Raw genomic sequence first — 56264 nt, 5'->3', positions numbered from 1 at the left:
ATATATGACGGCGGCCAGCCGGTCGGAGCCGGCAGATGGCGCATGAAAGACGGGCATGGAAAATTAGAACGCATCTGCGTGATGAAAAGCCATCGTTCTTCAGGCGTCGGAGCCATCATTATGCAGGCGCTTGAAAAAGCGGCGGCAGCCAAGGGCGCCGACAGCTTTATCTTACATGCGCAGACGCAGGCAGTTCCGTTTTACGAAAAACAAGGATACCGCGTCACATCCGGCGAAGAATTTCTCGATGCGGGCATCCCCCATCTGGAAATGATAAAGAAACACAAACGATAAAATCAAAAGCACTCCTGTTTATAGCAGGAGTGCTTTTTTTATGAAAATAATACTATTTCATGAATTTTATTGCATTTTATGGAAGGTTAATGTATGTTCAGTATACGAAGTATTACAATTCATACAAAAAATACAATTCACACAACGGAGGGATACACATGACAGCACCTAAAGGAAAGCATATATTCGGGACTGTTAAAGTGGGTACAAAAGGACAGATTGTCATTCCTAAAGAAGCAAGAGATGTTTTCGATATAAATCCGGGGGATTCACTGCTTATGCTTGGGGATAACCAGCAAGGTATCGCACTTGTTAAACAAGAACTCTTTTTCGAATTTGCAAAAGATATTTTAAACGCTAAGCAAATCGATGAAGATAGCGAGGATGAGTAAATGCACGCGATTGAGCTGAAGCAATTAACGAAACATTATAAAGAAACCGCCGCCGTTGACCGTCTTGAGTTCTCAATTGAGAAAGGGGAATTTTTCGCATTACTCGGTGAGAACGGAGCCGGAAAAACGACATTAATCAGTATGCTTTGCGGACTCCTTTCTCCGGATGACGGTGATGCATCAGTGCTTGGACACAGTATTTTGACTGATTTGGATAAAATAAAACCGAAATTGAATATGTCCCCGCAGGAAACAGCCATCGCTCCTCATCTAACCGTACGGGAAAACTTAGAGTTTATAGCCGGAGTCTACGGAATTCCGAAAAAAGAAGCAAAAAAAAGAACAGATGAGATGCTCGAATTGTTTCAATTAAAAGAGAAAGAAAGAGCAAAAACAAAAACATTATCAGGAGGAATGCAGCGCCGTCTCAGCATTGCAATGGGAATGATCACCAAGCCGGATATTTATTTCTTAGATGAGCCGACATTAGGGCTGGACGTCCGTTCACGCCGCGAGTTGTGGAAAAATCTTGAGGCATTAAAGGGTGACATGACGATTATTTTAACCACACACTATTTAGAAGAGGCTGAAGCCCTGGCAGATCGTATTTGCATTTTAGAAAATGGGACTTTAAAAGCACTGGGTACGGCGGAGGCTCTGAAAAAGCAAACTCATTCAGCCACATTTGAAGATGCCTTTTTAGCGATTTGTGACGGGGAGGCGGGTCTTTATGCTTGATTTCGCCATTCGCAACCGCAAAGAAATTTTTCGTGATCCCCTGTCTATTATTCTTGGAATCGCACTGCCTGTTATTCTATTGTTTCTGTTTACGGCGATTGAAAAAAATGCGCCGCTTGATACCTTTAAAATTCAGCATTTAGCACCCGGACTCATTGTTTTCGGTTTTGCTTTCCTTACGATGTTCTCTGCATTGCTGATCGCAAAAGACAAACAAACCGCCCTTTTGACCCGTTTGTTTGCTTCCCCTTTAAAAACAGCCGATTATGTCATCGGTTATGCACTGCCGATGCTGCCGTTAGCCATTTTACAAATCGTCATTTGTTTTATCGCAGCAGCGGCTGCCGGTTTATCCGCCGAGTGGATGAATCTTCTCGCAGGTATCGCTGTCTTGCTGCCGATTGCGATGATGTCCGTTTTCTTCGGTTTATGTTTAGGGGCTGTGTTTACGGACAAACAAATTTCAGGTATCGGAACGATTTATATTACACTCGTGCAATTTCTGGGCGGGGCTTGGATGGAGGTGAGCCTGCTCGGTGACACATTCAAACATATCGCTTATGCCTTACCGTTTATTCACTCGATCGAGCTGGCTCAGGAAGTCATATCCGGAGATTATTCTTCCTTTCATCAGCATATTTGGCCGATAGCGGGATATACCGTTTTGGCGCTTGCACTTGCTTTCCTCAGTTTTATGAAAATCAGGAAGAGATAAAAAAAGCCGGCACTCCGTAATGGGAGCGTCGGTCTTCTTTATTACGTTTCTTTCAGAAGGTTTATCGTATGCGGCAGCAGACGGTCATCCCCCGGGCTGCCATGGCCCGGCACGACAATACTGATGTCCTGATATCTTTTCATGACTTTGCGGACGGCGCGCGGCCACTGATCCGGATAAAAACCCGGAGTAGGCACGATTTCCTTTGTTTCTAAAGCCTTGATTAAGCATCCGCCGAATAAGAGCTTATCCTCAGGCAGCCAGACGGTCATATTGTCTTCCGTATGCCCTTTTCCCGGATAATACGTTTCAATTTTCATATCGCCAAACTGCAGCTTTGTCACGTTTTTCAAATCTCCGAGCGGCCGGTCAAATCCCTGCTGTCGGGCGAAGTCGGCGGTCAGCTTCGTGCTGTGCACCTTTACCCCGTATTTGTACAGGGTGTTCAGACCGCCGATACGATCGTCATGGGCGTGTGTCACAATGGCATCGGTCATCCTTTTGCCGGGAAACCGCTGTTTTATTTGTGTCATTAATTGCTCTGTGAGACTGTCATTCCACGGAGTATCAATCAGTATGATTCCTTTGGAAGTCTCAAGAAGCAATCCGTTCGCAGGGACGGGACTTCCGTCTGCCGTACCAGTGCTTGTATGCATCCAGACATGCGGCGCCAGCTGTGTGAGAGTGACATCTTTTGCTGTGGAGCTCTCCGCCGCGTGTGCCGGTTTCATTCCGGCAGTAAAGAGGCCGAATAGAAATAACACCGCAATCAATAATGAAAGCTTTCTCAAATTGAATCATTCCTTTCCGCATCTTTCATATATACGACCCAAAAAAAACCCGGATATATCCGGGCTTTTTCACACGTATTGATTTATCAACCGGCCTTTTCCCATGATTTGCGGCAGACGGGAAAGAGAGCGCTTACGTTTTTCCTCATGTACTTTCTTTTCTGCGGCTGCGGTGTTTTCCTGGCGGCGCTCCACCTCTCTGTACAACCTGTCATTGGCGAGGGCGGCCGCTTTCGTAATGCCGGCGTAATCAGGCTTATAACCCGCTGCCCGGTTTGCGTATTGAGAATACTGCTGGTTTTGAATCCGTCCTGCATAAATCATATGTACCCCTCCCCTTCGCTTTTCATTTCCCTTAATCTTACTTTTTGAAACGCGGTTCTTTTGTTATGATATTCTTTGTCTATCAAATGGATGAACACCTTTTAATGGGAGGACCCCTTTTTGAAATGCGCCCGACTGAATAACCGAACGATACATTTACATACATATTCCAGAGAACATTACCAATTCCTTTTTGAAGAAGCTCAGAAAGGAAATATTTTTTGCGCACATTGTGACCAGCCCGTCTTGATGCGGCTTTCGATTTTAGAGCAGCCGGCATTTTATCACCGGCAAAAGGGAGACTTCACCGCCTGTGATAAAGCATGCGCGGCCGAGGAACCGCAAGCGGAGAAAGAAAAAGAAGAGTATAAGGAAGCCGGCATGTTCCGCCTGCCGAAAGGAAAAGCGATTTCAGAGAATCCGAAACCGATCGTCTCAGAATGGAAAAGCCCGAAAAAAGTGCCTGCGGCCGAACCGTTTTCACCAACATCCGAGGCGGCTGATACATCTTTGTTCCCCGGCATCGGCCTGAACCGTGAACAGATGAAGGCAGTTACAGAAACGGACGGGCCTTTATTAGTGCTTGCCGGAGCGGGAAGCGGAAAAACAAGGGTGCTGACAGCACGCGCCGCCCATATGATTGAACACCTCGGCATTTCACCCGAGAATATGCTGCTTGTGACCTTTACGACAAAAGCCGTCGCCGAAATGAAAGAGCGGATGGCGAATGAGTACGGTCTGGCAGCCGGAAAAGTCTCCCGTCTCGTGACCGGAACATTCCACAGTTTTTTCTATAAAATACTCTATCATTATGATTCTTCAAAATGGAACGGCAGCCAGCTTTTAAAAATGGAGTGGCAAAAAGAGCAATATGTGAAAAAGGCGCTCTATGAAGAAAATTTGGATGAAAAAGAGTTTCCCGTCGACCAGGCGCTTCAGCTTATCGGCTGCTGGAAAAACACGTATCTCCCCCATGAGACAATTCCGCTTGCGGACGACTGGGAGAAAAAAGTGTACAGGCTCTACGAACATTACGAACGGCAGAAGCGGGAAAAACACCAATTTGATTTTGATGACATGGCCCAAGGCTGTTATGAACTGTTTCAAAGCCGGCCTGATATTCTCGCGCAGTACCAAAACAGATTTTCTCATATTTTGATTGATGAGTTTCAAGATATCAACCCTGTTCAGTACAACATTATGCAAATGATCGCAAGCCCTGAGAATAACCTGTGCTGCGTGGGTGATGACGACCAATCCATTTATGCGTTCCGCGGCAGCAGCCCGTCTTTCATTCTTGATTTTCAAAAGGATTATTCGGCAGCAAAGACCATTTACTTAACGGCAAATTACCGATCGCCGCATCCGATCGTCTCAAGCGCTCATGCTGTCGTAAAGAAAAATAAAAAACGGTATGAAAAAACACTATTTGCCGTCAAAGACGGCGTTCACAATCCCGTGGTGTTTTATCCTTACGATGAAGAAGAAGAAGCGACCATGATCGTTTCGGATATGAAAGAGAAAATTCAAAACGGGGCGAGTCCTGACGATTTTGCCGTGCTTTACCGGACAAACAGCGCCGGACGGGCCATTTATGAAAGACTGCATCAATCATCGATTCCTTATCATGCCGACCGGGGCGTGCAGACGTTCTACAGCCGCAGAATCGTACGCCAGATCCTCGCCTACTTATATGCGAGTCAGAATGAAGATGATCCGGATGCGGTGAAAGACCTGCTGCCCGCCTTATTTTTAAAGCAATCCGCCCTGCAAACGTTAAAGGCGCTGTCAATCACGGAAGATTGCACGATGATTAAGGCCCTGACGAAACTGCCTGACCTGAAGCCTTTTCAAATAGGAAAGATCAAGCAGATCGTTCCGTTTTTCGCAAGCATCCGGACAATGAAGCCGGTTGAAGCCATCACCTTTGCAGAAAGCAAAATGGGTTTTTCCGATTATTTAAAAAAACGGGGCAATGAGGGAAACAAACTGGAAAAAGGCTCTGATGATCTCAGGGATGTCAAAGTGGCCGCCAAAAAATTCAAAACCATTCCCGATTTTCTTGCGCATGTCGATCATATGCGCGCCGCTGAGAATCTGAAAACCGATGAAAACGGCGTCGAACTGCTGACCATTCATCGCTCTAAAGGTCTTGAATTCAATACTGTCTATATTTTAGGCGCGGCTGACGGCTCGATCCCCCATGACTTCGCGCTTGAGACGGCGAGACAGGGCGATCCCGCTCCGCTCGAAGAAGAAAGACGGCTTCTGTATGTCGCAATGACAAGGGCCATGCAGCATTTATATGTATCTTGTCCCGCGTACAGGCGGGGAAAAACAGCGCGCAGCTCAAGATTTCTCGAGCCCCTTCTTCGGACGGACAGACGGAGCGCACTCAGGATATAAAGAACCCGGCAGATCACTGCCGGGTTCTTCTCACATAAAAAGGCCTTTTTAGCAAGGCCGGCTGACGCCTATTTATTGTTCAGCATTTTAGAAATGGTGCCAAAATCAAGTTTCTCTTTACCGCTTGTAATAGATTGAACGATTTTGTCTTCCAATTCTTTCGGAACACGCTTGTTAGCCAGCTGGGACACCTTCTGAATGACGCCTCTCACCGTGTTTTCATCTTTGAAATTGGCATTTTGCAATGATCCTGCAAGGTTCATGACATCCTTCATGCTGACGCCTGTTTTCTTCTCAATATTTTTGAAAAATTGATTATCCATGGTGTGCCTCCTTTTGTGGAGTAATACGATATTGTATGAATAAAGAGCGGAACATGTGCCCGTAAGACAAGGAAAAAATTCCGAGTGCCCCGTCTCTATACTCCTTCATACATCAGGGAAGCACGGGACTGAACGGTCCCGCGCTTATCCAAGGTCTTGCTAAGGTTTAGCCAAAAAAGGATGCACCGACAATGATCAGAAGGATGAACAATACGACAACAAGAACAAATGTTGAGCCGTATCCGCCTCCGACATAGCCGCCTCCGTATCCGCCGTAGCCGCCGCCGAATCCGCCATATCCGAATCCCATATCTAAGCACCTCCTTTACTCTCTATACTCTATGTGAGCCGACTTGTTTGGCTTGGATAAATGCATAGGGCCGGTGCGGATTTCATTCATTTTAGTGAGAATGCTCATTTTTTTTCAGTTTTGCTTCTGTTTCGGCGGCAAACACATCTATCCATTCCTCAAAGCGCGATCCCGCCTCATCAAACTCAGACAGCTGTTTTTCAATAGATAAGATATATTTGTCATGCTCCCGCTGGTTTTGATTGTGCCGGCGGTATTTACCGTTTATGAATGATTCAAATATATTCATAACATCCCCTCCTCCTATGATCTATGCCGAACAGAGGCCGGCGTTCGGCAAAAAACAAAAAAAACCGGAAGTTCCGGTTTTTTAGAAAACGGCTATTTCGGTTTTTTCTTTTGGCCGCAGCCGCAGCCTTTTTTCTTAATTTTTTTTTCGTAAGGCTGATGCACAGTTGATTTGTATGGAGAATGTTGGGAAGGTTTGCTTGATTGATTCATGGTGATCCTTCCTTTCCTTATGTCATATATGCCAGTTTATGCCGAAAGTGACGGTAAGTTGCTGGTGGAACCGCCTTATTCCTGCAGAAGACGAGAAACCGCAGCTTCAATGATCCCGGCCGCGCCGGCGATGGCTAACAGCAAAATCAGCCATTGCGCAGCCTCGGGTACCAAAATCTGCGCCGCAATTAAAAAGGCGGCACACCACACGCCCGTACACCAGTAGCAGCTGAGAAGTTCACCGATAAATGCCCTGATGCCTTTTCCTTTTATGACAATGTAGGTTTCTGTCGTGCCGTCTGGTGCGGTTTCTGTTTTTTCCTCGTGAAAAAGGCTCCGAAGCGGCGCCATAATGGTGTCAAATACGAAAAGCCTGGCCAGCCGGAAAACGGCAAACGATAACAGAATAAATGAAAGCCAATTGATAACCACCTGTTCACTCCTTTTCAAAACTTGACCTCTTTATACATATGCGAAAACCCTGATCTTCATGAATCGCACCTTGTCCGGTAAAAAAATAGGTGCGATTTAGTTGTTTTTCTTATTCCGCTCGGCGTTTCATTTGCATTATATAAAGTATGAATGAGAAAGGAGTGAAGGTTATGTCGTTTGAAGAAAAAGTCGAAACACTGCAACCGCAAATATTCGAACAATTATCCAACGAATTCGAGCAGAAGATCGAAGTGATTGATTGCGAAAATGTCACAATAGATACAACACTTATAACGGCCGCTCTTTCAATACAAGCTTCAGTTACTGCGGCGATTATCCTTGCGACACAGCTCGCGATCGCAGATGAAGACACAGCCGACCAAATGGCAACCGAACTGCTGATCCTCGATGATTGCCAAATAAAAAAGCGAACCCTCATTCAAGTCATTAACAGCCGCAATGTCAAAATCACACTGACAGCAGACGATATCATGGCCTTTGTACAAACTTTGTTTCAATTATTAAATATACTTTTTGCTGAACTAGACATCCTTTAACCTTTCTTTTCAAATATTTAAATAGAGGTGAGAACAAATGGCAGATAACGAAAAATTAAAAAAAGAACTCGAAAGTCTACCAGAAGTGGATCCGCTTTTAAAAGTGCTTGTCAGCAATGTCTTCAAAAAACACGGCGTGACAAAGGATAAAATGCGGGATATCCCTGATGAAGAAAAAGAAATGCTGATCGCATTAGTCAAAGACATGCAGGCGAAATCCGAAGCTTTTCTTGAAAGCCAGAAACAGAAAAAAGAGCAGGAAAAAGCGCAAGAACAGCAGACAAATCCAAAAACCCGCAGAGAACAATTAATCGAACAGCTCCGGCAAAGACGCCAAAATCCCGGTCAATAACTAAAAAATAGTGATTTTTATCAGGATAGATGCCTGAGTCAAAGTAAGGGGCCGGCTCATTTAATATTAGTAAAAGAAAAGGAGGAATAGATATGGAAAGCAGACCATACTCTTGGGTTGCACTTGATCCTGAATGCGAACATCCGCGAGAAGAAAAAGAAGAAAAAGAAGGCAGAAGATGCAGTGTTTGCTGTAACGGAAACGGATTCGGCGAAGATAATGCCTTCATCGACCAGGACCTGGCTCAAGCGAATCTCAACAAACAAGTTTCTGAAGAAGCGATTATTATCAGAGACTCTTGTGATATTAACGTAACGTCAACAGACGTTCAGGCAGTCGCTTCAGTCATGACAGCTCTTAATGCAGCAGTCGTAACAGCCACTCTCACTTCAATCGCTGACGGAGTCATCGCTGAATTGGTCGCACAAGACTTATTGCAGCTAACAGCTAACAAACAAATCAACCGTCAAAAACTGCTCATCGAAAACTCCCGCGGCGTAAACGTGACAACAGTAGATGCCGATATCGCAGTGTTGATCTCAACAGCGACAAATACACTGGTTGCCATCTTAGTCATCACCCTGATCCTCTAAAAAGAAAAAGCAGAGCTAAAAATGCTCTGCTTTTTCTTATTTTCTCCGCATATGATGAATATATAGACGTTCACCCACACCAAGTGAGGCTCGCGTACATATGTTGTTAAAGACAAAAGTCAAATACCCTAAAAGAAGGAGCTGAAATCCATGAGCTGCGGAAAACACCATGGCCGAGATGAAAGTTGTGTATGCGATGCAGTCGAGAAGATTTTAGCAGAACAAGAGGCTGTTGAAGAACAATGCCCGACTGGATGCTATACGAATCTTTTGAGCCCGACGATTGCAGGTAAAGACACCATTCCGTTTCTCGTATTTGATAAAAAAGGCGGATTGTTCTCCACATTCGGGAACGTCGGAGGATTTGCGGATGACAGCCAGTGCTTTGAGTCCATTTTCTTTCGTGTAGAAAGACTATGCGATTGCTGCGCAACGCTTTCAGTATTGCGCCCCGTAGATGTGCACGGCGACACCCTCAGCGTCTGCCATCCTTGTGATCCTGATTTCTTCGGTTTAGAAAAAACAGAATTTTGCATTGAAGTTGATCTGAGCTGCTTCAGCGCCATTCAGTGCCTTTCACCCGAGCTTGTTAACCGGCCTGCGCCGCACAAAGAGAAAAAGCATCACGGATAGTCATTGATTCGCATCTTTCCTAAAGAAGAATCCCCTTCCAACCTTCTATTACAGATGCAATCATCAGCCCGCCCGGACTTCCGGGCGGCTGACTCTCCGCTATCGTTTAAACCGGTACCATTTAAAACGTGAAGTCAGGAGGGATATTATGAGCAAGCATACAACATACTGTGTGCGTGAAGCGGTAGAAAATATTGAAGACCTGCAAAATGCGGTTGAAGAAGATTGCCCGACAGGCTGTTATTCTAAACTTTTATCTCCGGCTTATACATTAGGCGATACAGTGCCGTTCGCCATCTTCACCTCAAAATCGAAACCGTTCACCGCATTCGGAAACGTCGGCGAACTGGATAACGGTCCGTGCTTTAATACCGTTTTTTTCAGAGTTGAAAGGGTCTGTGACGGCTGTGCCACATTAAGCCTGCTTATTGCTTTTGACGAGCATAAGCACATTCTTGATTTTACAGATAAAGACTCTCTCTGCGATGTATTCCGTTTAGAAAAAACGAACTATTGCGTTGAAGTCGATCTCCATAGCTTCTGCGCCATCAATTGCCTGAACCCGAGACTGATCAACCGCACACATTCTTAAATCAAAAAGCATAAAAATAAGCTGCCGGATGAAAGAATTCAGGCAGCTTTTTGTATGGTTAAAATCCAAGCGGATGCAGCGAGGTAATATCGTCTATTGCGAGTTCTGCCGGCGCTCCGTTGCTTGTCGTCCGCAGGAAGATCGCATTATTTTTTCTGCCGACGATTACGCCTCTGTAGGTTTTCCCTTTGGCTTCTATCAGACAAAGGGTCCGCGGCATATTATGCGGCAGCTTCGTTAAGAAATCAATTTTTTCAAGAATGGACATTCTGCTCATCGGCTTTTTCACGCGCTTTGGCGGAACCTTTTCCTCTGGGGCGGCATTGTGAACCGCTTCAGGCTCTTTTTTAGCGGCATCAGGCTCTTTTTTAGCGGCGTCGGGCTTGGCAGTGTCCTGCTCCGCTTGCGCCGGAACTTCTTGAACGGCTTCTTCTGCGCGGCTGTGCTGTTCAGGTACTTGCTTTTCTGGTTCGACAGCCACTGCTCCTTCAGGCTGAGTTTGACATTCTTCCTCCCGCTTTCCATGCATCGGCTCTTCTTCCGGCGGCTGAGGCGCTTTCCTTTTTTTGATTAATATGTCCTGCATTGATGATTGCGTGTCTGAATAATCCGCCTGAACAATATACATGAGCGGTTTTTTTTCCGCGTTTCTGTTTTGTTTTGACATCTTCATCCCTCCGATTCTGTCATGTTTTATTTATATGACGGAATGATTAAAATCAGAAGAAAGAAAAAAGCAATCCCTGAAAGGGACTGCTTGTTATTTAACGTGCGGTAATATGGAATCCTGAATCAACGTGAAGATTTTCGCCCGTGATGCCTCTTGACAGGTCACTGAACAAGAATGCAGCCGTGTCGCCCACTTCTTCAGGTGTTGTCGTGCGGCGCAGAGGCGCGCGCTCTTCAATTTCTTTCAGGATGGAGTTGAAATCACTGATTCCTTTTGCAGACAGCGTACGGATCGGTCCTGCTGAAATGCTGTTGACGCGGATGTTTTCTTTTCCTAAGTCAGCGGCTAAATATCTGACGCTCGCATCAAGAGACGCTTTTGCCACACCCATTACGTTATAGTTTGAAACGACGCGCTCTCCGCCGAGGTAAGTGAGTGTAACGATGCTTCCGCCTTCAGTCATAATCGGACGCGCCGCTTTTGCGACCGCTGTCAGAGAGTAAGAACTGATGTTATGCGCAAGCAGGAATCCTTCGCGGTTCGTATTTAAATATTCGCCGACAAGCTCTTCTTTGTTTGCGAACGCGATGCAGTGCGCGATGCCGTGAATCACGCCGACCTGCTCTTTAATGCTCGCAAAGCAAGTTTCGATCTCAGCGTCATTTGTCACATCACACGGAAGGATGATGGAATCATTTCTTTCTAATGTAGCCGCAAGGTCATGAACTGATTTTTCCAAGCGCTCTCCCGCGTAAGTGAAAATGAGGCGCGCTCCGGCTTCATGCAGCGAACGGGCGATTCCCCATGCGATACTGCGTTTATTGGCAACGCCCATCACAACGATGTTGCGGCCTTCAAGTGAGAAATTCATATGTATAAAGCCTCCTGTAATCGTCTTAAAGACATAGTTTTAGTACCTGATCTTAATTTTTATCATATCATAACCTTGTCCAGATTGAAAGCATGGGAAAAAGACCGCGGATGTTGAAGCGGTCTCTTTTTTATCTCGTCTGCAGACTGTTCCTTTTAAAGGCAAAATGATTGGTCGGGCCGTGTCCCTCTCCGATGCCGAGCGTATGTTCCACGGCTTCCCGCACAAAATTGACGGCTGTCTCAAACGCGGTCTGAATGTTTTTCCCCTTTGCCGTTTCCGCCGTCAGCGCGGCTGCGAACGTGCAGCCTGTTCCGTGGGTGTGTTTGGTGTCAATATAAGCGTGGCTGATTTGGGTAAAAGACGAACCGTCAAATAATAAATCAACGATCCTCCCCTGTTCAGGCTGGTGTCCGCCTTTTATGATGACATGCTTTGCACCAAGCTTGCAAAGGCGTTCGGCCGCTTTTTTCCGGTCCTCAAACGTGCGGATTTCCATTCCCGTCAATACCTCAGCTTCCGGAACATTCGGCGTCACCGCATAGCTGCGCGGAATTAACAGCTCTTTTAACGCGGCCTGAGATTCCTCACGCAGCAGGGAAGCGCCTCCTTTGGCAATCATGACGGGGTCGGTGATGACATGATCAAGCCCGTACTGATCCGTTTTTTCCGCAATTTCCGCAATCATTTCCGCGCTCCACAGCATTCCCGTTTTTACAGCGTCAGGCCGCAAATCTTCCGCCACCGCGTCAATCTGGCTGCCCAGCGCTTCCCGGGTGAGCGGATAAATGCCGTGGACGCCCAAAGTGTTCTGGGCGGTTACCGCTGTAATGGCTGACATCCCGAAAACGCCGAGCTCCTGAAAGGTTTTGAGATCCGCCTGTATACCGGCGCCGCCTCCTGAATCTGATCCGGCAATCGTCAATGCTTTGCATATGCTCATGATGTTTTTCGCTCCTTTCGCATTATCCGATCCATTTATGATAAAAGGATTTCGCTCTGCTGATATCACTTGTGCCGTGTATTAATGCTCTGCCGTCACGAAACAGTACCATCTTGAAATTGTCTGTGCAAAACGAAATTAAATACGGGTTGGCTGAAACATCAAGCCCTGTCCGTCTGAGCTGTCCCGCAAGTTTTTGCAGATCAACCTGTTCGGAGATCCCCATTCTGATCTGCACCGTGTTCCGCCCGCACAGAACCGCCGCTTTTGTCTGATTTTCATAGGATAAAAACGGATAATCGTTTGTGCCGCAGCTTGGGCAATCAGCCGACTTAAGACGGGCGATGTTTATTTCTGACCGTTCATTTTTCCATAAATCAAAGGAACGGAGAACATGCTCGATAGATCCGCCCGTTAACAGCTTCAGCGCATCTGCTGCCTGAAAAACGGCCGTCTGCAATACAGCCGGACTGATGATTCCCGCCGTATCGCATGTCATACCGCCTAAAGGCAATGTCTCAAGCAGACAGTGAAGGCACGGCGTGACACCGGGAATGACGGTAAAAGAGAGCCCGTAGCTGCCGACACAGGCGCCGTACAGAAAGGGAATCCCTTTCTGCACAGCCGCATCATTCACAATCAGTCTCGTTTCAAAGTTGTCGGCGGCATCCACGATGAGAGAGGCGCCACGAATCAATCCGGGTGCGTTTTCCGCAGTGACATCCATGACAAATCCCTCGACCTCTACATCACTATTTATAGATCGAAGCCGTTTTTCAGCCGCCGCGGCTTTCGGCATTTCCTGTCTGACATCGTCTTCGGTATAAAGCTGCTGGCGCTGGAGATTACTCCACTCCACATAATCTCTGTCAGCGATCGTTACCTTCCCGACCCCTGCTCTGACAAGCATCTCCGCACTTGCCGTCCCAAGCGCACCCGCGCCGATAATCACGGCATGAGACGACCGGAGCTTCTCTTGGCCGGAGGGACCGATCGGCTGAAACAGCTCCTGTCTGGAATATCTGTCCGTCATACCGGAAGACCGTCTCGCGGACTGCTTGCAGTTCCGTAATCTTTCACCGGAATTCTCCCGGCTTCATAAGAAAGGCGCCCCGCTTCTACGGCAAGCTTCATCGCCCGGGCCATCTTGACCGGATCATCAGCGCCTGACACAGCGGTATTTAACAGCACGCCGTCTGCCCCGAGCTCCATCGCGTAGGCGGCGTCTTTTGAAGATCCGACGCCGGCATCGACAATGACCGGCACCTTCGCCTGTTCAATGATAAAGGATAGATTCAGCGGATTTAAAATTCCCTGACCGGAACCGATCGGAGAAGCGCCCGGCATAATGGCATGCACTCCGAGCTCCTCAAGACGTCTTGCGAGCACGACATCGTCTGACGTATACGGAAGCACGATAAATCCCTCTTCGAGCAGCTGTTCTGATGCTTTCAGCGTTTCAACCGGATCAGGCAAAAGTGACCGGCTGCATCCGATGACTTCTACTTTTATCATGTCACAAAGCCCTGAAGCTTTGGCAAGCCTTGCGATTCGGACCGCCTCTTCAGCCGTTGCGGCGCCGGCCGTATTCGGCAGAAGCGTATATTTAGACAAATCAAGCTGTTCGAGAAAGTTAGGCTGAGACTCTTCAAAGATGTTCATCCGCCGCACCGCAAAGGTTAAAATATCTGATTCCGAGACGGCCACCGCCTCTTTCTGAATCTCAAAACTCGGATATTTTCCCGTTCCTAACAGCAATCTTGACTGAAACTGTTTTCCGCCTATTGTTAACATCCTCATCCGCCTCCTACAAAATGGACAATTTCTATGACATCGCGGTCACACAAACTTGTATTTTCATAATTCTTTTTTTCAATGATTTCTTTATTTCTCTCCACAACTACGATTCTTTGATCGAGCTGGTACGATTCAAGCAAATCCTGAACCGTCCCCTCATTTCGATTCCAATCAATTTGTTTTCCGTTCAGCTGAAGGATCATATATGAACAGCCTCCTTGCGATCAATTCGAAACGCTTCTTCCCATTCCTGTTTGACTTGTTGCCCCAAGATTATATCCCGCACCATTTCAGCCGTTGCCGGCGCCAACAGGATGCCGTTCCGAAAATGGCCGGCGGCGAAGATGATGCCGCTGTCTTCAGGATGCCGCCCGATAAACGGCTTTCCGTCTCTTGTTCCCGGCCTGAGACCCGCCCAAAACCGGTCTATTTTCATATGTTCGATGGCGGGAAGCATGGTTTTCGCTTTTGCAATGACGGCCTCAATTCCTCCGATGTCAGGCGTATCGCTCCAGTCGCCCTGTTTCATCGTGGCGCCGATGACAAGCCGGCCGCTTTTTCTCGGGACGACATAACAATGATCATGGTAAAGGGTTTTGGTCAGCGGGGTATCGTCATTCCACACGGAAAGACATTCTCCCTTCACAGGAAAAAAAGGCTGTCCCAAGCCGAGCTGGCTGAAAAACCGGCCGCTCCATACACCGCTTGCAACTGCGACTTTTTCAGCATAGACATCCCCGCCGGATGTTGTGATGCAATATTCTCCGTTCACCCGTTTTACGGAGGTGACTTGTGTATGCTCATATATGTCAGCGCCATAGCGCCGCGCTCCTTTTGCATACGCTTTGCAGACATAGTACGGTTCGACATGGACATCGTCTTTTATAAAACTTGCGCCGAGAATGTCTTTTGAAGCGTAAGGCTCTTTTTCAAGGGCATCTTCCGCTGAAAGCCAAGTGACGGAAGGCAGATCATCCATCTTCCGTAGACGGGCGATATCTTCTTCGGTATACGCCAGTTTAAGCATTCCGCCGTTATGGCGCCTAATGTCAATGCCGCAAGCTTCCTCAAGCTCTTGCCCCGCCGCTTCATACAGCCTTTGACTGTGCATGGCAAAATCAAAAAACGCATCCCGGTTTTCACATTCCGCATGAGCCCCCAGCATTCCCGCGGCAGCGCTTGTCGTTTTTCGGCCGACTTCTCCGGCTTCAAACAAGACAACGTTCTGCTGCGTCTTCGCCAGCTCATAAGAAATGGCGCACCCGATAATTCCGCCGCCGATCACCGCTGTATCATAGTGCTTCTTCATAATCGGCCTCCCTTACCGCGCGTGCATACCGTTTTGCCGCCTTCTCAGGATTTTCAGCTGAGAAAATACCTGACATGACGGCAATTCCGTCCGGTTTCGCCTGCTTTGTGTGTCCGATCGTCTGCATTGTCATTCCGCCGATTGCGATGACGGGGATGGAAAGCGTGCGTTTGATCTCTGAAAGCAGGCTGATGCCTCTTGCTTCAAGTCCTTGTTTACATTCGGTTTCAAATACATGGCCGAACACCACATAATCCGCATCTTCCTTTTCAGCTTGGATGGCTTCTTTCAGCGAATGAACCGAACGTCCGATATGAAGATGGGGAAATCTGCTTCGCACCTGCTTTACGGAAAAGCTGCGGGACGGAAGCTGAACACGGTGTATGTTGGCAAAAAGCGCGATATCCGCCCTGTCATTGATAATCAATTTGTCCTTATCCGCACCGCCCTTTTTCAAAAGGGACAAAAGCTGCATGATCTCTCCCGCTGTTTTATCCCGCTCACGGATATGGATAAAGCTTACTTCGCGCTGAATCGAAAGAATATCCTCGGCAAGCTCGGCAACGGGTTTGCGATTATCAGTTACCGCGTGCAGCTCCAAAGGATTCCACCTCTTTTCCGCCCTTCTCGGACCAGCCTTCTTTTTGATAGGCCATTCCCCAAAATTGATATTCATAATAGCTTGAAATCACAAAATTCTCTTTCATTTTCGCGCGGATCTCCTCTGTGCTGTTTTCAGCAATCTCATCAAAACGGCTGATCTGTTCTTCGACCTGCTGTCTGAACCAGTCTCCGCCGTATGTACCGATCCATTTTTCATAAATCGGATGCTCCGGTTTGCACTCTTTTAAGTGTTCGCCGACTTCATAATAAAGCCAATAACAGGGCAGAAGCGCAGCTAATATTTCTCCAAAATTGCCGCTCATCACCGATCTGTACATATGAGACGTATAAGAATAGGCGGTCGGTGCCGGTTTAAATGCCGCACGCTCTTCTTCCGTAATCCCTAAAAGCTCCGTAAACTCGCGGTGCAGCGCCATTTCCGCTTCATATGTCCCTTGAGCGTGGCCCGCCATCCTGCCCGTCGTAAACAAGTCTTCGGCATATGCGGCGCCGAACGCCTGAACTTTTGCAAAATGCGTCAAATAGTAGGAATCTTGCAGCACGTAATAGCTGAAACGGTCTATCGGCAGGCTTCCGTCACCGATTCCCGTTACAAACGGATGAACAAAACTTCCGTCCCACCATTCGGCAGCCGCCAGTCTGCATTCTTTAGAAAATGTCATCATGTCTTCCCCCCTGTTAAAATAAAAAAACCACTTTCCCGCATCGGAAAAGTGGTTTGGAATTTAAATGGATAAAAGGAACCCCAAAAAAATACCGCTCCACTTCCCTACGCAGGTCTGAACCTGTTCAAGTTATGAGGGTCTAAAAGTCTCACTTTTATCTCAGCCCTTATGAAGGACACCCCTAGTGGTCATACGATTAATGATTTATTTGTTATGCCTTCTATATTATCACGAATTGCAATTTGGTCAAGCTTCAAGGATTTTTCTCAGTTCCGACACGTAGTTGCGCGAGCCCGTGACGATGAGACGGTCTCCTGTTTTCAGCCGCGTGTCTCCGTGCGGAACGATGCTGTCCACACCTCTGAAAATCCGGACGAAAATCACATCGCCCATCAGCGGAAATTCCCGCAGAATGATGCCGTTATACGCCGGGTTTTCCAGATTGATCTGATATAACGAAGACTCCTCATTCGTCAGGAGGCTCATCACGCCCGGCGCCTCAATTAATGCGCGCAAGAGTGTCTTTGTAGACAGAAGGATAGAAAAAATACTGATGCCCTCTTCTTTCAGTTTTGTTTCATGCTCAACCGAGCCGACGCTTGCGATGATACGCTCAGTCCCTTTCTCTTTCGCTATTAAGGCGATTTCGGCGTTCACTTCTTCATTTCCCGTCGCCACGACAAGAATATCCGTTTTGAAAATACCGTGCGACTCAAGCGTGCCGGGCTCGTAATCAGAAATCGTGTCAACCGAAAAAACGGATTCCGCAAGCGTTTCCCCGGCATTTTCCTGATACACATGGACGACCCGTACTTCATATTCCTCCTCAGGCAATTCCAGCGTAACCGGAAGCGTCATTTGGTTGGCGCCGATAAATGTAATGCGCTTTTTTTCCTGCGGCGCACTTTGCCGTTTGTATAATTTCTTAAAGCCGATCGGCGTGATGATGCTGGCAATAACCGCAACTAAAGTCAGCGCGCCGGACATATTGGCGCTGATAATGTGGAGCCTTTCTCCGATCGTAGCCGCCGCGATAACAAGCGACAGCGTGGACGTCAGCAAAAAGCCCGAAGCAAACACGGTTCTTTTGTCATACCATTTCTTTAAATAAAACACCGGAAACATTTTGCTGATAAACAGCGCAAGCAGAAGCAGCGGAATCATCGTTAATGTTTTCGGATCTTGGAAAAGCGTCCAAATGTCCAATTTCACCCCGACCATGACGAAAAAGATCGGAATTAAAAACCCGTAGCCGAATGAATCCAGCTGTTCCACCATTTCTTTATTCGGAGACAGAAGCGATACCAGAACGCCTGCCAAAAACGCGCCGAGAATATTTTCCGCCCCGAGAGATTCCGATAAAGCGACAAGCACGATAATCAGTGTGAAAATGGCTCTCGTCCCGATCTGCACGGTGCCTTTGGACATCGACTGCACAAATGAACGGTGTTTAAAGATCCTGCCGAAGAAATACAGCACGACCCCCGCGGCAAAGAGAATCAACAGAAGCCACATATTTCCGCTGTCTTCTCCGTAAAGAGAAGAGAAGAAAGCGAGCAGAATCATCGTAGCCAAGTCCGCGATAACGGCGACAAGCAGGATGATCTGGCCGATATTGGAGTTCATGATCCGTTCTTCCTTTAAAGTCGGGACCACCACACCGAGTGATATCGTCGAAATAATAAGCGTCATTAAAAATGCGTTTTGTATAAAACCAGCTAATACAAAGGCATAGGACAGCAGCAATGATAAAATAAAGATGCCGAAAAAGATAATCAGTGCGGCAGAAAACGTGTTGGGCGCTTCCTTGCCATTCGGAAGGAATTGTTTTTTCTTCCCTTTCTCAAATGAAGAAAAATCAATTTCCAAGCCGCTTAAAAACATTAAAAAGATAAAGCCGAGAACAGACAGCGTCTCCAGCCACGTATCTCCCTGAACGACAAGATTCAGGCCGCTTTTTCCGATAATAAGCCCCATGATGATCTCCGCGACGACGACGGGGATGCTGAGCTTAAACCGATGTAAAAGGAGCGGCGTCAAAAAAGCGACGATCAGAACGACGACTAAAGATGCGACTGATGTGTGTTCCATTCGTAAATACCTCCTTAAAACAAGGGTTATAAAAGCCCGCTTAAAGCGGGCGAAACCTTACTTTTTTTTAAAAACATAACGCATATTCTAACAAGGCTGAACGCGAAAAAAAAGTGATAAGGCTTTATTTCTTTAATTCTTTTTTTAATTTGTGCAAAAACAGCGTAATTAGGTATAGGAATTAGCCCCATAATAAATAAAAAACCGTTAATAAGGAGGCTGACACGAATGGCTTATGACATCATCAGCGATATACACGGATGTTATGACGAAATGATCGCGTTAATGCAAAAGCTCGGATATGAAGTCAAAGACGGAACGCCCGTTCATTCTGAAGGCAGGACGCTTGTCTTTGCGGGGGATTTAACGGACAGAGGCCCAAAATCCGTAGAAGTGATGCGTTTTGCGGCAAAAGCATATGAAAAAGGAGCCGTCCGTTATGTCCCGGGAAATCATTGCAACAAACTGTATCGTTACTTAAAAGGAAACCCCGTAAAAGTGATGCACGGACTGGAAACGACGGCAGCCGAACTGAAAGAGCTGTCTCCCGCCGACAGAACGGAAGTCTCCAGACAATTTATCCGATTATATGAGTCAGCGCCGCTTTATGACATTTTACATAATGGCGATCTCGTTGTCGCCCACGCCGGCATAAAAGCTGACGATATCGGTAAATACTCGCGTAAGGTAAAAGAATTTGTTCTGTACGGCGATATCACGGGTGAAACGTATCCAGACGGCAGGCCCGTCAGAAGAGACTGGGCCGCCGCTTATGAAGGCAAGGCATGGATTGTTTACGGCCATACCCCGGTAAAACGCCCCCGGATCGTCAACCGTACAATCAACATTGATACAGGATGCGTCTTCGGGAATCAACTGACAGGCTTTCGTTTTCCGGAGCATGAAACCGTCTCTGTGGAAAGCTCAATGCCGTATGATGCTTCACGATTTCGCGAGGATCACGGCAGGGAGGCATGAAAAAAAGCCCGAAACCGGTAAACGGTTCGGGCTTTACATGTGTTCAATCAATGTTTTCATATCGTCAGGCACCGGAGCGTGAAAAACGAGCGTTTCTCCGGTCATGGGGTGTACGAATGAAAGCCGCTCACTGTGAAGAGCCTGGCGCGCAATTCCCTCATTTTTTCCGCCGTACAGTGTATCACCGACTAAAGGATGGCCAAGGTAGCTCATGTGCACCCGGATTTGATGCGTCCGCCCCGTTTCCAGCCGCAGGGCTGCAAGCGTAAACGCATGTCCCGCTTTTTCCGTTTGAAAATGCGTCACCGCTCGTTGTCCCTCCGGCGTTACCATCCGCTCAATAATACTGTCGTGTTTTCTTCCGATGGGCGCGTCCACCGTTCCTTCCTTCTGCAGCATGATCCCGTGTACGACAGCGAGATACCGCCTGCTGACAAGCCCCTTCTTCTGCGCTGCCGACAAAAGAGAATGGGAAAGCCGATGTTTGGCGATGAGCATCGCCCCCGATGTATCCCTGTCAAGGCGGGTGACAAGATGAACCGTTGATTGCACGCCGCTTTTTCGGTAGTGGCTGATCACTCCGTTAGCGATGCTCTCCGACGGGTGTTCTCTTGATGGAATTGAGGAGACATACGGCTGTTTATTGACCACAAGCACATGGTCATCTTCATAAAGAATATCAAGCGGAACCGGCTCAGGCAAAAGCGTTTCACTCACATGCTCCTTCGGAAATTCAATCTTAAGCACATCTCCGTCTGCTAACACGGTGCGGACGGTTACATGCTCTCCGTTCACAAGCAGGTCTCCCCCGCCGAATTTAATGTCAGCGAGAAGCCGCTTTGAAATGCCGAGCTGCGCCGTATATTCTTTTACCGTCATGCCGGCTTCCCGGGCAGTCATGTTCTTTTGGATAAAAAAGTTGTCCAATCCGTTTCCTCTTTCTATTCGCCTTTTCCGATAAAGGAATCCTGCACCCTTTTCCAAAACGGAAAAGGACGGAATCTTGCAAATCTGACTTTTTCATTTGCCACACGGCATAGAATGGACTTCACATCCTTATGCAGCAAGGTTAAATGATCAATTGTGACTTGAAAGTCGACGTCGTTTCTCGGTTTGATGACACAGTTATGATGATCGGGAAGCAAAAGCGGCGAGCCGACAGTCCTGAACACTCTGTTGTTGATGGATGCCATTTCCGCAAGCTGAATCGCCCTGATGGAAGGGTGGATGATTGCGCCGCCTAACGCCTTATTATAAGCCGTGCTTCCGGAAGGTGTGGACAGACATAAACCGTCTCCCCTGAACGTTTCAAACAGCTGGCCTTTAATTTCCACGTCAGCGACGAGACTGCCTTCTATGCTTTTGATCGTACATTCGTTCAAAGCCAGATACCGCTCCTCACGCTCTTCATCATGATAAGTGACAATCACCTCAAGAAGGGGATACTCCACGGTATGATACGGCGTTTTGGCAATGGCCAGAACGAGCTTTTCTATCTCCTGCGGAACCCAATCGGCATAAAAACCCAAATGCCCCGTGTGAACTCCGACAAACGCCGTTTTATCGAGACGGTCGCTGTACCTGTGAAATGCGTAAAGAAGCGTTCCGTCACCGCCGACGGAAATAACGATTTCCGGCTCTTTTTCATCCAAGGTCATATCAAAATCGAGTAAATACGCCTGTATTTTGCTTTTCAGTGTATCTGAAACCTCGTCTCCTTTTGAAGAAACGGCAAATTTCATGCCATTCCCCTCCTTTCCTACTGGTGGTCTCCCGCTTTTTTCTTTCGCGAGAACGCGGCTTGGGCTTCCTGGATTTCTCCGCGGATTTCTGACATTTCTTCATCGAGCCGTGATGCGGCTTCTGAGGCCCGCTGCAGCCTCAGCTTTACTTTTTCGGGAATGTTCCCGCTGTATTTGTAATTCAGTGAATGCTCAATGGTTGCCCAAAAGTTCATGGCAAGCGTCCGAATCTGTATTTCCACAAGAACGTGCTTTTCTCCGGACGTTGTTTGTAAAGGATATAAAACGACAAGGTGGTAAGACCGATATCCGCTTTCCTTATGCTCTGCTATGTAATCCCGCTTATCGACAACGGTAAAATCTTTTCTGGCAAACAGCATATTTTTGACGATCTGGATATCATCGACAAATTGGCACATGATACGCAGCCCTGCGATATCCTGCATCGTTTCAATCTGATGAAGCGGTATGCTTTTTCGTCTCGCTTTTTCAAGTATGCTCGCCACCGGCTTCACGCGGCCTGTCACAAACTCAATCGGTGAGTGGTCATCTTCATACTCATAAAGGGTTCTGACGCCTTTCAGCTTCACCTTTAATTCGTCAACAGCCTGGCGGTATGGCGCTAGAAATTGCTCCCATTGTTTGTCATCCATCGTACATCCCCCAATTCCGAACCTGTTCTAAAGAAATACGTTTTTCACTTTTTCTTCCATATCTCCGTAGTTTGCATTATCTTTAATATTTTCAAGAAGATAATCGAGTTCTTCATGCAGACCTGAAAGTTCAACCGTTTTTCCGCCGGCCTCAAGGACCGCCGGTTTTCTTTGGTCTAAGGCTTTTTTCAGATCCGTCCAGATATGTTCTTTTATAATGACATATTCAAAAGAGTCAGCTGATTCAAGTATGTATACAAAAGCAAAGTGATCGGAATCAACAAGCATTTGACCTGAGGCTTTGCGTTCCGCTCCGCTTAAGTCCTCTCCGCACTTCAAGCGGAGCGCGTCTTCTGTTAATGATGCATTTTGGATTTCAATTCTCTTTTGCATAATGTTCTCCTTTTTTAACAAAGTACAGCATTTATTTTATCATATCAAGGTCGATATTGATAAACGTAACCTCTAAAGAGATAATGGGAATTATACAATTTTTCGTCCTGAAAGGAAGACTGTCATGACCCAAGAAATAGAAATTGAATTCAAAAACCTGCTGACAAAATCAGAATTTCTGAAGCTGAGTGAAGCACTCTGCATGAAAGAACATGATTTTAAACAGCAGGTCAATCATTATTTCGACACGAAAGATTTTTCCCTGAAACAAAAAAAATCAGCACTCCGCATCCGAGAAAAAGACGGCGCGTTCGTTCTGACGTTAAAAGAGCCTGCCGCGGTCGGTCTGCTGGAAACCCACCAAGAGCTTGCGGCACCTGATCTTGACGTCTTCAAGATTCCGGAAGGCCCCGTCAAACGTCAGCTGGAAGGTCTCGGAATCAACTCAGAACACATTTGCTATTTCGGGACGCTGTCGACCGCACGCGCGGAAAAAGAATCAGAAAAAGGCTTAATCATTTTAGATCACAGCCGATATTTAGAGAAAGAAGACTTTGAATTGGAATTCGAAGCTGCTGACTGGGATGAAGGAAAACGGGCGTTTGAACAATTGCTCAAGCAATTCGGCATCCCAGAGCGGATCACGATAAATAAAATCCAGCGTTTTTATGAACAGAAACAAAAAAAGGTGGAATGACACAGTGAATATAACGAATTGGGCGGCCCTTCTCCAGTTGCAATCAATGGCGCTGCAATCAATCTCTCATACAAGCACGGCTTCAGGCGGACAACCTTCAGAAAGCCCGCTTGCCAATTTCAGCGCGCTTCTCAGCCAGTATACGGACACAGCCGTCCGGCAGCAGCCGGAATCAGGAATTTTAAACGGTGTGCGGACCGCTCACGCTTCATATTCACCGAGAATTCCCGTTTCATCCGGCTCCGCGGCTGCTTCACAGACCGCTTCCCCGGGCATAAAGTCTCCTGATGCGGCATCTGATATCAGCACCGGAAACTTTTCAATAGACAGCGCCATTCAGAAAGCGGCCGAAAAATACGGAGTGGACGAAAAGCTGATCCGCGCGGTTATTAAACAGGAATCAGGCTTTAATCCGAAAGCGGTCAGCGGTGCGGGGGCAATGGGACTGATGCAGCTCATGCCTTCCACGGCAGAATCACTCGGAGTGTCAAACCCGCTTGATCCCGTCCAGAACGCTGAGGGCGGCACAAAGTACTTAAAGCAGATGCTCACGAAATACGACGGAAATGTATCTCTGGCGTTAGCCGCCTACAACGCAGGCCCCGGCAACGTAGATCGGTACGGAGGCATTCCGCCGTTTAAGGAAACACAGCAATATGTTAAAAACATAACCAAACAGTATTACGCGTAAACCAGAGAGGCTTCCTTCGCCCTCTGGTTTTTTTGCGGAGTGAAATCTTACACATGAATGAAGGCGATGTGATATGATATGAAATACAAGCGCCTGACAGAAAGGCACTTTGTTTGTAGAAATAAAATGTTATTGCTAAAATATACAGTAACTGAAGATAGTAAAACTGAAAGATAAATTCGCAATGGGAATTATGATTCCTATTAGCCATATAAAGGAGTAGTCAACATGGGACAATCGTTTAACGCACCATATGAAGCGATTGGAGAGGAACTTCTATCGCAACTTGTTGATACTTTTTATGAGCGTGTCTCGTCTCATCCCTTGCTGAAGCCGATATTTCCAAGTGATTTGACTGAAACGGCCAGAAAACAAAAGCAATTTTTAACCCAGTATTTGGGCGGACCTCCTCTTTATACTGAAGAGCACGGACATCCCATGCTCAGGGCAAGGCATCTCCCCTTTCCGATTACGGACGAGAGGGCTGATGCGTGGCTAAGCTGTATGAGCAAAGCGATGGATGATGTCGGGCTGGAGGGCGATATTCGTGAATTTCTGTACGGGCGTCTGGAACTAACGGCCAGGCATATGGTAAACCAGTCAGAAGCGGAGGATCGATCATATTGACGAATTATCAGCATGAGCAATACTTCGCCCATTGCCACGGACATCCAAAAAAACCGCTCGAAATTTACATGTTTGTCGACCCTTTATGTCCTGAATGCTGGTCGCTGGAGCCCGCCATAAAAAAATTAAAAATCAAATACGGACGTTTTTTTACGCTGCGGATCATTGTTTCCGCGAGCATTACATCGCTGAATAAGCAAAAGCGGAAAAAACACCTTCTTGCCGAAGCTTGGGAAAAAATTGCGAACCGTTCCGGGATGCCCTGTGACGGAAGCCTTTGGCTCGAGCAGGATCAGCCTCTTTCATCGCCCTACCTTGCCGCACTCGCTTTAAAAGCGGCCGAACTGCAGGGAAGAAAAGCGGGCATTCTGTTTCTCCGCAGCATGCAGGAAAGCCTGTTTGTTTCCAAGCAGAATATTACGGATGAAGACGTTCTTTTAGAGATTGCCGAAAAGACGAAATTGGATGTTGAAGAATTCAAGCGTGACCTCCATTCGCAAAGCGCGGTAAAAGCGCTTCAGTGCGATATGAAAATCGCGGCGGAAATGGACGTCACCGTCAACCCGACATTGACGTTCTTTAACAGCCTGCATGATGATGAAGGGCTGAAGGTCCCCGGCAACTATTCTTATGACGTATACGAAGAGATCTTATTCGAAATGCTCGGGGATGAACCGAAGCCTTCTGAAACGCCGCCTTTGGAATGTTTCATTGAATATTTCCGGTTTGTCGCATCGAAAGAAATCGCACTCGTTTATGATTTGAGTCTAGAAGAAGTTGAAAAAGAAATGAAAAAACTGGCATTCGCCAAAAAGGTCGCCAGAGTGGAAGCAAAGCACGGTCTGTTTTGGAAGTCTCTGGCCGGCACCCAGGAGGATGTCACCTGTTGTGATCATTAAAAAAAGCTGATTCCTTACGGAGCCGGCTTTTTTTGTGCAAATAAAGAAACCGCGCCGGGATAAGCGCGGTTTCATATGTCTTAACGACAACAAAGGGGATGGGAGAAATTTTTCACGGTCAAACAAAGGGGTAATGTTTGTTTGTGATCAATTTCACATCCTTATCATATCAAATCTTGTCGAGTTTTGACAAGCCATAAGATTAATGTTCATATTTTTGTCACAAAACATAACTGACTGCTTGTTTTCATAGAATATATCAATGAAAAACAAGGAGGGAAATCAATGCTCCGCACCGTATTGATCATCGGAATGATTGTGTTTTTCTTCTTTTTAAATCTGCTGGCCATGATGCACATGCTGCCGATTTACATTACATCTCCCCTGCTGTTTCTGTCCATATTGTTTGCTTTGTACCGGCTGAACCATAGAAAAACGTTTAAAGGGTTTTAGGAAAAGCCTGCGCAACTTATGCACAGGCTTTTTTGAATTACGAAGGGTTCACTTTCGAAAGAAGCTCTTCCATTTCATTCAGTTTCTCTTCAAACATTTTGCAGGCCGCCTCGATCGGTTCAGGCGATGTCATATCGACTCCCGCTTTTTTCAGTATGTCGATCGGATATTCCGAGCTTCCCGCTTTTAAGAATTCGGTATAGCGCTCCACCGCAGGCTTGCCTTCTTTTAAGATCTGGCTGCTCAGCGCTTGGGCCGCACTGTAGCCTGTCGCATATTGATACACATAATAATTGTAATAGAAATGCGGAATTCTTGACCATTCCAGACTGATTTCTTTATCAATCACCATGTTGTCACCGAAATACTTTTTATTCAGATCATAATAAAGTTCGTTCAGCAGTTCAGGCGTCAGCGGCTCGCCTTCCTGCGCTTTCGTATGAATCAGATGCTCAAATTCAGCGAACATCGTCTGTCTGAACACTGTGCCTCTGAATCCTTCAAGCATGTGGTTGAGCAGGTACAGACGCTGTTTTTCATCCTTTAAGCTGTTCAGCATATATTCACCGAGCAGCGCTTCATTGGTCGTTGAAGCGACTTCAGCGACAAAAATGCTGTAGTTACCGTATGGATACGGCTGATATTTTCTCGTATAGTAGCTGTGCACGGAATGGCCGAACTCGTGAACGAGCGTAAACAGATTATTGACATTATCATGCCAGTTCATCAAGATGTACGGATTCGTGCCGTATGTACCGGACGAATAAGCACCGCTGCGTTTTCCTTTGTTTTCGTATACATCGACCCAGCGGTTTTCAAGTCCTTCTTTTAAAATAGACGCGTATTCCTCGCCCAGCGGAGCAAGTCCTTTGAGCATATAATCTTTCGCTTCCTCATATGTGACCTTCATTCCCGAATCTTTTACAAGCGGTGTGTACAGGTCATAAATATGGACTTCATCAAGGCCGAGAACCTTTTTCCGCAGGTCAATGTAACGGTGTAATAACGGAAGATGTTTATTGATCGTTTTAATAAGGTTATCGTAAACTTCTTCAGGGATGCTGTTATTGGATAAAGCCGCTTCCCGTGCTGATTTATACTTTTTCACACGGGCGTAAAAATTATCTTTTTTCACAGTGCCGCTGAGTGTAGTCGCCATCGTGTTTTTATACTGTCCGTATGTTTTATATACGGCTTCAAATGCGTTTTTGCGGACTTCACGATTGCTGCTTTCCAGGAAATTAATAAAGTTGCCGTGTGTGATTTGAGTTTCCTTGCCGTTTTCATCTTTAATCGACGGAAACGTAATATCGGCGTTATTTAAAACGCTGAATGTATTGGAAGGCGACGACAGCGCTTCAGAGGCTTCCGCAAGCAGGGCCTCTTCTTGTTCGCTCAGCACGTGCGGACGCTGTTTTGTAATTTCTTCAATTGCATGGGAGTAAAGCTTAAGCTCCTCTTTTTCCAGAATAAACTGGTGCAGCTTGTCCTCCTGAATCGCCAGAATTTCCGGTTCAATGTAAGCAGTCGCGCTGGCAGCCTGAGAATACAGGCTTGCGGCTTTATCGTTCAGCCCTTGGTAGAAAGAATTTCCCGTATCCTGGTCTGAGCGCATATGCGCGTATGCATAAAGTTTCCCAAGGCGGTTCGTCACTTCATCCTGTGCCGTAAGCGCAGCGTATAAATTATCAGCCGAATGAGCAAGCGTGCCTTTAAAAGAAGATAAATTCGGGATTAATTCTTTAACTGCTTGAAATTCTTTATTCCAGGCCTCATCACTAGGAAAAATATCCTCTAGTCTCCATGTATGCTCTGCCTTTACTTCACTTCTGTCAGGCAGCTGTGCTGCTTTATTTTCCTCAGTCATGGTGATCCCCCTCGTTTTCTTTACTTCAAGCCAATTGAAAAAACGATTGTTTCTCCAAAAACTTGTGTTGTGATTATCTTCCGGCTTTTCACTGCCTTTTGTCAAATCATATGCGGCATATAAGACCGAGCATACCAATAATACAGTGAAAAAACGAAAACAAACTGCTTGTACGCCCCTCACATTCGCCACCACCTTGACGTTAGGGTGAACGAAATGAAGCATTCTCATTCCCCAAAAAAGAGCAGATCCCGCCGGCGCAGCTCTTCTGCCGTTTGAGGGAGCTTCCGTTGAGATGAGGGCATATATACTTCATTCTCAATTTCCCTTAAAAAATCCTGCAAGCATAAGAAATCAGCATATTGTTTTACCGCCATTCTGATAAGGCTATCTTGTGAACCATACCGCATCCGGATCTCCTTATGCCTGATTTTTTGCCGTAAATCATGAACCATGCCGGATAATCGGATTGGCGCGCCTTTTTTAGAAAGTTCCGCAATCCGTAAGTATAAATGGCCCTGCCACACAAAAACAGGACTTGCAAACACAAAGCCCGCTGAAACGGGAATAAACACTTCAGATGGGAGAAATGGAAATGCAACCTGATGTCTTTCGTAAAAAAGACGCCGGATAAGACCGGCATCTTCAGATAAAAACCGCCCGCTTTTGTTGCGGAATCCGGCTACGGCACGTCCCCACGAGGGAAGTCTGACGCTGTGCCGCCCTTCCGGATGACAAATGTCTTTCAGGTTTGCTTTGTGAAGAGGGATTGCGGTTAAGCCGGCATAAGAATAGCCGGTGTAAAACGGAGTGATGGAATGCAGCCTGTAAAAGGAGCGGGCGTCGGGGCAGTAAAACAGTAAGGAGGAAAATGAATGGACTTCAAAGAACTGCCAGTGAAAAGCAGAAAGCCGGAAAAATTGCGCGGCCATCCGTTTTAACCGTTTTGCCCCGATGATCCAGACCGGCCGGTACCCGGCGTTTTTCAGGCCTGCCGTCCGGCTCTTTAAAGAGTCCGCCGAAAGGTTCGCACATTGAAATTCAAAAGCCAGCCTCTCTTCTCCGCTTTCCGCCGTCAAGTCAGGCCGCTGTCCAGCGGAAGTCAGATACGGTTCCAGGCTGACGCTGCACCCTTGTGTCTTCAGCCAGAGAAAAAGCTGCCTTTTTCCTTCCAGATGGTATTCGCTTTCGGGTTCGGATTCCCCCGGACACAGCCTGCTTTTTTTATGAGCGAAGTGCGGCAGTTTCTCCCGTCCCAGTTTGATATCAAGCTCACTTTTGCAAACGGGGCAGAACCAGCGTTTCTTTCTCAGCTCCGCCGCTTTTTCCTTTGAATAGCTTCCGGCCAGCTGAATGAGCCGTCCGTCGGCAGTCACAGCACTGAACATGTTGCATCTTCTCCTTTCCTGAATCTTGTTGTATTCAGCAGGAAGAAGATATAATCCTGTTTGCGGATGAGAGCCGTTATACGATTTTCAGCCGTTCATCCTGTCATTCAGAACAAAAAAAACCGATTTCTGCTGAGAGAAATCGGTTTGTTATGATGCAAAGTGTTTTTTTATTGTATATAACGCATGATCAGCGATCACCAATTTGCCGTATTCTTCAAGACGGTGAATGCTGACTGATGATTCGTGCGCGTACTCCAACAGGATGCTTAGCTGATTTTCAACCTCTTCATCAGTTTGCTCATAAAAATCTGCATATAAATAATATCGGTCTTCAAACGAATACAGGGTCGTTTTAATTCCGTTAAGATTCAATTTTGATAGCGAGATGAGATCCTCAAAATCATCGAACCGCAAAGTGAACTGAAGCTTTTGCTCCTTATCTTCCCGGTTCTCGGCCTGCTCTTCTTTCTGGAAATCATCAAGTAAAGCATCGAGATTTTCATCTGCCGGCTCTTGTTTTTTATCTTCCGGGATCGGCAGTTCGAGTTTTTGTCCGTCCTTGGAAAGCTGGGCTTTTGTTACGATTATTTCCAGTCCTTTGTCCAATGCCTGAACCTGAATCCAAAGAGGACCCTCGACAGCGAATTCCTCTTCATCATGCACTTCATCCATGACTTCCCAGAACAGTTCTTCACTGCGCTCGCGATTGTACCAGATTTCTTCTCTGTCAAAACCGCGATCTTCAATATCACCATAAGACATATAAAATTTTACAGTATGCTCATTAATTCTTTCTATTTCCATTTTGCCAACCTTCCCTTCTTTATAAGATGTTGAAGGGACATCTAAGCTCCCGATGAATAGTACTTTACTACACTTTACCCATTCCGTCCACATCTTAACCTTATAGAAGACAGCGCAAATTCTTTATATTTCTATTTTATGATAAAACAGTTATAAAAGAAATAAAAAAGCATTTTCACACCGAAAAACAGGCTTTCTCCCGGTTCCCATCATAAATAGCGCACTGCTTCATATATTAGCTGTACAAGCAATCGATCTATAAGCGAGGTGTTCCCATGCCGCACGATTACCTGCTGTCCCTTCTGCTTATTATCGGGATTGACCTTATTCTCGGCGGTGACAATGCCGTCGTCATCGCGATGGCCAGCCGGAATCTGGCCCATAAACAAAGACAGCAAGCGATCATCTTCGGAACATTTATCGCAGTCGTCTTGAGAATCGTTCTGACGAGCGCTGCGGTCTATTTATTGAATGTTCCTTTTTTGCAATGCGCAGGCGGGGTATTTTTATTGTATCTCGGCTATCAGCTTCTGATTGAGAAGAAAGATGCGCAGCATGTGAAAAGCAGTTCTTCTCTTTGGAAAGCCATCCGCACAATTGTTCTGGCTGATATCTTTATGTCGCTTGACAATGTCATCGCAGTAGCCGGCGCTTCTCACGGTGAGCTGACACTTGTAGTGATCGGTCTCTTCATCTCGGTGCCGATTATCATTTGGGGCAGCAAGCTCGTTCATGCCGCCATGGAAAAAATGCCTTTATTGATGTATGCCGGGAGCGGTCTTCTCGCATTTACCGGCGGTGAAATGATTGCCAGAGACAGCAAGCTGTCATTTTTCATGGCTGAACACGGCATTATACAAATGATGCTGCCGATTTTGACCGTCGTATTTGTTATCCTCGCCAGTATGATTTACCAACAGACTGAAAAATAACAAAAAGCCCAAACCGCGATGGTTTTGGGCTTTTTCCATGCTTATCGTAAGCTTATATCAGTTGGCAAGACGCTGTGCTTCTCTTAATTGGAAAGAACGCACTTTTCTTGGCAGGAATCGTCTGATTTCATCTTCGTTATAGCCGACTTGCAGACGTTTTTCATCAATGATGATCGGACGGCGGAGCAGTCCCGGATGCTCATTGATTAAAGTATATAAGTCTTGAAGCGGCATAGATTCAACATTTACGTTCAGTTTCTGGAATACTTTAGAACGGGTAGAGATAATTTCATCCGTACCGTCTTCAGTCATACGCAGAATCTGCTTGATCTCATCAATTGATAACGGCTCGGAGAAAATGTTTCTCTCTACAAACGGAATCTCGTGCTCTTCAAGCCAAGCTCTTGCTTTTCTGCATGACGTACAGCTAGGTGATGTGTATAATGTAACCATTAATCTTCACTCCTCTAATTAGTAGGATGAACATGTTTGTATTCTCAAATTGAAATGACTTTAAAAAAGGAATCTTTATAGGTATTATACTATAAAAAAGTAAGTGTGAACAGTCTCCTGAGAAAAAAATGTGTCAATCCGGCAAATTTACGGCTGGCGGATGTTTCCCCATTCTCAATTAGCTCAGCTGATCGAAAATGTTTTTTCGTTTTTTCTCATCAATGACTTTGAGAACTTCATCCGTTTTTTCGTATGATTCTCCGTACCATTTTTCATCTTTATAAGTGTGAATGTTTTCATATGTCTGTTTCATTGCTTCAAACATTTCTTCTTCTGATTCCGTCTTAGGTGACCAGTACAGAATCTCCATTTTGTTCACTTCATTCGTAGCCAATGACCGGCGCCGATACCCGATTGACTGCGCGTGCTTGAAATGCTCTCTTTGATAAAAACGCAAGCGTTTCTGTGTATCCGTGTCATCCTCGTCAACAGGCTCCACCTCAAGCAGAATCGGCTTGTTTTTCTTTTTCAGCCTGCCGATCAGCTTGCTTCCGAGGCCTTGTCCTCTGGATTTCTTTGACACAAACAGGTAATCAATAAAGATGAAAGAGTCAAATTCCGCATACATCAGCACGTGGTACTGCCCCTCTTCTTTATGATAAACATCGCTTTGCTCCTTTAACAGAGCTTCCATATGCGCTTTTGATTTCATTTCTTCAATCGGAAAATATTCACTCAGCTTTTCGTACCAGTTCATTCATTTGCTCCTTATGGGTTCGTTGTCTTCACACTTTTAGATATACCCCATTTCCGATTGTTTAAACAATCTTACATCTATTAAGACGTGTGATCCTTTAACATGGTTTCAATTTTTTTAAAATGGTGTGTAATCGACGTTTTTGGTATAGCGGTTTGCCGCGTCCCACAATAAAAATTCGTCAATTCCTTCGTCATGCAGCGCCTTAACCTGGTCTTCCACCTGGCGTTTCCCGTACTTTTGATAATTTCCGTTTCCGAGATATGATGCCGTGAAGTCCTGAAGCCACGGACGCGATACAGGCGGGTGTTTCAGCTTAGACAGTTTTTTATTTTCCACCTTCGCGTATTCTTTGACGACTTTGTAAGGCTCAAGATCCGGTTTATCAATGCCGAAATAGCTTGTCCAATGACTCGGATAAATCATGGATGAAATGACATCGACCTGTTCTGAAATTTTGCTGAAATTCTGGCCGATCCCAGGCGTTTCCGGCAGCGTGGCTGAATAGCCGAAAATATCAACCGACACATCCGCGCCGTACGGCTTGAGTTTTTTCTTCGCATAACCGACAAAATCGGTGACGGCATGAACGCGTTTTTGCACATTGCTCTCTGCTGTTTTTCCGTAATCGCCGTGACCGTATGTCAGTTCGTCATCACGTTTTTCAAATCCTTCAGGAAAACGGACATAATCAAACTGAATTTCTTGAAAACCCATCTTTACGGCTTGTTTTGCAATCTTTACATTGTAATCCCATACTTCTTTCATAAACGGATTGACGAACGATTCGCCGCGGCCGTTTTTCCAGACACTTCCGTTTTTTTCTTTAAAAGACCACTCCGGCTTTTTGTTCGCGAGTTCGCTGTCTTTAAATACGACAATACGCGCGATCGGATAGATCTTTTTTTCCTCCAGCTTTTTCATCATCTTTTTTGGGTCTTTGATGTAAGGCTTGGCGATTTCAGCATACTCAGAATGGCCGTCCGGCTTAAAGGTGAGGTTTCCGTTGTCGTCCTTGACATCAATCACCATTGTATTGAGTTCCGTTTTGTCCACAAAGTCTGTCAGCTCCCCGAATTTGCTTCCTCCCGCTGAATGCCCTGTGACGTAAATGCCCCGCACCTTATCAGGATGTGAAAAATGCAGCCCTGACGGATAAGCGAACCGTGCATTTGATTTCGGCAGTTCTTTTTCGGCCAGCGCTATTTTTACAAGCGGCTGCTCCTCTTTCACAGCGGCGTGGGCCGGATAAGCGGCTGCACTGATAAACAGTCCCGCACAAATGGCGCACAAAATGGTTTTCATACTGATCTCCCCCTTTTTTTCCATTATAGAAAAACGGGAGCAGGCTTAATAAACTTGAATGTGCGCAAAAAAATCCTCCAAGACTGAGTCTTGGAGGATGATAGGTTTATAGGTAGGTTTTAAATTCATCTTCAGTGCACATGACAAAGTGTCCCGGTTTCACTTCTCTGAATTCCATCTTTTCTCCGTCTTGCAGCTGATGAATGGACGGATCGTATTTCTTTCGCGTGCGATTTCTTTCATAGTCCGGATCAGGGAGCGGGATAGCGGACAGCAATGATTTCGTGTATGGGTGAAGCGGGTTTTCGTAAAGCTCATCCGCCGGCGCAAGCTCCACCAATTTTCCGAAATACATGACTCCGATGCGGTCGCTGATGTATTTGACCATTGATAAATCATGGGCGATAAACAGGTAAGTGAGCCCTTTTTCTTTCTGCAATTCTTTCATTAAATTGACGACTTGCGCCTGAATGGAGACGTCAAGCGCCGAAATCGGTTCGTCCGCGATGATAAACTCCGGATCAACCGCCAGCGCTCTGGCGATTCCGATACGCTGTCTCTGTCCGCCCGAAAATTCATGCGGGTAGCGGTTGGCGTGTTCTTTATTTAAACCGACCGTTTCCAGCAGTTCGTGAACCCGCTGCATCCGTTCTTTTTTCGTTTTTGCCAGACGGTGAATATCTATTCCCTCGGCAATAATGTCGGCGACTGTCATTCTCGGATTTAAAGATGCGTACGGATCCTGGAAAATCATCTGCATTTTCCGGTTAAACTCCAGCAGCTTCTTGCGGGATTTTTTCCCGTGGACATTTTCCCCGTTAAAGAGAACTTCCCCGCCGGTTGCCTCATACAGCCGGATAATGCTGCGGCCCGTCGTTGATTTACCGCAGCCCGATTCTCCGACAAGGCCGAGCGTTTCGCCTTTATAAATATCAAATGACAAATCATCTACGGCTTTTACCGTTCCTTTCTGCGTGAAAAAATGCTGTTTTAAATGTTTGATTTCGAGTAGTTTCTCAGTCATTTTTTTCACCTTCCTTCATTAAAACAGGATGCTGATAGGTATTCGGAAGCTGACGGATTTTAGCCTTCACCGCTTCAGGCGGCTCGACCTTAGGCGCATCAGGATGCAGAAGCCACGATTTCACAAAATGCGTATCAGACACTTTATACATCGGCGGTTCCTGTTCAAAGTCAATTTTCATCGCATATGAGCTGCGGAGCGCAAATGCATCCCCTTTCGGAGGGTTCGTCAGATCAGGCGGCGTGCCCGGGATGGCCGTCAGTTTTTCCTGATCGGTGCTGTCCAGGCTAGGCATTGAGGCAAGCAGTCCCCACGTATACGGATGGCGCGGATCATAAAAGATTTCATCCACCGTGCCCGATTCGACGACCTGACCTGCGTACATGACGGCGACCCGGTCGGCGACATTGGCGACAACGCCGAGATCATGCGTGATAAAAATGATAGACGTATCAATTTTCTTTTGCAGATCTTTCATCAGCTCAAGGATCTGTGCCTGAATCGTCACATCAAGCGCCGTTGTCGGTTCATCGGCAATTAACAGTTTCGGATTTGCCGCAAGCGCCATCGCGATGACGACACGCTGTCTCATCCCGCCTGAAAATTCATGAGGGAATTGGCCGATCCGTTTTTCGGGCATCGGAATTCCGACGAGATCAAGCAGCTCTATGGCGCGCTTTTTCGCCGCTTCACTTGAGATTTTTTCATGTTTGAAAAGCACTTCCGTAATTTGTTTGCCGACTCTCATCGTCGGGTTCAGAGAGGTCATCGGATCTTGGAAAATCATTCCGATGTCCTTTCCTCTGATAGCCTGCATTTCTTTTTCAGACATCGGCACGATATCGCGTCCGTCAAAAAGAATCTGTCCTCTTTTAAAGTAGCCCGGCGGCATCGGGATCAGTTTCATAATCGCTTGGGAGGTCACACTTTTTCCGGAACCCGACTCCCCCACGATCGCAAGCGTCTCTCCTTTATTCAAATGGAAATTCACGCCGCGGATTGCCTGTACCTCTCCGCCGTATGTTTTAAATGAAATGGCTAAGTCTTTTACTTCTAGCAAGCGTGTCACTCATATCACTCCTTATTTGCGTAACTTAGGATCCAGCGCGTCTCTTAACCCGTCGCCGACAACGTTAAAGCCGAACATCGCCAGGCAGATAAAGCCGGCAGGGAAGAACAAACGCCAAGGGTAATAGGTTAATGCAGGCAATCCGTCTGAGGCCATCGTTCCCCAGCTCGCAAGCGGCGCAGGTACGCCGAGGCCCAAATAACTTAAAAACGCTTCTGTAAAAATCGCCGTCGGAACCGTCAGTGTCATCGTTACGAGGATAGAGCCCATCGCGTTCGGAACGATATGCTTAAACAAAAGCCGGCCGGTTTTGGCGCCAAGTGTCTGTGAAGCAAGCACATACTCCTGATTCTTTAATTGCAGCACCTGTCCGCGGACGATCCTCGCCATATTGATCCAGCCCGTGATCGTCATGGCGACGATAATGGTCAGCAATCCTTTCGGCAGGACAACCATCAGCAAAATAACCATTAATAATGAAGGAACAGCCCACAGAATGTCGGCGATGCGCATCATCACTTCATCTGTGCGTCCGCCGCGGAATCCGGAAATGCTGCCCCAGATTACGCCGATTAATAAATCAAGCACGGCAGCTGCGACACCGATAAAGATGGAAATCCGCGCGCCCACCCATGTCCGGACGAATATATCCCTTCCAAGGTCATCCGTGCCGAACCAATGATCTTTCGACGGCGCTTTATCCGCATTTAATAGATTGGTAGTGGCATAATCATACCTTGAAAAGACAGGCGCAAAAATCGCCATCAGAATAATAAGAACGATCAGTACGAACCCGACCATCGCAAGCTTATTGCTGCGGAAGCGGAGCATGGCGTCTTTCCAGAGGGAAAGGCTTTTTTTATTTATTTTTTCGGCATCGCCGGCATTAGCTGAAGCTGGTTCAAACATATTTTTAGGAATGTTCTGCATGGTCTAGGCTCCTTTCTTTGCTTTGGAAAGCTTGATTCTCGGATCGATTAATCCGTACAGCACGTCAACAATTAATACGCATAAAAGCAGGAGCACGCTGAAGAACACGGTAACTCCCATAATGACCGTATAATCACGGTTTGTAATGCTGTTTACAAAATGCGCGCCTAAACCGGGAATTCCGAAAATGGATTCAATGATGAAACTTCCCGTTAAAATGGATGCCGCCATCGGCCCCATATATGTCACGACCGGCAAAAGCGCGTTTCGCAGCGCATGGCGCACGGTGACTGACGGACGGGAAAGTCCTTTAGCTTTTGCAGTCCGTATGTAATCGCTGTTTAACACTTCAATCATGCTTGAACGGGAGAGTCTGGCAATGAACGCCATCGGCATGGAAGCGAGCGCAATAGAGGGCAGAAAGGTGTATGCCCAGGATTCCCACCCTGCGACCGGGAACAGTTCTAATTTAATTGAGAAAATATATTGCAAAATCGTCGCCAATATAAAGCTCGGAACTGAGATCCCAAAGATCGTTAAAATCGCAATGGTATAATCCTGCCATTTATTATGGTACAGGGCAGCAAGCACCCCGAAAAGCACACCGAACGCTAAAGCGAGGAGAATAGCTTCTGCACCAAGAGTGAATGAGACGGGGAAGCCTGAATTGATTAAATCATTAACACTTTGGCCTTTATATTTAAAAGAAGGTCCGAAGTCCCACATCGCCACAGATTTTAAGTAGCTGGCATATTGAACGAAAAGAGGCTTGTCCAGGCCATAGTGTTCGTTTAAGTTTGCCTCAATTTCAGGCGGCAGCTTTCTTTCGCCGGAAAATGGTCCGCCCGGCGCTGCCTGCATTAAGAAGAATGTGGCGGTCACAATCACAAACAATGTGATGATCATGTAAATGAATCGTTTACCGATATATTTCAGCAAGGTGAACACCTCCATGTTTTTTACAATTTTATACTTAATCAGTAAGAAAGGTATATGGGGACATCCTCCCCATATACCTTGGGCCTTTTGTTTTCAGAACCGTCTTTTATTCAAAAGAAGCGTTTCTGAAGTAAACTTCGCCTGTTCCTGTCAAGATCACATTTTTGAGGTTTTTATCCTGCACCCAAGGATCCGTATAGAAATAAACTGGCGCGACCGGCATTGCGTCAATAAAGATCTTTTCTGCTTTTTTCAGCTCTTCGATACGTTTATCCGGATCCGTTTCAAGCTGAGATTGGTTCAGCAGCTTTTTAAACTCAGGATCTTCCCATCCGGTATCATTGTTTCCGCCTTCTTTATCACGGAACAATTCAAGGAAGTTGATCGGATCGTTGAAATCGCCGAGCCAGCCCATACGCGCGATTTGGTAGTTCTGGCTGTGCAGCTTGTCGATGTAAACATTCCATTCGGAGTTATCAAGCTCAACTTTGACGCCCAAGTTCTTTTTCCACATTTCCTGTACGGCCTGCGCGATTTTCGCATGCGCGTCATCCGTATTGTAGGACAGTTTGATCGCCGGAAGGTCAGAGGCATTCTTGACGCCTAATTCCTTCAGTCCTTTATTTAAGAATTCTTTAGCTGATTTGACGTCATTGTCTTTGAAATAACCTTTTGTGTTATCCTTGAATCCCTTCATTGACGGCGGCACCGCAGCCATGGCCGGGATTTGTTCGCCCTGCGTTACATTTTTCACGATGGATGAGCGGTCGATCGCATAAGCAAGGGCTTTACGGATGTTGACATTGTTCAGCGGTTTCTCTTCTGTGTTGAATTTGTACCAATACACGCCTGCGATCGGTTCAACATGAAGAGATCCGTCTTTTTTCAATGTCGGCAGAGATTCAGTCGGAAGCTGGCCGAGCGGCATTCCTGCCCAGTCAAGCTCACCGGCTTGGAATTTTTTCAGTTCGGTGTTGTTATTGTTAATCATCACCATGTTGATTTTCTTCAATTTCACAGCGTCTTTATCCCAATATTGATCGTTCTTTTCGAGCGTGATGGAACCGCTGTGTTTCCAGGCCGTCATTTTGAACGGGCCGTTTGACACATAATTTTCGCCCGCGTTTGTGTTCCAGTTTTTATGTTTTTCCGCAATTTTCTTGTTGACCGGCATATACGTATAGAATGAAGTTAATTGCGTGAAATAAGGTGTCGGGTTATTCAGTTCAACCTTTAATGTTTTGTCATTTACGGCTTTTACGCCTACATCATCAATCTTGCCTTTTCCTGTATTGGCAGCTTCAGCGCCTTTGATGTAGTAGAGCTGATAAGCGTATTGTGATTCGTTGTTCGGGTCAAGCGCCCATTTCCACGCATATTCAAAATCCTGCGCTGTCACAGGGTCGCCGTTAGACCATTTCGCACCGTCACGAATCGTAAATGTATAGGTCTTTCCGTCTTTGCTTGTTTCAATTTTAGATGCCATTCCTTCTTCAGGCTCACCTTTGGAGTTTACGCGTGTCAATCCTTCAAAAGTCTGTCGGATTACGCCTCCTGAAACGGAATCATTCGCTAAACCCGGATGCAGTGAGAACGGCTCGGTTTTAATATTGATATTAAGTGAAGTCTGTCCTTTGGTGTCTTTTTTACCGCCGCCTGATCCGCCGCTGAATCCGCCGCACGCACTTAATACAAGCGAAAAGATAAGCATCAAACCTACAATAGACCAACGCTTTTTCATGCACTAACCCCCTAATCAAATTTTTCAGCCTTTACTACTAAATACTCAGAAATATCAGACAAAATAACTTAATATTTTTCTAAACTTTAATTGTGTTCCGTCTTTTCTGATTATTTTATGTAAAGAAGCTGTAACAATAGAGTGAACAAGTTCATTATAATGAAATGAATAATTTATTGCAATACTATTTTCTCAATTTAAAATATTTAAATTTGGTCAGTTTTTCTGTCAAAAAGGTGATACACTTCTATAGTTTAAAGCATGACCTAACTAAATTTTTTTATTGCAATTTCCAGTTCATATTGCTTTTTACATATAATATTCGTTATACGAAATGTTGATATACGTTATCATTTAAGCATTTTCAGTTCTTTTTGAGGATTTCCACCCCTTAAGCAAACTGGAAATAAGCTTGTATTCCTCTGATGACATTTGGCTATAATTGATTTATAATAGATCAATCAAATACATTTGTTGTGATTGCGATGATGAAGAATAGTACACATTTTCATCCGTTTGAAGAGAGTCTGCGGTGCTGGGAGCAGGTAACGGGCAATGTGGAATGGACTTCTGAGCAGCTGACCGAACGTTAGTAGGCCCAGCCGGAGCAGCCTCCGTTACCAACGTCTCGAGCGATTCCATTGTAATGGAATAATCAGGGTGGCACCACGGTTCATTCGTCCCTTTTTTCTACGGGAAGAATGGGCTTTTTTTATTATGTTTTAAGAAATGAGGTAAGAACTATGAAGAAAACGATTTTTTCTGGCATTCAGCCGAGCGGTTCCGTTACCCTCGGCAACTACATCGGCGCAATGAAGCAATTTGTCGATTTGCAGCATGACTACAACGGCTACTTCTGCATTGTCGATCAGCATGCGATTACGGTTCCGCAGGATCGGCTTGAACTGCGGAAGAACATCCGCAATCTCGCGGCTCTTTACGTGGCCGTCGGACTTGATCCTGAGAAAGCGACTCTCTTTATCCAGTCGGAGGTTCCCGCTCATGCCCAGGCGGGGTGGATGCTCCAATGCGTCGCATATATCGGCGAGCTTGAGCGGATGACGCAATTTAAGGATAAGTCAAAGGGCAAAGAAGCCGTCGTGTCAGGACTGTTAACCTATCCGCCGCTGATGGCCGGCGATATTTTACTGTACGGAACGGATCTTGTTCCGGTCGGAGAAGATCAAAAACAGCATCTTGAACTGACCCGCAACCTGGCGGAACGCTTTAATAAAAAATACAATGACATCTTCACGATTCCTGAGGTGAAAATTCCTGAATCAGGCGCGCGCATCATGTCACTGGCTGATCCGCTCAAAAAAATGAGCAAATCAGATCCGAACCAAAAGGCATACATCACGCTGCTTGATGAGCCGAAGCAGCTCGAGAAGAAAATTAAGAGCGCCGTGACTGATTCTGAAGGCATTGTAAAGTATGATAAAGAAAACAAACCGGGCGTTTCTAATCTTTTGACGATCTATTCTATTTTAGGAAACACATCAATTGAAGAATTAGAAGCTAAATATGAAGGCAAAGGGTACGGTGAATTCAAAAGCGATTTAGCCGAAGTCGTTATCGGCGCATTAACACCGATCCAAGAGCGCTACCGTGAATTAATTGAGAGCGACGAGCTTGACCGCATTCTCGACGAAGGAGCGGCGCGCGCAAACAAAACGGCCGGCAAAATGGTGAAGAAAATGGAAAACGCCATGGGTCTCGGACGGAAAAGAAGATAAAGAAAAGAGGCGGGATTCTCCCGCCTCTTTTTTAGTTCACTTTTGATTCCTGCTCCATTTCCCAAAGCTTTTCGAAAAACGGCTGCCCTTTAATCAAATTTTCACAGAACGCAAGATGTTTATCTGACCAGCCTTCAATTGTTTCATTGTAAAGCATGTCCCAGATCTCTTCAAAGCTCATCCGTTTGATCTGCTCATACATATGCGGATTCCATTCCGTGTACCAATACACAATTTCCGCACGGTTTTTCAGCCCTTTCAGCTGGTCGAGCGCCATAAACATCAGCTGCTTGATCTGCCGCTCTTTTCTCGTCAGCCCTCTGACATGCTCCGGCGCCAATGACAAAATGTGATATTCCTTTGAAGACTCCAATTGCGCCGGCTCAAATTGAAACGATTCCGGTTCTACATCCTTTACCATTTCATAAACAAGCTGCTCCTGTCTCGGAATCAGGCGGCTCTTTCTGACCGGAATGGTATACCCGATCGTATCCACGGCAATGATGCCGATCCCGTCTGTCACGACAAAACAATACTCCAGCTTTGTCCTCTCATGATTTTTTCGCACATATGACTTTTGGTGCACTTGGTCAAGCAGCTCTTTCGGAAGCTCTGATAAGTCGTTTTCTATGTAATGAAATAATACCGACGGCACTCTGAGCAGCGGCGTCTGATCCAAAAGCTCAACCGTGTCTTCCTTCCGCCATTCGTGAAAATGGCATACATTGTAGCCGTTTTCTTCCCCTTCAAACCAATTGACCCATACATCATGAAGAAATAACATATTCGACCCCTCACTTTATAAAAACTGTTGTCCACAGTATAGGCAAGGGATAGATAAATTATTCCATTTCGATATGAGATTTCCGCAATACGGAGCTGGATTTCTGACTGCATTGCAACAAAAAAAATCTCCCGTTCCGTCCGGGAGATCATTTCACATTTTTCGGATCAAGCGCATCACGCAGCCCGTCTCCGACAAAGTTAAAGCACAATACGGTAAGAAGGATCAACAAACCCGGGAATAACGGGTACCACCAAGCCTGAATCATAAGCGTAAAGTTCTGTGCATCCTGAAGCATATTGCCCCAGCTTGCGATCGGCGGCTGAATCCCGAAACCGAGATAACTTAATGTAGATTCCGCCAAAATAACCGTTCCCACCTTTAATGTGGCTGAGACAATAATCGGTCCGAGCGCATTCGGTAATATATGAGAAAAGATGATGTGATGATTTTTTGTACCGATCGTCTTTGCAGCTAATACAAACTCTCTGGAACGAAGCGATAAAAACTCCCCTCGGACAAGGCGTGCCGTTGTTGTCCAGCCTGTAAGGGAGAAAATTAAAATTAATTTATCCATTCCGGGCTGAAAAATCGTAACAAGTGTAATAAGCAAAAATATATCAGGTATGGATAATACGATATCAACGGTTCTCATGAGAACGGCATCGACAATCCCTTTAAAATATCCGGCAACGGCTCCGACAACTGTCCCGATTGTAATCGCGCCGATCACAGAAGCGAATCCGACAAGCAAGGAGACGCGCGCCCCGTACAGAACCCTCGTAAAGATGTCTCTTCCGAATTTATCAGTTCCCATTAGATGTTTTAAGCTCGGCGGCTTCAAACGATTGATAAGAGATTGACTCTCCGGAGAGTAAGGAGCGATTACCGAAGCGAATAAGGCTGACAAAATGATGATGGTTAATATAACGGCTCCGATTACAGCTAGTTTATTTTGAAAGAACTTTTCGAAAAAAATCTTCGTCATTGTTTCCGGTTTGGATTGAATATTTTCCTTTAATTTTACTTCGCTGGGGGGTGTGCCGGTATTTGGCTGTAACATTTGACTCTCACCTCTCTTTGTTAATATTCAATGCGGGGATCAACCAGCGCATATAAGATGTCCGCAATTAAATTCCCCACCACAACCAAAACAGCTGAAATGACCGTCATGGCCATGATAACCGGATAATCCCGCGAAAAGGCTGAATCAATAAACAATTTGCCGAGACCCGGCCAAGTAAAAATCTGTTCTACCACTACCGCTCCCCCGATAAATGACGGTATCATCAGACCAAAAATAGTGATGACAGGAAGAAGTCCGTTTCTCAAACCGTGTTTAAAAATCACTTTATTATCTCGGAATCCTTTCGCACGCGCCGTTCGTATATAATCCTGTTTTAACACATCAAGCATACTGGATCTTGTGTATCTCGTTATCCCTGCCATGTCTGCCGTGGCGAGCACAAAAGCAGGCAGAATCAAGTGATGCAATCGGTCAAATATGTTAAAGTCAGCATTCAAAGTGCTTACTCCGCCAGTGGGAAACCACCCTAGATTTACAGATAAAACCATGATTAAAATCAAACCGAACCAAAAATTCGGAATGGCAAGCCCTAAAAATGAAGTAACAGTTATCCCGTAATCCAATTTTGAATAAGGACGTTTCGCTGACAGAACACCAAATGGAATGGAAATAAGAAGAGCGACAAGGGTTGAGAAAAGCATAAGCACAATCGTATTCGGTAAACGGGATAAGATAAGTTCAGAAACTGGAGTGCCTTTCTTGACGATAGAAGTCCCGAAATCCCCTTGCAGCATATTCCCCAGCCATTTCACATATTGAACAGGTTCCGGATCATTCAACCCATATTTTTCAATGAATTTAGCCCTGTCCGCTTGACTGATTGTAGGGTCCATCATAAGTGACATCGGGTCTCCCGGCGCTGCTTTCATGATGGCAAACGACAAAATTGTAATGCCTAAGAGAATCGGCAAGGACATTAATGTTCGCCGTAAAATATATGTAACCATATTCTTGTCCCCTTTTTAAATAGGATAAGAGAGGAAAGGAACCTCCTTCCCTCTCCAGGGCTTTTGCTATTTTTGATCCAGCCACCATTTTTCAATATTGTACAAGTCATTTTTAGGGTGGAATACATAGCCTTGTAAATTATTCGGCATCGCTCTGTGGTAATTGTAATAGAATAAGAAGCTGTACGGCTGATCTTCAGCAATCAATTTGTATATCTCTTCATATTTCTTTTGGTATTCTTTTCTGTCTGTAATTGTCTTCGCTTCTTCAAGCAGCTTATCGACTTTCGGGTTTTTATACCAGATATTATTCAGCCCGTTTTTCGATTGGCTTGAATGGAAGATAGAGAATTGATCCGGGAACGTTGCAAGACTCCATCCGAGAAGAAGAGCGTCATAATCCCAATTAGGGGCACTTGTCTGTTCGATTAACGCACTGAATTCAACAATTCGCGGTTTAGCCTCAATTCCCACTTCTTTTAGTTGCTGCTGAACGACAACAGCTAAATCTTCACGAATTTTATTGCCTTGATTCGTTTTAATTTCAAACGAGAATTTTTTTCCGTCTTTATCAAGGTAGCCGTCACCGTCATGGTCTTCCCATCCGGCTTCTTTTAGCAGCTGCTTTGCTTTCTTCGGATTATAATCAAATGTCGGCACTTTAGACTTCGGATAATTCCATGACAGCGGACTCTCAGGAACATCCGCTACCTTACCGTCTCCGTTCAGCACTTGATCCACCATTGCCTGCCTGTCAAGAGCGTAAGTCAATGCCTGACGCACTTTTTTGTCTTTAAAGATCTCTTTTTTCTCATTCCAGCCGATATAGCTGTAGTTTAAGCCAAGATCAGATTTGACCTTCACATTTCCAAACGTTTTAACCGTATCAAAATCTGTGCCCGGCACAACGAAGAAATCAATATCCCCCGCTTTTAACTGAGCCACGGCAGCGTTAGAATCAGGTATTGTTTTTACTGTCACTGTATCAAGGTAAGGTCTGCCGCCAAAGTAATCATCATTTGCTTCCAGTTTGACGTACTCGCCCTTTTTCCACTCAACAAACTTAAACGGACCGGAGCCGATTGGATTTTTACGGTTAAATTCATTCTCTCCCAGATCTGCAACTGGCACCTTACCCAATATATGTTTAGGCAAAATGCCGTAACTGTCGAGAACGACATTATAGAAATAGGCATCTTTTTTCTTCATTTTAAACTGAATTTCATATTTTCCTTTTTTCGTTACGGATTTAAGGGACTCAAAACCCGAGCCACGCTCACCGTTGTAATCTTTGTTAAGAGGGATGCTGTAGGTGAAAACAACATCATCGGCCGTCAGCTCTTTTCCATCATGGAATTTAACGCCTTTTTTCAGTTTTACATCATACGTTAATCCCCCGTCAGCTTCTGTTACTTTTTCAGCCAGCGACGGCTTGACGTTTAATTTCTCATCAGTTTCCAATAATGTACTGTAAATCATTCCTTCAATATCAGAACTTGCAACATCGGTAGAATAAAGTGGATTAAAAAGTGTGGGTTCCCCGGTTGACCCGACAACCAAATCTCCGCCTTTTTGCGGTTTTCCTGCCGGTTTGGATTCGGTGCTTGTGGATTTTGAGCCGGAGCAGGCGGACAGGAAGATGGCGAGCGCCATAAAAACACTTAGCATTATCAGTGCGCTTTTACGTAATTTCATATCAATTCCCCCTTTTGTGATATATATGCAGCAAACAGGTTATGTAATCCGGCATACCCCCTCTCGATGCTTGTCATTTCAGGCATATAAATGGCAGGCGACGTAATGGCCGGGAGCGGCTTCTTCAAATGCCGGGATTTGTTCCTTGCAGATCGGTTTGGACATCGGACACCGCGTGTGGAACACGCAGCCTTTCGGCGGGTTTGCCGGGCTTGGCAGTTCTCCTTTCAGGATGATTCGTTCCCGCTTGACGGCGTCTTTTTTTCTCGTGACGGGCACTGAAGACAAAAGCGCTTGCGTATAAGGGTGAAGCGGATTGCCGTACAGCTCGTGTTTATCGGTCAGCTCCATCATTTTTCCCAGATACATGACGCCGACTCTGTCGCTGATATGGCGGACAACACTCAAATCATGAGAAATAAACAAATAGGTCAGGTTGAATTCTTCCTGTAGTTCTTCCATCAGATTGATGACCTGGGCCTGAATGGAGACATCGAGTGCGGAAACGGGTTCATCCGCAATAATCAGCTCGGGATTCAATGTCAGAGCCCGCGCAATCCCGATCCGCTGGCGCTGCCCCCCGGAAAATTCGTGCGGATAGCGGTTTGCAAAGCTCGGATGAAGGCCGACTTTCGCCAGCAGCTCCTCCACTCGCTCGTTCCGCTCGCTCATGCTGTACATATGGTGAGTCTGGAACGGTTCTTTAATAATAGAACGCAGCGTTTTCCTCGGGTTAAGGGATGCGAAGGGATCTTGGAAGACCATCTGGATGTTTTTGCGGACGCTTTTTCTCAGCTTTTCTTCAGATAAGCCCGAGATATCCTGACCCTTAAAAAGAATCCGGCCGTCTGTCGGCTTGTATAAACGGATCATCGTCCTTCCCGCCGTTGATTTGCCGCATCCTGATTCACCGACGATGCCGAGCGTCTCCCCGCGCTTCAGTGAAAAAGAAACGCCGTCAACAGCCTTTATATCACCGACTTTCCTTTGAAAAAAACCGGAGCGGATCGGGAAATATTTTTTTACGTCTTTCAGCTCTAAAATCGTTTCTTGGCCTGCAGCTGTCATTTTGATTGGGCACCCTCTTCCTCATATAAAAAACATCTTACAGAACGGCCGCTTTCATGCGTTATCAGCTCCGGCTGCCCTGTTTTGCATTTGTCCATCGCTTTTGAACACCTCGGGGCGAATCGGCAGCCTTCCGGAAGATTATCCGGTGTCGGGACACTGCCTTTGATCGCTTTTAATGTATCAATCTCTCCATCTATCACCGGTATGGAGTTTAACAGCCCTTCGGTATACGGATGAAGAGGGTTTAAAAATAAGTCCTCCACACTCGCGCTCTCTACGACTTGTCCGCAGTACATCACGATCACCCTGTCGGCGGCTTCGGAAACCACACCTAAATCGTGAGTGATCAGCAGAATGGAAGTATCGAATTTTTTGCAGAGGTCTTTCATCAGCTCCAATACTTGGGCTTGTATTGTCACATCAAGCGCCGTCGTCGGCTCATCAGCGATCAGAAGCTTCGGATTGCAGCTGAGCGCGATGGCGATCATCACCCTCTGTCTCATCCCTCCGGAAAGACGGTGCGGATATTCTTTCATCACTTGTTCCGCTCTGGAGAATCCGACGAGTTCCAGAAGCTCAACGGCTTTTTTAGCCGCTTCTCTTTTATTCATTTTTTTATGGTATTCAAGCACTTCGGTAATTTGTTCGCCGATGGTCAGCACCGGATTCAGGGAAGTCATGGGCTCCTGAAAGATCATAGAGACGTCATTTCCGCGGATTTTGCAATATTCGTTTTCGGTGAAGGAGGCCAGGTCCCTGCCTTCAAGCTTAATCGAGCCGTCCATAATTTTTCCGCCCGAGCCTTGGACAAGTCCCATAATAGAAAGCGAGGTAATGCTTTTGCCCGAGCCGGATTCTCCTACAAGAGCGACGGTTTCGCCTTTGTTAATGTGAAAATCAACCCCGTCGACTGCGGGGATCGGCTGTTTCTTTCTGAAAAAATAGGTCTTTAAATTATTCACTTCTAATAGTGTGCTCATGATACGCCCCTTTCTCATTCCGCTGAAGCAGAGGGAAACATACGTTTCGCTATCACAAAATATAGAATAGTCGAAAAATTTTATAGTTGTATATTATTACATCATTATTACAAAAGCAAGAATTTTTTAGGATAAATGTAATATCCTTAAATAATTTCCATTCTTTTAATCTATTAATGCGTTGCCTCCAGAAAGGTTTTTGAAGGGATGGCCAATGCTTCTTTTACTGTTTTTTGATGATCGGTTAAATATTTTTTTACTATATTGAATCCGATAGCATAGCCGAGCATTGAGGGGAAGTATCCTTTTCCGTATAACAGCTGGGAAAACATTCTGCTGTCTCTCGTTAAGCGGAGGTTCGGCTTGACTCTTTTTTCAAACAGAAAATCAAGCTGCTCAGGCGTATAGTATGACGTCCATTCCGCCGTAAGACTTGAGCCGAACCGCTCATATACAGCATATTCTGCCAGCCCCTCCATCATGATTGTATCAAGAAATGTCTCATCTTTTTCGTCCTTTGTCACATGTTCTAACCGGCAGACGTGATTATATTCATGTGTCATAAGGGCGGATACAGCTGAATTGGAACTATCCGACGATAGAAAGAGGAACATTTTGTCCCGAAAGGCCAGACCGGATTTTGATCCGAATTCCTGACGGATTTTCCGGTTTCGTTCATCGACGGGCAAAACTACGATCGGCACGTCCGGCCCGTTCCACTTCTCCTTTAAATAGGCTTCCTCCTTTTGAATATGACTGTAGCATCCTTTTTCTTTCAGCCGTTTACTGGTCCTAACGCCGTCCTTCAAATGGCGGAACATGCCGTGGTTTTGCAGCATCCCGAGTATCGGCTTCCACTCTTTCTTATCGGCCCCTGAAAAAAGCGGCAAAAGATGCGGGGCCAGATCATTTACGGATGCCGCCTTTTCCATCCATTGATATGTCTGCTTGACGCTCATACCGGTTCGCCTCCTCTTGTTGTTATCATATGCACGCACAAAAAAACCGGCCACCTTTTTCAGGCAGCCGGTCAAAACTGTATTATTGATATTTTTTAAAGATCAAAGTGGCATTATGTCCGCCGAAGCCGAGCGAGTTGCTGAGAACGACGTTGACATCCTGCTCGCGCGCTTTGTCCGGTACATAATCTAAATCACACTCTTCATCAGGTGTTTCGATGTTAATCGTCGGCGGGATAATGCCGTCTTTAATGGCCATGACGGAGAAGATTGCTTCAATTCCTCCGGCAGCGCCTAACAAATGACCCGTCATTGATTTTGTCGAACTGACGGCAAGCTTGTACGCATGATCACCGAAAACGGTCTTAATGGCTTTTGTCTCGTATTTATCATTGTAGTACGTGCTTGTGCCGTGAGCGTTGATGTAATCAATTTCTTCAGGCTTGATGCCCGCATCTTTGATTGCTTCCTGCATCGCTCTCGCACCGCCTTCCCCGTCTTGGGCAGGCGCGGTAATGTGGTAGGCGTCACCCGTTGAGCCGTAGCCGACAATTTCCCCGTAGATTTTCGCACCGCGGGCAAGGGCATGCTCAAGCTCTTCAAGCACGATGATCCCCGCGCCTTCTCCCATGACAAAGCCGTCACGGTTTTTATCAAACGGGCGGCTTGCCGTTTTCGGATCAGGATTTGTAGAAAGGGCTTTGTTTGCGCTGAAGCCTGCAAATGACATTCTTGTCAGCGGCGCTTCTGTTCCGCCCGTAATCATCGCATCGGCATCGCCGCGCTGAATGACTTTAAACGCGTCACCGATAGAGTTCGTTCCCGTCGCACATGCCGTCACCGTACAGGAGTTGACTCCTTTTGCTCCGAGAGCGATTGAGATTTGGCCTGTCGCCATATCAGGAATCATCATCGGAACAAAGAACGGGCTGACCCTTCTCGGCCCTTTTGTCAGGAAGATTTCGAATTGGGATTCAAGCGTTTCAAGACCGCCGATTCCGGACCCGACCCAAACGCCGACTCTCGGCGCGATCTCGTCTGTGATGTTAAGACCGGCATCTTGAACGGCCATTTTCGCGGCTACGACAGCGTATTGCGTGAAGCGGTCCATTTTTCGCGCTTCTTTTTTATCCATGTGATTTTCAATATTGAAATCTTTCAGTTCAGCAGCTACTTTCGCCGGATACTCGTCCGATTCCACACGTGTGATCGGTCCGATTCCGGATACGCCGCCGATTGCATTTTTCCAGCTTGTTTCTGCGTCGTTTCCAAGCGGAGACAGGGCTCCAAGCCCTGTAACGACTACTCTTTTTTTACTCATCTTGTGTGCACCTCACTTTTTTTATCGTCCCCAGCGTATTGCTATGGCGCCCCATGTCAATCCTCCGCCGAAACCGACCATGACGATGACGTCGCCGTCTTTAATTTTGCCTGCTTCCAGTTCCTCTACTAATGAAATCGGAATGGATGCTGCGGATGTGTTTCCATATTTATGGACTGTTTTAGACATCTTTTCAACCGGAAGCTCCAAACGTTCCCGTGCCGCTTCCATGATGCGGATGTTTGCTTGATGCGGAATCAAAAAGTCGACGTCCTCTTTGGAGAGGCCGGCTTTTTCAATGACATTTACACTCGATTCACCCATTTGCCGGACGGCGAATTTGAATACTTCTCTTCCATGCATGATTGTATGCCCTTTTTCATCTAAGTACAAGTGCTGGCCGCCTGTACCGTCTGCTCCGAGCTCAAATGACAGTATGCCTCTGTCGTCGCTGACCGGTCCGATGACCGCCGCTCCGGCTCCGTCTCCGAACAGCACAGCCGTATTGCGGTCGTCCCAGTCGGTAATGCTCGAGAGCTTTTCCACGCCGACCACGAGGACATGTTTGTATGTTTGCGATTCAATGAATTGTTTGGCGGTTACGATACCGTACATAAAACCCGCACACGCGGCGCTGATATCCATCGCGCACGCTTTTTTGGCCCCGAGCTTCTCTTGTATCATACAGGAAACGGTCGGGAAAGACTGGTCAGGAGTAACCGTCGCCACGAGGATCATATCAAGCTCCTCAGCGGAAATGCCGGCCTGATCAAGCGCTTTTTGCGCAGCCTCAGCGGCCATGCCGGATGAATACATATCTTCCGCGGCGATTCTTCTTTCTTCTATACCTGTTCTCGTACGAATCCACTCGTCCGATGTATCTACCATTTGTTCAAGATCATGATTTGTCAGCACTTTTTCCGGGATGTAACGGCCGACGCCAAGAATTCCAGCTTTCATTGGAAAAGACTCCTTTTTTATAATGAATTTAAAACTAATTAGTTATGATCAATTATTAGTATCAGGTACTAATTCTACCCTATTTTTTTTCTGTTGGCAATATATTCGTCTAAACTATCGGACGCTGCTCCTCATAGAATAAAAGAAAGACGAAAGGAGGCTTCACTATGGATATTTTCTCCAAAATGATGTTCGGCGATTCCAGAGACCGGGATAAAGAACCGGAAGAAAACCCTGAGCAGCCTCAGGCTGAAAACGAAGAAGAGATCGATTACAACCACGTGATGAATCAGCTGGGGTCCATCATGAACTCTCTGGATCAATTAAAGCCCGTATTTAAAGACTTCGCGCCGATGGTGTCCGCTATAAAGAAAAAAATCATGTGAAAAGCCACTTCATGAAAAGTGGCTCTCTTTATTTATTCAGCTCCCCGGCATCAGATCTGCCAAGCTCATACGCTTCCGCCATGACCGATGTAAACAGGTCCATAAACGGCTGAATCATTTCCATAGACAGATCTATGCCGGATTTCTCAAGCTCCGCCTTTGCTTCCGGCAGGTATTTCATCGCGATCTGCATAAATTCAAGAGACTTTTCATGCTGCATGTGTATCCACCTCTATTCATTTGACGGCAGTTCATTTGTTCGGTTATACGTTTTGACAAGGTCTGAGATTTTGTCTTGAAATGCTTTGTCCACCAGAGGGCTGAACGTCCCCATTTCAACGACTCCTTCCCTGAAATCAAAGTTGTGATCTCCGCTCTTGAGCGTACCTTTATTATATTGCTCGGCAATTAATGTATAGGCTTTATCTACGTTTTGCACCGTGCTTGTCAGCACCGTGTTTTTACCGAGATTCGATTGCTCGGCGACATAGCCGATGGCATAAAGCCCGTCTTTTTTGATTTGCTGAATGACAGGAACATTATACCCGTCTCCGGCCGGATATACAACATCCGTGCCTTCCGCTTTTAACTTCTCGTATAGATGCAGCGCTTCATTGCCGTTATCCCAGTGGTCCGTAAATTCAGTATTGACGGTGATATCAGGCTTTTCATATTTCGCCCCTTTGATAAAGCCGTCTACTTCAGGCTGCCACAAAAAGGAGGCGATGACGCCTACCTCATTGGTTTTTGACATATGGGCGGCCGTCATTCCCCCAAAAAAGCCCATTGCTTCACCCATAAGGTGAACGCTTGTGACATTATCGCTTTTCGCCGTTCCGTTTGCGACGACGAATTCCATGTCGGGATAATCCTTGCTGATCATATTGAAGATTTCCTCGTATTCATTTCCGTGCCCGTATAAAAGATTGACTCCTTTTTTATGAAAATCATCTATCGCTTTTAAAATATCTTCATCGGATCTGATATTTTCTTTATAATAAACGTCAACGTTAAATTCAGATTGTATCGCTAATAAACCTTTGTAACCTTTTGTGCCCCATACCAAGTCACTGATGGTATCGGGAAAAAGCATTCCGACCTTCTCAATTTTTCCTTTAAACGGAGTTTGTGCGCATCCGCTCAATAAAAGGAGGAGAGAAAAGATCATGACAAGCCTGGTGATCAAGCCATGTTCAACCCCTTTTCAAACTCATAACATGTATAATTGATATACGTTTATTGTAGCGGTAATGCACATAACATGGAAGGTATTTCTTAAAAAATGTCGAATATTGATGAAAATTGTCTTTTCCACTCTTGAATTTTTTCTTTTGCTTCCGTTTTTTGCGTTTTTTCTTTTATTTCCAGGGTAATAATCTGATTTTCGTCTTCTGTGCCGTCAGCCTCAAGCTGATTCATCAGCCCGCAGACTGCGTCTTCTAAATAGATCCTGCTTTCGCCATCTTCTTTTGCTTCTGTCCACGGACCGTAGAGGGGAGGAAGGATAATCGCTTTTGCCGTATCCCGCTGACCGTTTTTTTCCCAGTCTCCGTGATCCTCACTGTAAACAATCCAATATAAAGGCTCAGCCCTTTCTTCAGGCAGACACCCGCTCCCGTATTGAACGCAGATACGATCGTATTCCTTTTCACCGATTTCATCTATTATTTGAAAAAGCCCGTTTCTCGCGAGCCACATTAAACGTTCTTCTAAATACAGCTGCCTCGTTTTGTCCTCCGGTTCTGCCAAAATGACATCGACATGCACACCCTCATCCATCAACCGTTCGCACAATGAAAGGCCGAGAAATTCATCTGCTCCAATGATCAGCGCTGTCTTCATCACATCTGCCGCCTTTCCGGTTTTTCATTCGCACACAAGCCAAACAGCCCTCTGAAAAGAGATGGCTGTTGTATTCTATTCATTACAGGTCTTTTTCATGACTGCGGAAAAACCGGCAGATGGCTCTGTACATGCGCGCAGGGTTCTCAAGCAGGTGATATGTGATATCAGTCTTGCTTCCGGTCTTTTCCCGGGCTTCTTTATACGCGTTCGCATGCAGGGTGTACGGGTACGGCGCTCCGGCCGTTCTTTGCCATATATGTACCGGCACGCGGGTGCGGCAGCCGGTAATGGTCTGATAGCTCAGTAAGCTTGCCTCTTTTTCAGAAACACCGAAGCTTTGTGCCGTTTCCCTCAGAAACTGCTTATAAAAAAACTTATTTTCTTTCTCTGATTCAAAATGGGCTTGAAGGTCAAGACAAGGATCTAACATTGCGGCTGAACGGATATGCTCCGGTGAAGACTGCAGCAATTGATCGGCGATAAGGGCGCCCATGCCTTCTGCGAGCAAGTGTATTTTCGGATTGAGGGTTTCTTGTTTCAGCACATAATGCATCAGCTGTCTGGCGTAAAGGGCGGCTTTTTCCGAACCCCAATGCCGTCCGTATAAATTGCTGTTAAAAATGGTGTACCCTCTGTCAAGCAGCACATGTAACAGCTGCTTTCTCCCTTCATGTTCGAGCCAAAAGCTTGAGTCCCGGCTGACAAAGTGGGTTCTGTCCCCCAGAATAAAGATACAGAAGCCGTTCGGCCGATACGGCAGATGGATGACGTTCAGCTCAGATCCGAATTGGAAAAATCTTTCCGTTATCCCCATGCCTGCCCGCCTCCTTTTACTCCTAATCTCTCTATTGGCTATCATATGTAAGAAGAATGAAAACGGATCGGATAAACTCCTATTTGCTGCTATGTTTTGGCTATTATCCCAATCACAGGAACTGAATTTTCCTTCAGACGGCGGGACAGGCGGGCACATGTCAGTTTCAGGCGCGCTTTTTGATGAGAAAAATGACCTTCCGCCCGCGCCTTATGTATGGTATGATACAACGTAGAATAAAATGAAGGACGAGGTGGAAACGTGCGGTTAGTTATCGGTTTTATTTGGACGTTCCTTTTAACACATATGGCCTGTTATTTGATCGCCTCCATGAACAGCGCGGCGTACAACTTCAAACAATCTTCCGTTATCGCCGTGGTTATTGCGGTGCTAGTCTTTGTTCTTGCGGAGATCATGCCTGTCAAACAGGATGCAAACCAGCATTAAATAAAAAAAACCTGCTATTCAGCAGGTTTTTTTGTGTTCACGGTTTTCGTTGATACGTCCACAATCTGTTATGGTTTGAAGTTTCAGGGAACATTTCTCCCACCGTAAGCTTGATTTTTTGCGGGTTTTTGACCATGCTTCCCGTTTCGCCGATTTCAACGTACACACCGTTATTCGGCGCTTTTTGTCCCGGGCGGAATTGATGCTGCTGTCCCACGTCATTTCCTCCTTTTTCTTTTTTATGTAGTATGCGCTTGTATGCGGAGAAATATCAAAAACCGCTGAATGAGATTCAGCGGTTTTTTTGTTCATCCTGTTTGTAAAGAAGAGCTTTCAGGAGCGCTTTTTGCGCGTGAAGCCGGTTTTCCGCCTGCTGAAATACCGCAGAGTTCGGGCCGTCGATAATCTCGGACGTTACCTCTTCCTCCCGATGCGCGGGCAGGCAATGCAAAAATGTATAGTCGGGTTTGGCGAGACTGACGAGTGAGGCATTGACTTGATACGGGGCAAACACATTCAGCCGCTGCTGCGTCTCTTCCTCCTGCCCCATGCTCGTGAAGACGTCGGAGTAAATCACGTCTGCATCCCGCACCGCTTCCTGAGGATTTTCGGTAAGGGTGATTTTCGCTCCGGAAACAGCCGCCGCTTCTTTCGCGGCATCCACCGCCTCTTCCTCTGCTTCATAGCCTTTCGGCGAAGCAACCGCAATGTCACAGCCCATTTTTGCGCAGCCGATCATAAGTGAATGCGCCACATTATTTCCGTCACCGATATAGGCAACCTTTACTCCTTTCAGTTCTCCTTTTATTTCTTGTATCGTTAACAGATCCGCGAGTGCCTGACACGGGTGATACCGGTCGGTCAGCCCGTTTATGACGGGAATGTCTGCATGCTCGGCAAGCTCTTCGACTTTTTCATGTTCAAAGGTGCGGATCATAATGGCATCAACGAATCCGGACAGCACCTTCGCCGTATCCGCGACCGTCTCCCCCCGCCCAAGCTGCAGGTCGCTGCTTGAAAGAAATAGTCCCGTTCCCCCGAGCTGGGCCATTCCCGCTTCAAAAGACACGCGTGTGCGGGTTGAAGATTTTTCAAAAATCATCGCCAATGTTTTCCCTTGGAAAATCGGCTGTATCGGATGTTGTTTTAATAATGAAGCTTCTGTCAGAAGCGCATTGATGTCTGACGGGCTGACATCTTTTAAGGAAAGAAAATCTTTTCCGTACAAATGGGTTAATGTGTGTTCCGCTTTTATTGTGTGCATGATGCCACTTCCTTTTGATAAAGATCTTTGAGCGATACAGGCTGAGGTTTGCCGGAGCCGCTTGCTAAAAATGCCTTTACGGTTTCCGGTTCAGTAAAGACCGTCACACCGTGCGTCATGGCTTCGATCCGTTGTTTACGCGCTTCTTCAGAGTGATTGAAATTGATATGGACCGCTTTATCCTTTCGCTCTGCCCATGCCGGGAACGCATCTTTGCATACGGTAAATCCCGCCTCTTGAGCCTGACGTTCCAATTCCGCATCACAGCCTTCCAGATAGATGCTGCCTTTTTTCTCCCAGACGTGCGCGTAGATTTTTTTCAGGGCGCTTTCTGCGTCAAACGCGACACACATGCCTTCTCCGGTCGACTTCATTTCCGGCCCGGGCTTTACGTCCACATCCTGAATGGCGTGAGAAGAAAAAACCGGGAATTTCACTGCCGTTCCGTGCTGATTTTGAACCTCGGGCTTGATGTCTTTAAGGGAAGCGCCGGCCAGCAATCTGGCGGCAAGCGGGATCATCGGCACCCCCATCACCTTAGACACGACAGGAACCGTGCGGCTTGCCCGCGGGTTCACTTCAAGAACGAGAATATCCCCTTTGTCATCAATGACAAACTGAATGTTCATGATGCCTTTAAAAGCCAGTTTTACCGCGATTTTTTCGGCGGCCTCTTTTATATTCCGCTGCATATCAGGTG

At 46.2% G+C, this 56264-nt stretch carries 67 protein-coding genes, 1 riboswitch and 1 other annotated feature (2 of these 69 running past the window's edge); of the genes, 20 read left to right on the top strand and 47 right to left on the bottom strand.

Annotated elements, in window-relative coordinates:
* The 4 genes from SB724_RS01540 to SB724_RS01525 all read left to right on the top strand — a co-directional run.
* Nucleotides 1-294 carry the 3' portion of a GNAT family N-acetyltransferase gene (locus SB724_RS01540; RefSeq protein WP_044802824.1) on the top strand. It extends 138 nt beyond the left edge of the window, so only the last 294 of its 432 coding nucleotides appear in the window; its start codon lies off the left edge, out of view; it ends in the stop codon at nt 292-294.
* Nucleotides 295-452: 158 nt separating this feature from the next.
* Nucleotides 453-686, top strand: a complete 234-nt coding sequence (locus SB724_RS01535; RefSeq protein WP_173612655.1) for an AbrB/MazE/SpoVT family DNA-binding domain-containing protein — start codon at nt 453-455, stop codon at nt 684-686.
* The gene (locus SB724_RS01530; protein ID WP_032874490.1) at nt 687-1424 is read left to right on the top strand and encodes an ABC transporter ATP-binding protein; all 738 of its coding nucleotides are present in this window, start codon (nt 687-689) and stop codon (nt 1422-1424) included.
* Nucleotides 1417-2139 (top strand): ABC transporter permease, encoded by a 723-nt coding sequence (locus tag SB724_RS01525; RefSeq protein ID WP_017417468.1) that lies wholly within the window; start codon nt 1417-1419, stop codon nt 2137-2139. Before SB724_RS01530 ends, SB724_RS01525 begins: the two co-directional genes overlap by 8 nt.
* A 41-nt stretch (nt 2140-2180) precedes the next feature.
* Here the strand turns inward: SB724_RS01525 and bla are convergent, their stop codons facing one another.
* Complete coding sequence (gene bla, locus SB724_RS01520; RefSeq protein ID WP_410569844.1) at nt 2181-2930, bottom strand: subclass B1 metallo-beta-lactamase; 750 nt, start codon at nt 2928-2930, stop codon at nt 2181-2183.
* A gap of 69 nt (nt 2931-2999) precedes the next feature.
* On the bottom strand, nt 3000-3254 hold the full coding sequence (locus tag SB724_RS01515; RefSeq protein WP_032874485.1) for a hypothetical protein: 255 nt from the start codon (nt 3252-3254) through the stop codon (nt 3000-3002).
* Nucleotides 3255-3374: 120 nt separating this feature from the next.
* Here SB724_RS01515 and SB724_RS01510 point away from each other — a divergent pair, with 120 nt between their 5' ends.
* The gene (locus SB724_RS01510) at nt 3375-5660 is read left to right on the top strand and encodes an ATP-dependent helicase (protein WP_410569842.1); all 2286 of its coding nucleotides are present in this window, start codon (nt 3375-3377) and stop codon (nt 5658-5660) included.
* Nucleotides 5661-5728: 68 nt separating this feature from the next.
* Here SB724_RS01510 and spoVIF read toward each other — a convergent pair whose 3' ends face one another.
* From spoVIF to SB724_RS01490, 4 genes are all read right to left on the bottom strand, one after another.
* Nucleotides 5729-5983: a sporulation-specific transcription regulator SpoVIF gene (gene spoVIF, locus SB724_RS01505; protein WP_003154986.1), complete on the bottom strand. Its 255-nt coding sequence runs from the start codon at nt 5981-5983 to the stop codon at nt 5729-5731.
* A 166-nt stretch (nt 5984-6149) separates the two neighbouring features.
* Nucleotides 6150-6293 carry a YjcZ family sporulation protein gene (locus SB724_RS01500; protein ID WP_044802821.1) on the bottom strand — a complete coding sequence of 48 codons (144 nt, stop codon included), beginning with the start codon at nt 6291-6293 and terminating at the stop codon, nt 6150-6152.
* 91 nt (nt 6294-6384) lie between these two features.
* Nucleotides 6385-6582, bottom strand: coding sequence for a hypothetical protein (locus SB724_RS01495; RefSeq protein WP_012117306.1), 198 nt, complete (start codon nt 6580-6582; stop codon nt 6385-6387).
* A gap of 287 nt (nt 6583-6869) precedes the next feature.
* Entirely contained in the window at nt 6870-7226 is a 357-nt protein-coding gene (locus SB724_RS01490; protein ID WP_032875197.1) for a DUF1360 domain-containing protein, read from the bottom strand.
* A gap of 170 nt (nt 7227-7396) precedes the next feature.
* Between SB724_RS01490 and SB724_RS01485 the strand changes: the two genes are divergently transcribed.
* From SB724_RS01485 to cotZ, 5 genes are all read left to right on the top strand, one after another.
* On the top strand, nt 7397-7783 hold the full coding sequence (locus SB724_RS01485; RefSeq protein ID WP_022553545.1) for a spore coat protein: 387 nt from the start codon (nt 7397-7399) through the stop codon (nt 7781-7783).
* 37 nt (nt 7784-7820) lie between these two features.
* Complete coding sequence (locus tag SB724_RS01480) at nt 7821-8135, top strand: spore coat protein (RefSeq protein ID WP_265972193.1); 315 nt, start codon at nt 7821-7823, stop codon at nt 8133-8135.
* A 92-nt stretch (nt 8136-8227) separates the two neighbouring features.
* Nucleotides 8228-8728 (top strand): spore coat protein CotX, encoded by a 501-nt coding sequence (cotX, locus tag SB724_RS01475; RefSeq protein WP_014417434.1) that lies wholly within the window; start codon nt 8228-8230, stop codon nt 8726-8728.
* A gap of 150 nt (nt 8729-8878) precedes the next feature.
* Nucleotides 8879-9361 (top strand): spore coat protein CotY, encoded by a 483-nt coding sequence (cotY, locus tag SB724_RS01470; protein ID WP_007409090.1) that lies wholly within the window; start codon nt 8879-8881, stop codon nt 9359-9361.
* 148 nt (nt 9362-9509) lie between these two features.
* Nucleotides 9510-9953, top strand: coding sequence for a spore coat protein CotZ (gene cotZ / locus SB724_RS01465; RefSeq protein ID WP_015417224.1), 444 nt, complete (start codon nt 9510-9512; stop codon nt 9951-9953).
* A gap of 58 nt (nt 9954-10011) precedes the next feature.
* Here the strand turns inward: cotZ and SB724_RS01460 are convergent, their stop codons facing one another.
* From SB724_RS01460 to SB724_RS01415, 10 genes are all read right to left on the bottom strand, one after another.
* The gene (locus SB724_RS01460) at nt 10012-10620 is read right to left on the bottom strand and encodes a CotO family spore coat protein (RefSeq protein ID WP_410569838.1); all 609 of its coding nucleotides are present in this window, start codon (nt 10618-10620) and stop codon (nt 10012-10014) included.
* 97 nt (nt 10621-10717) lie between these two features.
* Nucleotides 10718-11494 carry an enoyl-ACP reductase FabI gene (gene fabI, locus SB724_RS01455; protein ID WP_003155001.1) on the bottom strand — a complete coding sequence of 259 codons (777 nt, stop codon included), beginning with the start codon at nt 11492-11494 and terminating at the stop codon, nt 10718-10720.
* A gap of 130 nt (nt 11495-11624) precedes the next feature.
* Nucleotides 11625-12437 (bottom strand): bifunctional hydroxymethylpyrimidine kinase/phosphomethylpyrimidine kinase, encoded by an 813-nt coding sequence (gene thiD, locus SB724_RS01450; RefSeq protein ID WP_015417222.1) that lies wholly within the window; start codon nt 12435-12437, stop codon nt 11625-11627.
* Nucleotides 12438-12459: 22 nt separating this feature from the next.
* Nucleotides 12460-13470 carry a thiazole biosynthesis adenylyltransferase ThiF gene (thiF, locus tag SB724_RS01445; protein ID WP_410569836.1) on the bottom strand — a complete coding sequence of 337 codons (1011 nt, stop codon included), beginning with the start codon at nt 13468-13470 and terminating at the stop codon, nt 12460-12462.
* Nucleotides 13467-14237, bottom strand: coding sequence for a thiazole synthase (thiG, locus tag SB724_RS01440; protein WP_007610655.1), 771 nt, complete (start codon nt 14235-14237; stop codon nt 13467-13469). Before thiG ends, thiF begins: the two co-directional genes overlap by 4 nt.
* A complete protein-coding gene (thiS, locus tag SB724_RS01435) occupies nt 14234-14437 on the bottom strand; it encodes a sulfur carrier protein ThiS (protein ID WP_007409096.1) in 204 nt (67 codons plus the stop codon). Before thiS ends, thiG begins: the two co-directional genes overlap by 4 nt.
* Entirely contained in the window at nt 14434-15543 is a 1110-nt protein-coding gene (gene thiO, locus SB724_RS01430) for a glycine oxidase ThiO (RefSeq protein ID WP_022553548.1), read from the bottom strand. The genes thiS and thiO overlap by 4 nt, the downstream gene beginning before the upstream one ends.
* Nucleotides 15527-16144, bottom strand: coding sequence for a thiazole tautomerase TenI (gene tenI / locus SB724_RS01425; RefSeq protein WP_038461787.1), 618 nt, complete (start codon nt 16142-16144; stop codon nt 15527-15529). Before tenI ends, thiO begins: the two co-directional genes overlap by 17 nt.
* The gene (gene tenA, locus SB724_RS01420; RefSeq protein WP_105938242.1) at nt 16122-16829 is read right to left on the bottom strand and encodes a thiaminase II; all 708 of its coding nucleotides are present in this window, start codon (nt 16827-16829) and stop codon (nt 16122-16124) included. The genes tenI and tenA overlap by 23 nt, the downstream gene beginning before the upstream one ends.
* 87 nt (nt 16830-16916) lie before the next feature.
* Nucleotides 16917-17025: riboswitch (TPP riboswitch) on the bottom strand.
* Between the two features lie 53 nt (nt 17026-17078).
* A complete protein-coding gene (locus SB724_RS01415) occupies nt 17079-18923 on the bottom strand; it encodes a monovalent cation:proton antiporter family protein (protein WP_022553551.1) in 1845 nt (614 codons plus the stop codon).
* A 228-nt stretch (nt 18924-19151) separates the two neighbouring features.
* Here SB724_RS01415 and prpE point away from each other — a divergent pair, with 228 nt between their 5' ends.
* Nucleotides 19152-19901 (top strand): bis(5'-nucleosyl)-tetraphosphatase PrpE, encoded by a 750-nt coding sequence (gene prpE, locus SB724_RS01410; protein WP_022553552.1) that lies wholly within the window; start codon nt 19152-19154, stop codon nt 19899-19901.
* A 33-nt stretch (nt 19902-19934) separates the two neighbouring features.
* On the opposite strand, the gene SB724_RS01405 is transcribed toward prpE, so the two are convergent.
* From SB724_RS01405 to SB724_RS01390, 4 genes are read right to left on the bottom strand one after another with little or no spacing between them, the layout of a single operon-like run.
* Nucleotides 19935-20828 (bottom strand): RluA family pseudouridine synthase, encoded by an 894-nt coding sequence (locus tag SB724_RS01405; protein ID WP_007610628.1) that lies wholly within the window; start codon nt 20826-20828, stop codon nt 19935-19937.
* A 14-nt stretch (nt 20829-20842) separates the two neighbouring features.
* Nucleotides 20843-21643 carry an NAD kinase gene (locus SB724_RS01400; RefSeq protein WP_003155018.1) on the bottom strand — a complete coding sequence of 267 codons (801 nt, stop codon included), beginning with the start codon at nt 21641-21643 and terminating at the stop codon, nt 20843-20845.
* Nucleotides 21644-21660: 17 nt separating this feature from the next.
* On the bottom strand, nt 21661-22296 hold the full coding sequence (yjbM, locus tag SB724_RS01395; RefSeq protein ID WP_285979633.1) for a GTP diphosphokinase: 636 nt from the start codon (nt 22294-22296) through the stop codon (nt 21661-21663).
* Nucleotides 22297-22323: 27 nt separating this feature from the next.
* Entirely contained in the window at nt 22324-22689 is a 366-nt protein-coding gene (locus SB724_RS01390; protein ID WP_410569832.1) for a UPF0738 family protein, read from the bottom strand.
* A 124-nt stretch (nt 22690-22813) separates the two neighbouring features.
* Here SB724_RS01390 and SB724_RS01385 point away from each other — a divergent pair, with 124 nt between their 5' ends.
* The 5 genes from SB724_RS01385 to SB724_RS01365 all read left to right on the top strand — a co-directional run bounded on the left by SB724_RS01385 (nt 22814) and on the right by SB724_RS01365 (nt 26056).
* Complete coding sequence (locus SB724_RS01385) at nt 22814-23386, top strand: CYTH domain-containing protein (protein ID WP_410569830.1); 573 nt, start codon at nt 22814-22816, stop codon at nt 23384-23386.
* A gap of 4 nt (nt 23387-23390) precedes the next feature.
* Nucleotides 23391-24077 (top strand): lytic transglycosylase domain-containing protein, encoded by a 687-nt coding sequence (locus tag SB724_RS01380; protein WP_410569828.1) that lies wholly within the window; start codon nt 23391-23393, stop codon nt 24075-24077.
* A gap of 228 nt (nt 24078-24305) precedes the next feature.
* On the top strand, nt 24306-24704 hold the full coding sequence (locus tag SB724_RS01375; RefSeq protein WP_007610618.1) for a globin domain-containing protein: 399 nt from the start codon (nt 24306-24308) through the stop codon (nt 24702-24704).
* Complete coding sequence (gene spxH, locus SB724_RS01370) at nt 24701-25603, top strand: protease adaptor protein SpxH (RefSeq protein WP_003155024.1); 903 nt, start codon at nt 24701-24703, stop codon at nt 25601-25603. The genes SB724_RS01375 and spxH overlap by 4 nt, the downstream gene beginning before the upstream one ends.
* Nucleotides 25604-25888: 285 nt before the next feature.
* On the top strand, nt 25889-26056 hold the full coding sequence (locus SB724_RS01365; RefSeq protein WP_003155026.1) for a hypothetical protein: 168 nt from the start codon (nt 25889-25891) through the stop codon (nt 26054-26056).
* 37 nt (nt 26057-26093) lie between these two features.
* Here the strand turns inward: SB724_RS01365 and pepF are convergent, their stop codons facing one another.
* The 3 genes from pepF to mecA form a co-directional block, all read right to left on the bottom strand.
* Nucleotides 26094-27923, bottom strand: a complete 1830-nt coding sequence (gene pepF, locus SB724_RS01360; protein ID WP_003155028.1) for an oligoendopeptidase F — start codon at nt 27921-27923, stop codon at nt 26094-26096.
* 227 nt (nt 27924-28150) lie between these two features.
* A complete protein-coding gene (locus tag SB724_RS01355; RefSeq protein WP_410569825.1) occupies nt 28151-29311 on the bottom strand; it encodes a competence protein CoiA family protein in 1161 nt (386 codons plus the stop codon).
* A 150-nt stretch (nt 29312-29461) separates the two neighbouring features.
* Nucleotides 29462-30118: an adaptor protein MecA gene (gene mecA, locus SB724_RS01350; RefSeq protein ID WP_265972209.1), complete on the bottom strand. Its 657-nt coding sequence runs from the start codon at nt 30116-30118 to the stop codon at nt 29462-29464.
* 275 nt (nt 30119-30393) lie between these two features.
* On the opposite strand from mecA, the gene SB724_RS01345 reads away from it, so the two are divergent.
* Nucleotides 30394-31050, top strand: a complete 657-nt coding sequence (locus SB724_RS01345; RefSeq protein ID WP_007610610.1) for a TerC family protein — start codon at nt 30394-30396, stop codon at nt 31048-31050.
* A gap of 57 nt (nt 31051-31107) precedes the next feature.
* On the opposite strand, the gene spx is transcribed toward SB724_RS01345, so the two are convergent.
* The 8 genes from spx to SB724_RS01305 form a co-directional block, all read right to left on the bottom strand.
* Nucleotides 31108-31503, bottom strand: a complete 396-nt coding sequence (gene spx / locus SB724_RS01340; protein WP_003155034.1) for a transcriptional regulator Spx — start codon at nt 31501-31503, stop codon at nt 31108-31110.
* Between the two features lie 178 nt (nt 31504-31681).
* Nucleotides 31682-32260 (bottom strand): GNAT family N-acetyltransferase, encoded by a 579-nt coding sequence (locus tag SB724_RS01335; protein WP_007409110.1) that lies wholly within the window; start codon nt 32258-32260, stop codon nt 31682-31684.
* A gap of 117 nt (nt 32261-32377) precedes the next feature.
* Entirely contained in the window at nt 32378-33565 is a 1188-nt protein-coding gene (locus SB724_RS01330) for a putative glycoside hydrolase (RefSeq protein ID WP_410569822.1), read from the bottom strand.
* Between the two features lie 106 nt (nt 33566-33671).
* Nucleotides 33672-34589: an oligopeptide ABC transporter ATP-binding protein OppF gene (gene oppF, locus SB724_RS01325; protein WP_012117283.1), complete on the bottom strand. Its 918-nt coding sequence runs from the start codon at nt 34587-34589 to the stop codon at nt 33672-33674.
* Nucleotides 34582-35658 carry an ABC transporter ATP-binding protein gene (locus SB724_RS01320; RefSeq protein WP_003155039.1) on the bottom strand — a complete coding sequence of 359 codons (1077 nt, stop codon included), beginning with the start codon at nt 35656-35658 and terminating at the stop codon, nt 34582-34584. Before SB724_RS01320 ends, oppF begins: the two co-directional genes overlap by 8 nt.
* A gap of 12 nt (nt 35659-35670) precedes the next feature.
* Nucleotides 35671-36588, bottom strand: a complete 918-nt coding sequence (oppC, locus tag SB724_RS01315) for an oligopeptide ABC transporter permease OppC (protein ID WP_007409113.1) — start codon at nt 36586-36588, stop codon at nt 35671-35673.
* A gap of 3 nt (nt 36589-36591) precedes the next feature.
* A complete protein-coding gene (locus SB724_RS01310; RefSeq protein WP_014417417.1) occupies nt 36592-37527 on the bottom strand; it encodes an ABC transporter permease in 936 nt (311 codons plus the stop codon).
* 106 nt (nt 37528-37633) lie between these two features.
* On the bottom strand, nt 37634-39268 hold the full coding sequence (locus tag SB724_RS01305) for a peptide ABC transporter substrate-binding protein (protein WP_007610603.1): 1635 nt from the start codon (nt 39266-39268) through the stop codon (nt 37634-37636).
* Between the two features lie 476 nt (nt 39269-39744).
* Nucleotides 39745-39956: a binding site (T-box leader), on the top strand.
* 55 nt (nt 39957-40011) lie between these two features.
* Between SB724_RS01305 and trpS the strand changes: the two genes are divergently transcribed.
* Entirely contained in the window at nt 40012-41004 is a 993-nt protein-coding gene (gene trpS / locus SB724_RS01300; RefSeq protein ID WP_012117281.1) for a tryptophan--tRNA ligase, read from the top strand.
* Between the two features lie 31 nt (nt 41005-41035).
* Here the strand turns inward: trpS and SB724_RS01295 are convergent, their stop codons facing one another.
* The 9 genes from SB724_RS01295 to SB724_RS01255 all read right to left on the bottom strand — a co-directional run bounded on the left by SB724_RS01295 (nt 41036) and on the right by SB724_RS01255 (nt 50808).
* Nucleotides 41036-41788: a YjbA family protein gene (locus SB724_RS01295; RefSeq protein ID WP_007409116.1), complete on the bottom strand. Its 753-nt coding sequence runs from the start codon at nt 41786-41788 to the stop codon at nt 41036-41038.
* A 148-nt stretch (nt 41789-41936) separates the two neighbouring features.
* Nucleotides 41937-42851 (bottom strand): oligopeptide ABC transporter permease, encoded by a 915-nt coding sequence (gene opp4C / locus SB724_RS01290; protein WP_007409117.1) that lies wholly within the window; start codon nt 42849-42851, stop codon nt 41937-41939.
* Between the two features lie 20 nt (nt 42852-42871).
* Entirely contained in the window at nt 42872-43822 is a 951-nt protein-coding gene (locus SB724_RS01285) for an ABC transporter permease (RefSeq protein WP_003155051.1), read from the bottom strand.
* A 66-nt stretch (nt 43823-43888) separates the two neighbouring features.
* Nucleotides 43889-45517, bottom strand: coding sequence for a peptide-binding protein (locus SB724_RS01280; RefSeq protein WP_045207116.1), 1629 nt, complete (start codon nt 45515-45517; stop codon nt 43889-43891).
* 78 nt (nt 45518-45595) lie between these two features.
* A complete protein-coding gene (locus SB724_RS01275) occupies nt 45596-46585 on the bottom strand; it encodes an ABC transporter ATP-binding protein (protein ID WP_410569818.1) in 990 nt (329 codons plus the stop codon).
* Nucleotides 46582-47568, bottom strand: a complete 987-nt coding sequence (locus SB724_RS01270; protein WP_029325950.1) for an ABC transporter ATP-binding protein — start codon at nt 47566-47568, stop codon at nt 46582-46584. The genes SB724_RS01275 and SB724_RS01270 overlap by 4 nt, the downstream gene beginning before the upstream one ends.
* A gap of 173 nt (nt 47569-47741) precedes the next feature.
* On the bottom strand, nt 47742-48527 hold the full coding sequence (locus SB724_RS01265; protein WP_410569816.1) for a DUF2268 domain-containing putative Zn-dependent protease: 786 nt from the start codon (nt 48525-48527) through the stop codon (nt 47742-47744).
* A gap of 82 nt (nt 48528-48609) precedes the next feature.
* Nucleotides 48610-49848 carry a beta-ketoacyl-ACP synthase II gene (gene fabF, locus SB724_RS01260; RefSeq protein WP_007610580.1) on the bottom strand — a complete coding sequence of 413 codons (1239 nt, stop codon included), beginning with the start codon at nt 49846-49848 and terminating at the stop codon, nt 48610-48612.
* Nucleotides 49849-49869: 21 nt separating this feature from the next.
* Nucleotides 49870-50808 carry a beta-ketoacyl-ACP synthase III gene (locus SB724_RS01255; protein ID WP_007409122.1) on the bottom strand — a complete coding sequence of 313 codons (939 nt, stop codon included), beginning with the start codon at nt 50806-50808 and terminating at the stop codon, nt 49870-49872.
* A gap of 167 nt (nt 50809-50975) precedes the next feature.
* Between SB724_RS01255 and SB724_RS01250 the strand changes: the two genes are divergently transcribed.
* Complete coding sequence (locus SB724_RS01250; RefSeq protein ID WP_007409123.1) at nt 50976-51194, top strand: hypothetical protein; 219 nt, start codon at nt 50976-50978, stop codon at nt 51192-51194.
* 28 nt (nt 51195-51222) lie between these two features.
* Here the strand turns inward: SB724_RS01250 and SB724_RS01245 are convergent, their stop codons facing one another.
* From SB724_RS01245 to SB724_RS01230, 4 genes are all read right to left on the bottom strand, one after another.
* Complete coding sequence (locus SB724_RS01245; RefSeq protein WP_003155061.1) at nt 51223-51414, bottom strand: ComZ family protein; 192 nt, start codon at nt 51412-51414, stop codon at nt 51223-51225.
* Nucleotides 51415-51426: 12 nt separating this feature from the next.
* Nucleotides 51427-52380, bottom strand: coding sequence for a BMP family ABC transporter substrate-binding protein (locus SB724_RS01240; RefSeq protein WP_007610578.1), 954 nt, complete (start codon nt 52378-52380; stop codon nt 51427-51429).
* Between the two features lie 89 nt (nt 52381-52469).
* Entirely contained in the window at nt 52470-53036 is a 567-nt protein-coding gene (locus SB724_RS01235) for a Rossmann-fold NAD(P)-binding domain-containing protein (RefSeq protein WP_061581906.1), read from the bottom strand.
* Between the two features lie 82 nt (nt 53037-53118).
* Nucleotides 53119-53853: a lipase family protein gene (locus SB724_RS01230; protein WP_410569813.1), complete on the bottom strand. Its 735-nt coding sequence runs from the start codon at nt 53851-53853 to the stop codon at nt 53119-53121.
* A gap of 261 nt (nt 53854-54114) precedes the next feature.
* Between SB724_RS01230 and SB724_RS01225 the strand changes: the two genes are divergently transcribed.
* Nucleotides 54115-54300, top strand: a complete 186-nt coding sequence (locus SB724_RS01225) for a YjzD family protein (protein ID WP_032874447.1) — start codon at nt 54115-54117, stop codon at nt 54298-54300.
* Nucleotides 54301-54337: 37 nt separating this feature from the next.
* Here SB724_RS01225 and SB724_RS01220 read toward each other — a convergent pair whose 3' ends face one another.
* The 3 genes from SB724_RS01220 to carB form a co-directional block, all read right to left on the bottom strand.
* The gene (locus SB724_RS01220) at nt 54338-54517 is read right to left on the bottom strand and encodes a YjzC family protein (protein ID WP_003155070.1); all 180 of its coding nucleotides are present in this window, start codon (nt 54515-54517) and stop codon (nt 54338-54340) included.
* 75 nt (nt 54518-54592) lie between these two features.
* Entirely contained in the window at nt 54593-55564 is a 972-nt protein-coding gene (gene argF, locus SB724_RS01215) for an ornithine carbamoyltransferase (protein WP_410569811.1), read from the bottom strand.
* Nucleotides 55552-56264: the 3' end of a carbamoyl-phosphate synthase (glutamine-hydrolyzing) large subunit gene (gene carB / locus SB724_RS01210; protein ID WP_061581905.1), read on the bottom strand. It continues 2383 nt past the right edge of the window; 713 of the gene's 3096 nt are visible here — the last part of the coding sequence; its start codon lies beyond the right edge, outside the window; the stop codon is at nt 55552-55554. Before carB ends, argF begins: the two co-directional genes overlap by 13 nt.

The sequence above is a fragment of the Bacillus sp. SIMBA_031 genome, from assembly GCF_046535225.1.
Classification (GTDB): domain Bacteria; phylum Bacillota; class Bacilli; order Bacillales; family Bacillaceae; genus Bacillus; species Bacillus velezensis.
This window is presented reverse-complemented; position numbering and strand designations above follow the sequence as displayed.

Bases quoted from the DNA above. Each gene is read 5' to 3' on its own strand.
- spoVIF (WP_003154986.1), bottom strand. From the start codon at position 5,983: ATGGATAATCAATTTTTCAAAAATATTGAGAAGAAAACAGGCGTCAGC.
- SB724_RS01355 (WP_410569825.1), bottom strand. From the start codon at position 29,311: ATGTTCAGTGCTGTGACTGCCGACGGACGGCTCATTCAGCTGGCCGGA.
- trpS (WP_012117281.1), top strand. From the start codon at position 40,012: ATGAAGAAAACGATTTTTTCTGGCATTCAGCCGAGCGGTTCCGTTACC.
- SB724_RS01385 (WP_410569830.1), top strand. From the start codon at position 22,814: ATGACCCAAGAAATAGAAATTGAATTCAAAAACCTGCTGACAAAATCA.
- SB724_RS01365 (WP_003155026.1), top strand. From the start codon at position 25,889: ATGCTCCGCACCGTATTGATCATCGGAATGATTGTGTTTTTCTTCTTT.
- opp4C (WP_007409117.1), bottom strand. From the start codon at position 42,851: ATGTTACAGCCAAATACCGGCACACCCCCCAGCGAAGTAAAATTAAAG.
- SB724_RS01245 (WP_003155061.1), bottom strand. From the start codon at position 51,414: ATGCAGCATGAAAAGTCTCTTGAATTTATGCAGATCGCGATGAAATAC.
- cotY (WP_007409090.1), top strand. From the start codon at position 8,879: ATGAGCTGCGGAAAACACCATGGCCGAGATGAAAGTTGTGTATGCGAT.
- tenA (WP_105938242.1), bottom strand. From the start codon at position 16,829: ATGACATTTTCTAAAGAATGCAGACTGGCGGCTGCCGAATGGTGGGAC.
- oppF (WP_012117283.1), bottom strand. From the start codon at position 34,589: ATGACTGAGAAACTACTCGAAATCAAACATTTAAAACAGCATTTTTTC.
- SB724_RS01460 (WP_410569838.1), bottom strand. From the start codon at position 10,620: ATGTCAAAACAAAACAGAAACGCGGAAAAAAAACCGCTCATGTATATT.
- thiF (WP_410569836.1), bottom strand. From the start codon at position 13,470: ATGACGGACAGATATTCCAGACAGGAGCTGTTTCAGCCGATCGGTCCC.
- SB724_RS01530 (WP_032874490.1), top strand. From the start codon at position 687: ATGCACGCGATTGAGCTGAAGCAATTAACGAAACATTATAAAGAAACC.
- thiO (WP_022553548.1), bottom strand. From the start codon at position 15,543: ATGAAGAAGCACTATGATACAGCGGTGATCGGCGGCGGAATTATCGGG.
- spx (WP_003155034.1), bottom strand. From the start codon at position 31,503: ATGGTTACATTATACACATCACCTAGCTGTACGTCATGCAGAAAAGCA.
- SB724_RS01285 (WP_003155051.1), bottom strand. From the start codon at position 43,822: ATGGTTACATATATTTTACGGCGAACATTAATGTCCTTGCCGATTCTC.
- yjbM (WP_285979633.1), bottom strand. From the start codon at position 22,296: ATGGATGACAAACAATGGGAGCAATTTCTAGCGCCATACCGCCAGGCT.
- SB724_RS01390 (WP_410569832.1), bottom strand. From the start codon at position 22,689: ATGCAAAAGAGAATTGAAATCCAAAATGCATCATTAACAGAAGACGCG.
- pepF (WP_003155028.1), bottom strand. From the start codon at position 27,923: ATGACTGAGGAAAATAAAGCAGCACAGCTGCCTGACAGAAGTGAAGTA.
- fabF (WP_007610580.1), bottom strand. From the start codon at position 49,848: ATGAGTAAAAAAAGAGTAGTCGTTACAGGGCTTGGAGCCCTGTCTCCG.
- SB724_RS01330 (WP_410569822.1), bottom strand. From the start codon at position 33,565: ATGAAAACCATTTTGTGCGCCATTTGTGCGGGACTGTTTATCAGTGCA.
- SB724_RS01485 (WP_022553545.1), top strand. From the start codon at position 7,397: ATGTCGTTTGAAGAAAAAGTCGAAACACTGCAACCGCAAATATTCGAA.
- SB724_RS01345 (WP_007610610.1), top strand. From the start codon at position 30,394: ATGCCGCACGATTACCTGCTGTCCCTTCTGCTTATTATCGGGATTGAC.
- SB724_RS01500 (WP_044802821.1), bottom strand. From the start codon at position 6,293: ATGGGATTCGGATATGGCGGATTCGGCGGCGGCTACGGCGGATACGGA.
- SB724_RS01480 (WP_265972193.1), top strand. From the start codon at position 7,821: ATGGCAGATAACGAAAAATTAAAAAAAGAACTCGAAAGTCTACCAGAA.
- mecA (WP_265972209.1), bottom strand. From the start codon at position 30,118: ATGGAAATAGAAAGAATTAATGAGCATACTGTAAAATTTTATATGTCT.
- SB724_RS01270 (WP_029325950.1), bottom strand. From the start codon at position 47,568: ATGAGCACACTATTAGAAGTGAATAATTTAAAGACCTATTTTTTCAGA.
- SB724_RS01295 (WP_007409116.1), bottom strand. From the start codon at position 41,788: ATGTTATTTCTTCATGATGTATGGGTCAATTGGTTTGAAGGGGAAGAA.
- SB724_RS01280 (WP_045207116.1), bottom strand. From the start codon at position 45,517: ATGAAATTACGTAAAAGCGCACTGATAATGCTAAGTGTTTTTATGGCG.
- cotZ (WP_015417224.1), top strand. From the start codon at position 9,510: ATGAGCAAGCATACAACATACTGTGTGCGTGAAGCGGTAGAAAATATT.
- SB724_RS01230 (WP_410569813.1), bottom strand. From the start codon at position 53,853: ATGGGGATAACGGAAAGATTTTTCCAATTCGGATCTGAGCTGAACGTC.
- SB724_RS01250 (WP_007409123.1), top strand. From the start codon at position 50,976: ATGGATATTTTCTCCAAAATGATGTTCGGCGATTCCAGAGACCGGGAT.
- SB724_RS01265 (WP_410569816.1), bottom strand. From the start codon at position 48,527: ATGAGCGTCAAGCAGACATATCAATGGATGGAAAAGGCGGCATCCGTA.
- SB724_RS01235 (WP_061581906.1), bottom strand. From the start codon at position 53,036: ATGAAGACAGCGCTGATCATTGGAGCAGATGAATTTCTCGGCCTTTCA.
- cotX (WP_014417434.1), top strand. From the start codon at position 8,228: ATGGAAAGCAGACCATACTCTTGGGTTGCACTTGATCCTGAATGCGAA.
- SB724_RS01415 (WP_022553551.1), bottom strand. From the start codon at position 18,923: ATGGAACACACATCAGTCGCATCTTTAGTCGTCGTTCTGATCGTCGCT.
- thiS (WP_007409096.1), bottom strand. From the start codon at position 14,437: ATGATCCTTCAGCTGAACGGAAAACAAATTGATTGGAATCGAAATGAG.
- SB724_RS01255 (WP_007409122.1), bottom strand. From the start codon at position 50,808: ATGAAAGCTGGAATTCTTGGCGTCGGCCGTTACATCCCGGAAAAAGTG.
- argF (WP_410569811.1), bottom strand. From the start codon at position 55,564: ATGCACACAATAAAAGCGGAACACACATTAACCCATTTGTACGGAAAA.
- SB724_RS01400 (WP_003155018.1), bottom strand. From the start codon at position 21,643: ATGAAATTTGCCGTTTCTTCAAAAGGAGACGAGGTTTCAGATACACTG.
- SB724_RS01375 (WP_007610618.1), top strand. From the start codon at position 24,306: ATGGGACAATCGTTTAACGCACCATATGAAGCGATTGGAGAGGAACTT.
- SB724_RS01305 (WP_007610603.1), bottom strand. From the start codon at position 39,268: ATGAAAAAGCGTTGGTCTATTGTAGGTTTGATGCTTATCTTTTCGCTT.
- thiG (WP_007610655.1), bottom strand. From the start codon at position 14,237: ATGAGGATGTTAACAATAGGCGGAAAACAGTTTCAGTCAAGATTGCTG.
- SB724_RS01515 (WP_032874485.1), bottom strand. From the start codon at position 3,254: ATGATTTATGCAGGACGGATTCAAAACCAGCAGTATTCTCAATACGCA.
- oppC (WP_007409113.1), bottom strand. From the start codon at position 36,588: ATGCAGAACATTCCTAAAAATATGTTTGAACCAGCTTCAGCTAATGCC.
- SB724_RS01275 (WP_410569818.1), bottom strand. From the start codon at position 46,585: ATGACAGCTGCAGGCCAAGAAACGATTTTAGAGCTGAAAGACGTAAAA.
- SB724_RS01335 (WP_007409110.1), bottom strand. From the start codon at position 32,260: ATGAACTGGTACGAAAAGCTGAGTGAATATTTTCCGATTGAAGAAATG.
- prpE (WP_022553552.1), top strand. From the start codon at position 19,152: ATGGCTTATGACATCATCAGCGATATACACGGATGTTATGACGAAATG.
- SB724_RS01535 (WP_173612655.1), top strand. From the start codon at position 453: ATGACAGCACCTAAAGGAAAGCATATATTCGGGACTGTTAAAGTGGGT.
- fabI (WP_003155001.1), bottom strand. From the start codon at position 11,494: ATGAATTTCTCACTTGAAGGCCGCAACATCGTTGTGATGGGCGTTGCC.
- SB724_RS01495 (WP_012117306.1), bottom strand. From the start codon at position 6,582: ATGAATATATTTGAATCATTCATAAACGGTAAATACCGCCGGCACAAT.
- SB724_RS01525 (WP_017417468.1), top strand. From the start codon at position 1,417: ATGCTTGATTTCGCCATTCGCAACCGCAAAGAAATTTTTCGTGATCCC.
- thiD (WP_015417222.1), bottom strand. From the start codon at position 12,437: ATGAGCATATGCAAAGCATTGACGATTGCCGGATCAGATTCAGGAGGC.